Origin of the sequence: Centipeda infelix ATCC 43532 (assembly GCF_000234095.1) — a bacterium.
GTDB lineage: Bacteria > Bacillota > Negativicutes > Selenomonadales > Selenomonadaceae > Centipeda > Centipeda infelix.
Map to the genome: position 1 here is coordinate 210,888 of NZ_JH376799.1, position 56,874 is coordinate 267,761.

At 56.8% G+C, this 56,874-nt stretch carries 61 protein-coding genes and 1 tRNA gene (2 of these 62 running past the window's edge); 2 read left to right on the forward strand and 60 right to left on the reverse strand.

Annotated elements, in window-relative coordinates:
- The 13 genes from HMPREF9334_RS07025 to HMPREF9334_RS07085 all read right to left on the reverse strand — a co-directional run.
- Positions 1–218, reverse strand: partial view of an SDR family oxidoreductase gene (locus HMPREF9334_RS07025; RefSeq protein ID WP_006692785.1) — the start only. It extends 592 nt beyond the left edge of the window; the window shows 218 of its 810 coding nt (coding positions 1–218); it begins with the start codon at positions 216–218; its stop codon lies beyond the left edge, outside the window.
- 39 nt (positions 219–257) lie between these two features.
- Positions 258–1,253 (reverse strand): PTS glucitol/sorbitol transporter subunit IIB, encoded by a 996-nt coding sequence (srlE, locus tag HMPREF9334_RS07030; RefSeq protein WP_006692786.1) that lies wholly within the window; start codon positions 1,251–1,253, stop codon positions 258–260.
- Between the two features lie 24 nt (positions 1,254–1,277).
- Positions 1,278–1,832 (reverse strand): PTS glucitol/sorbitol transporter subunit IIC, encoded by a 555-nt coding sequence (gene srlA, locus HMPREF9334_RS07035; RefSeq protein WP_006692787.1) that lies wholly within the window; start codon positions 1,830–1,832, stop codon positions 1,278–1,280.
- A gap of 41 nt (positions 1,833–1,873) precedes the next feature.
- Positions 1,874–2,266: a transcriptional regulator GutM gene (locus HMPREF9334_RS07040; RefSeq protein ID WP_039957459.1), complete on the reverse strand. Its 393-nt coding sequence runs from the start codon at positions 2,264–2,266 to the stop codon at positions 1,874–1,876.
- A gap of 14 nt (positions 2,267–2,280) precedes the next feature.
- Positions 2,281–3,219 (reverse strand): sugar-binding transcriptional regulator, encoded by a 939-nt coding sequence (locus HMPREF9334_RS07045; protein WP_006692789.1) that lies wholly within the window; start codon positions 3,217–3,219, stop codon positions 2,281–2,283.
- Between the two features lie 247 nt (positions 3,220–3,466).
- Entirely contained in the window at positions 3,467–4,789 is a 1,323-nt protein-coding gene (locus HMPREF9334_RS07050; RefSeq protein WP_006692790.1) for an NAD(P)H-dependent oxidoreductase, read from the reverse strand.
- 196 nt (positions 4,790–4,985) lie between these two features.
- Entirely contained in the window at positions 4,986–6,614 is a 1,629-nt protein-coding gene (groL, locus tag HMPREF9334_RS07055) for a chaperonin GroEL (protein ID WP_006692791.1), read from the reverse strand.
- A 23-nt stretch (positions 6,615–6,637) separates the two neighbouring features.
- The gene (groES, locus tag HMPREF9334_RS07060; RefSeq protein WP_006692792.1) at positions 6,638–6,919 is read right to left on the reverse strand and encodes a co-chaperone GroES; all 282 of its coding nucleotides are present in this window, start codon (positions 6,917–6,919) and stop codon (positions 6,638–6,640) included.
- Between the two features lie 254 nt (positions 6,920–7,173).
- Positions 7,174–8,898, reverse strand: coding sequence for a methyl-accepting chemotaxis protein (locus tag HMPREF9334_RS07065; RefSeq protein WP_006692793.1), 1,725 nt, complete (start codon positions 8,896–8,898; stop codon positions 7,174–7,176).
- Positions 8,899–8,911: 13 nt separating this feature from the next.
- Positions 8,912–9,832: a sugar ABC transporter substrate-binding protein gene (locus HMPREF9334_RS07070; protein WP_006692794.1), complete on the reverse strand. Its 921-nt coding sequence runs from the start codon at positions 9,830–9,832 to the stop codon at positions 8,912–8,914.
- 66 nt (positions 9,833–9,898) lie between these two features.
- The gene (gene ilvN, locus HMPREF9334_RS07075; RefSeq protein ID WP_006692795.1) at positions 9,899–10,399 is read right to left on the reverse strand and encodes an acetolactate synthase small subunit; all 501 of its coding nucleotides are present in this window, start codon (positions 10,397–10,399) and stop codon (positions 9,899–9,901) included.
- Position 10,400: 1 nt separating this feature from the next.
- Positions 10,401–12,086 (reverse strand): biosynthetic-type acetolactate synthase large subunit, encoded by a 1,686-nt coding sequence (gene ilvB, locus HMPREF9334_RS07080; RefSeq protein WP_006692796.1) that lies wholly within the window; start codon positions 12,084–12,086, stop codon positions 10,401–10,403.
- Between the two features lie 152 nt (positions 12,087–12,238).
- On the reverse strand, positions 12,239–12,907 hold the full coding sequence (locus HMPREF9334_RS07085) for a ComF family protein (RefSeq protein ID WP_039957410.1): 669 nt from the start codon (positions 12,905–12,907) through the stop codon (positions 12,239–12,241).
- Between the two features lie 153 nt (positions 12,908–13,060).
- Here HMPREF9334_RS07085 and HMPREF9334_RS12325 point away from each other — a divergent pair, with 153 nt between their 5' ends.
- On the forward strand, positions 13,061–13,201 hold the full coding sequence (locus HMPREF9334_RS12325; protein ID WP_169311789.1) for a hypothetical protein: 141 nt from the start codon (positions 13,061–13,063) through the stop codon (positions 13,199–13,201).
- A gap of 208 nt (positions 13,202–13,409) precedes the next feature.
- Here HMPREF9334_RS12325 and HMPREF9334_RS07090 read toward each other — a convergent pair whose 3' ends face one another.
- The 24 genes from HMPREF9334_RS07090 to rny form a co-directional block, all read right to left on the reverse strand.
- Complete coding sequence (locus HMPREF9334_RS07090) at positions 13,410–14,462, reverse strand: L-threonylcarbamoyladenylate synthase (protein ID WP_006692798.1); 1,053 nt, start codon at positions 14,460–14,462, stop codon at positions 13,410–13,412.
- A gap of 10 nt (positions 14,463–14,472) precedes the next feature.
- Positions 14,473–15,351 carry a peptide chain release factor N(5)-glutamine methyltransferase gene (gene prmC, locus HMPREF9334_RS07095; protein WP_006692799.1) on the reverse strand — a complete coding sequence of 293 codons (879 nt, stop codon included), beginning with the start codon at positions 15,349–15,351 and terminating at the stop codon, positions 14,473–14,475.
- Positions 15,351–16,415 (reverse strand): peptide chain release factor 1, encoded by a 1,065-nt coding sequence (gene prfA / locus HMPREF9334_RS07100; protein ID WP_006692800.1) that lies wholly within the window; start codon positions 16,413–16,415, stop codon positions 15,351–15,353. The genes prmC and prfA overlap by 1 nt, the downstream gene beginning before the upstream one ends.
- On the reverse strand, positions 16,409–17,323 hold the full coding sequence (locus tag HMPREF9334_RS07105; RefSeq protein ID WP_006692801.1) for a DUF1385 domain-containing protein: 915 nt from the start codon (positions 17,321–17,323) through the stop codon (positions 16,409–16,411). Before HMPREF9334_RS07105 ends, prfA begins: the two co-directional genes overlap by 7 nt.
- 112 nt (positions 17,324–17,435) lie before the next feature.
- The gene (gene rpmE / locus HMPREF9334_RS07110) at positions 17,436–17,636 is read right to left on the reverse strand and encodes a 50S ribosomal protein L31 (RefSeq protein ID WP_006307374.1); all 201 of its coding nucleotides are present in this window, start codon (positions 17,634–17,636) and stop codon (positions 17,436–17,438) included.
- A gap of 152 nt (positions 17,637–17,788) precedes the next feature.
- Entirely contained in the window at positions 17,789–19,075 is a 1,287-nt protein-coding gene (locus HMPREF9334_RS07115) for an NAD(P)/FAD-dependent oxidoreductase (RefSeq protein ID WP_006692802.1), read from the reverse strand.
- A gap of 197 nt (positions 19,076–19,272) precedes the next feature.
- The gene (locus HMPREF9334_RS07120; RefSeq protein WP_006692803.1) at positions 19,273–20,643 is read right to left on the reverse strand and encodes an MATE family efflux transporter; all 1,371 of its coding nucleotides are present in this window, start codon (positions 20,641–20,643) and stop codon (positions 19,273–19,275) included.
- 23 nt (positions 20,644–20,666) lie between these two features.
- The gene (locus tag HMPREF9334_RS07125) at positions 20,667–21,821 is read right to left on the reverse strand and encodes an N-acetylmuramoyl-L-alanine amidase (RefSeq protein WP_006692804.1); all 1,155 of its coding nucleotides are present in this window, start codon (positions 21,819–21,821) and stop codon (positions 20,667–20,669) included.
- Positions 21,822–21,909: 88 nt separating this feature from the next.
- Complete coding sequence (locus HMPREF9334_RS07130; RefSeq protein ID WP_006692805.1) at positions 21,910–22,509, reverse strand: MotE family protein; 600 nt, start codon at positions 22,507–22,509, stop codon at positions 21,910–21,912.
- A 46-nt stretch (positions 22,510–22,555) separates the two neighbouring features.
- On the reverse strand, positions 22,556–23,155 hold the full coding sequence (locus HMPREF9334_RS07135) for a lytic transglycosylase domain-containing protein (protein WP_006692806.1): 600 nt from the start codon (positions 23,153–23,155) through the stop codon (positions 22,556–22,558).
- Positions 23,152–23,619 (reverse strand): flagellar export protein FliJ, encoded by a 468-nt coding sequence (gene fliJ / locus HMPREF9334_RS07140; protein ID WP_006692807.1) that lies wholly within the window; start codon positions 23,617–23,619, stop codon positions 23,152–23,154. The genes HMPREF9334_RS07135 and fliJ overlap by 4 nt, the downstream gene beginning before the upstream one ends.
- Positions 23,616–25,019 (reverse strand): flagellar protein export ATPase FliI, encoded by a 1,404-nt coding sequence (gene fliI, locus HMPREF9334_RS07145; protein WP_006692808.1) that lies wholly within the window; start codon positions 25,017–25,019, stop codon positions 23,616–23,618. Before fliI ends, fliJ begins: the two co-directional genes overlap by 4 nt.
- Entirely contained in the window at positions 25,016–25,807 is a 792-nt protein-coding gene (locus HMPREF9334_RS07150) for a FliH/SctL family protein (protein WP_006692809.1), read from the reverse strand. The genes fliI and HMPREF9334_RS07150 overlap by 4 nt, the downstream gene beginning before the upstream one ends.
- Positions 25,800–26,819, reverse strand: coding sequence for a flagellar motor switch protein FliG (gene fliG, locus HMPREF9334_RS07155; RefSeq protein WP_006692810.1), 1,020 nt, complete (start codon positions 26,817–26,819; stop codon positions 25,800–25,802). Before fliG ends, HMPREF9334_RS07150 begins: the two co-directional genes overlap by 8 nt.
- A gap of 2 nt (positions 26,820–26,821) precedes the next feature.
- Entirely contained in the window at positions 26,822–28,402 is a 1,581-nt protein-coding gene (gene fliF, locus HMPREF9334_RS07160; protein ID WP_006692811.1) for a flagellar basal-body MS-ring/collar protein FliF, read from the reverse strand.
- Between the two features lie 72 nt (positions 28,403–28,474).
- Positions 28,475–28,777 (reverse strand): flagellar hook-basal body complex protein FliE, encoded by a 303-nt coding sequence (fliE, locus tag HMPREF9334_RS07165; RefSeq protein WP_039957411.1) that lies wholly within the window; start codon positions 28,775–28,777, stop codon positions 28,475–28,477.
- A 33-nt stretch (positions 28,778–28,810) separates the two neighbouring features.
- Positions 28,811–29,266 (reverse strand): flagellar basal body rod protein FlgC, encoded by a 456-nt coding sequence (gene flgC / locus HMPREF9334_RS07170; RefSeq protein ID WP_006692813.1) that lies wholly within the window; start codon positions 29,264–29,266, stop codon positions 28,811–28,813.
- 18 nt (positions 29,267–29,284) lie between these two features.
- Positions 29,285–29,707 (reverse strand): flagellar basal body rod protein FlgB, encoded by a 423-nt coding sequence (gene flgB, locus HMPREF9334_RS07175; protein WP_006692814.1) that lies wholly within the window; start codon positions 29,705–29,707, stop codon positions 29,285–29,287.
- A gap of 199 nt (positions 29,708–29,906) precedes the next feature.
- A complete protein-coding gene (locus tag HMPREF9334_RS07180; protein ID WP_006692815.1) occupies positions 29,907–30,758 on the reverse strand; it encodes an Asp23/Gls24 family envelope stress response protein in 852 nt (283 codons plus the stop codon).
- 21 nt (positions 30,759–30,779) lie between these two features.
- Complete coding sequence (locus HMPREF9334_RS07185; protein ID WP_006692816.1) at positions 30,780–31,613, reverse strand: PHP domain-containing protein; 834 nt, start codon at positions 31,611–31,613, stop codon at positions 30,780–30,782.
- 14 nt (positions 31,614–31,627) lie between these two features.
- Positions 31,628–32,410, reverse strand: coding sequence for a TIGR00282 family metallophosphoesterase (locus HMPREF9334_RS07190; protein WP_006692817.1), 783 nt, complete (start codon positions 32,408–32,410; stop codon positions 31,628–31,630).
- 19 nt (positions 32,411–32,429) lie between these two features.
- Positions 32,430–32,984, reverse strand: a complete 555-nt coding sequence (locus HMPREF9334_RS07195) for a hypothetical protein (RefSeq protein ID WP_006692818.1) — start codon at positions 32,982–32,984, stop codon at positions 32,430–32,432.
- A gap of 20 nt (positions 32,985–33,004) precedes the next feature.
- Positions 33,005–34,774 carry a sensor domain-containing diguanylate cyclase gene (locus HMPREF9334_RS07200; RefSeq protein ID WP_006692819.1) on the reverse strand — a complete coding sequence of 590 codons (1,770 nt, stop codon included), beginning with the start codon at positions 34,772–34,774 and terminating at the stop codon, positions 33,005–33,007.
- Between the two features lie 125 nt (positions 34,775–34,899).
- Positions 34,900–36,417, reverse strand: coding sequence for a ribonuclease Y (gene rny / locus HMPREF9334_RS07205; protein ID WP_245535237.1), 1,518 nt, complete (start codon positions 36,415–36,417; stop codon positions 34,900–34,902).
- A gap of 238 nt (positions 36,418–36,655) precedes the next feature.
- On the opposite strand from rny, the gene HMPREF9334_RS07210 reads away from it, so the two are divergent.
- Positions 36,656–37,729: a M48 family metallopeptidase gene (locus HMPREF9334_RS07210; protein WP_006692821.1), complete on the forward strand. Its 1,074-nt coding sequence runs from the start codon at positions 36,656–36,658 to the stop codon at positions 37,727–37,729.
- Between the two features lie 89 nt (positions 37,730–37,818).
- On the opposite strand, the gene HMPREF9334_RS07215 is transcribed toward HMPREF9334_RS07210, so the two are convergent.
- From HMPREF9334_RS07215 to HMPREF9334_RS07325, 23 genes are all read right to left on the reverse strand, one after another.
- Entirely contained in the window at positions 37,819–38,277 is a 459-nt protein-coding gene (locus HMPREF9334_RS07215; protein ID WP_006692822.1) for a hypothetical protein, read from the reverse strand.
- Between the two features lie 10 nt (positions 38,278–38,287).
- A complete protein-coding gene (gene floA / locus HMPREF9334_RS07220) occupies positions 38,288–39,286 on the reverse strand; it encodes a flotillin-like protein FloA (RefSeq protein WP_006692823.1) in 999 nt (332 codons plus the stop codon).
- A 32-nt stretch (positions 39,287–39,318) separates the two neighbouring features.
- A complete protein-coding gene (locus HMPREF9334_RS07225) occupies positions 39,319–39,951 on the reverse strand; it encodes an NfeD family protein (RefSeq protein WP_006692824.1) in 633 nt (210 codons plus the stop codon).
- 64 nt (positions 39,952–40,015) lie between these two features.
- Positions 40,016–40,092 (reverse strand) — tRNA-Pro (locus HMPREF9334_RS07230).
- Positions 40,093–40,127: 35 nt separating this feature from the next.
- The gene (locus HMPREF9334_RS07235; protein ID WP_006692825.1) at positions 40,128–40,931 is read right to left on the reverse strand and encodes a hypothetical protein; all 804 of its coding nucleotides are present in this window, start codon (positions 40,929–40,931) and stop codon (positions 40,128–40,130) included.
- A 63-nt stretch (positions 40,932–40,994) separates the two neighbouring features.
- The gene (locus HMPREF9334_RS07240; RefSeq protein WP_006692826.1) at positions 40,995–41,330 is read right to left on the reverse strand and encodes a hypothetical protein; all 336 of its coding nucleotides are present in this window, start codon (positions 41,328–41,330) and stop codon (positions 40,995–40,997) included.
- A gap of 18 nt (positions 41,331–41,348) precedes the next feature.
- Positions 41,349–42,947: a flagellar assembly protein A gene (locus HMPREF9334_RS07245; RefSeq protein ID WP_006692827.1), complete on the reverse strand. Its 1,599-nt coding sequence runs from the start codon at positions 42,945–42,947 to the stop codon at positions 41,349–41,351.
- A gap of 87 nt (positions 42,948–43,034) precedes the next feature.
- Entirely contained in the window at positions 43,035–43,784 is a 750-nt protein-coding gene (locus HMPREF9334_RS07250) for a FliA/WhiG family RNA polymerase sigma factor (RefSeq protein WP_006692828.1), read from the reverse strand.
- 36 nt (positions 43,785–43,820) lie between these two features.
- Positions 43,821–44,204 (reverse strand): hypothetical protein, encoded by a 384-nt coding sequence (locus tag HMPREF9334_RS07255; protein WP_006692829.1) that lies wholly within the window; start codon positions 44,202–44,204, stop codon positions 43,821–43,823.
- 16 nt (positions 44,205–44,220) lie between these two features.
- Positions 44,221–44,706 (reverse strand): chemotaxis protein CheD, encoded by a 486-nt coding sequence (locus HMPREF9334_RS07260; RefSeq protein ID WP_006692830.1) that lies wholly within the window; start codon positions 44,704–44,706, stop codon positions 44,221–44,223.
- 1 nt (position 44,707) lies between these two features.
- Complete coding sequence (locus HMPREF9334_RS07265) at positions 44,708–45,331, reverse strand: chemotaxis protein CheC (protein ID WP_006692831.1); 624 nt, start codon at positions 45,329–45,331, stop codon at positions 44,708–44,710.
- 46 nt (positions 45,332–45,377) lie between these two features.
- A complete protein-coding gene (locus HMPREF9334_RS07270; protein ID WP_006692832.1) occupies positions 45,378–45,845 on the reverse strand; it encodes a chemotaxis protein CheW in 468 nt (155 codons plus the stop codon).
- 18 nt (positions 45,846–45,863) lie between these two features.
- The gene (locus tag HMPREF9334_RS07275; protein ID WP_006692833.1) at positions 45,864–47,915 is read right to left on the reverse strand and encodes a chemotaxis protein CheA; all 2,052 of its coding nucleotides are present in this window, start codon (positions 47,913–47,915) and stop codon (positions 45,864–45,866) included.
- A gap of 18 nt (positions 47,916–47,933) precedes the next feature.
- Entirely contained in the window at positions 47,934–48,554 is a 621-nt protein-coding gene (locus tag HMPREF9334_RS07280; RefSeq protein WP_006692834.1) for a CheB methylesterase domain-containing protein, read from the reverse strand.
- Positions 48,547–49,239: a flagellar brake protein gene (locus HMPREF9334_RS07285; protein ID WP_006692835.1), complete on the reverse strand. Its 693-nt coding sequence runs from the start codon at positions 49,237–49,239 to the stop codon at positions 48,547–48,549. The genes HMPREF9334_RS07280 and HMPREF9334_RS07285 overlap by 8 nt, the downstream gene beginning before the upstream one ends.
- 24 nt (positions 49,240–49,263) lie before the next feature.
- Positions 49,264–50,154, reverse strand: a complete 891-nt coding sequence (locus HMPREF9334_RS07290) for a MinD/ParA family protein (RefSeq protein ID WP_006692836.1) — start codon at positions 50,152–50,154, stop codon at positions 49,264–49,266.
- Position 50,155: 1 nt separating this feature from the next.
- Complete coding sequence (gene flhF, locus HMPREF9334_RS07295) at positions 50,156–51,526, reverse strand: flagellar biosynthesis GTPase FlhF (RefSeq protein WP_006692837.1); 1,371 nt, start codon at positions 51,524–51,526, stop codon at positions 50,156–50,158.
- Positions 51,527–53,611, reverse strand: coding sequence for a flagellar biosynthesis protein FlhA (gene flhA / locus HMPREF9334_RS07300; protein ID WP_006692838.1), 2,085 nt, complete (start codon positions 53,609–53,611; stop codon positions 51,527–51,529).
- A gap of 166 nt (positions 53,612–53,777) precedes the next feature.
- Complete coding sequence (gene flhB / locus HMPREF9334_RS07305; RefSeq protein ID WP_006692839.1) at positions 53,778–54,899, reverse strand: flagellar biosynthesis protein FlhB; 1,122 nt, start codon at positions 54,897–54,899, stop codon at positions 53,778–53,780.
- Positions 54,862–55,644, reverse strand: coding sequence for a flagellar biosynthetic protein FliR (gene fliR / locus HMPREF9334_RS07310; RefSeq protein WP_006692840.1), 783 nt, complete (start codon positions 55,642–55,644; stop codon positions 54,862–54,864). Before fliR ends, flhB begins: the two co-directional genes overlap by 38 nt.
- Before the next feature lie 15 nt (positions 55,645–55,659).
- Complete coding sequence (gene fliQ, locus HMPREF9334_RS07315) at positions 55,660–55,929, reverse strand: flagellar biosynthesis protein FliQ (protein WP_006692841.1); 270 nt, start codon at positions 55,927–55,929, stop codon at positions 55,660–55,662.
- 15 nt (positions 55,930–55,944) lie between these two features.
- On the reverse strand, positions 55,945–56,712 hold the full coding sequence (gene fliP, locus HMPREF9334_RS07320) for a flagellar type III secretion system pore protein FliP (RefSeq protein ID WP_006692842.1): 768 nt from the start codon (positions 56,710–56,712) through the stop codon (positions 55,945–55,947).
- Between the two features lie 14 nt (positions 56,713–56,726).
- Positions 56,727–56,874 carry the 3' portion of a FliO/MopB family protein gene (locus tag HMPREF9334_RS07325; protein ID WP_006692843.1) on the reverse strand. Its footprint extends 365 nt past the window's final position, so only the last 148 of its 513 coding nucleotides appear in the window; its start codon lies beyond the right edge, outside the window; the stop codon is at positions 56,727–56,729.

Consider the following 56,874-nt stretch of genomic DNA (forward strand, 5'->3'; position numbering starts at 1 on the left):
TTCTCCACCATTGCCTCGACGCTCGCACGCTTCGTCACATCGGTGACAACGTAGAGAACCTTACCACGTGTTTCGTCAAATTCGGGAGGCTCAGGGTTCATATCACAGACGACGACGTTCGCGCCCTGCGCCAAAAAGCCCTCCACGACCGCCTTGCCGATGCCTGACGCACCGCCCGTGACGATTGCCGTTTTTCCTTCCAGATGCAACCAGCTCATAATCTATTCTCCTTCTGCACGATTTTCCAGCGAAACAGCTCAGTTCTCATAAAGTCCGGCACTTGCGACCCACGCGATGATGACGGCGAGAGGGCCGGTCATAAAGCGCGAATACAGGACGGCGGGCACGCCGATCTCGACGGTCTTTGCATCCGCCTCAGCGAGGCCGAGACCGACAGGGATGAAGTCGCAGGCGCACTGCACGTTGATCGCAAAGACTGCGGGGAGCGCGAGGTTCGGCGGGATGTGTCCGAGTCCGATCTCAACGCCGATGAGCACGCCGACGACCTGTGCGATGACCGCCCCAGGTCCAAGGAACGGGGAAAGGAGCGGGAACGAGCAGATCAGTGCGAGGATGACAAGCCCGATCGGGGATGCCGCGAGCGGCGAGACAAAATGCGCCACGAAGTCGCCGAAGCCCGAGCCGAGAATGACACCGATCAGCATGGAAACAAATGCCATAAACGGCAGAATCGTTGTAATCAGTGTATTGATGGATTCGCGTCCCGCCTGATAGAATGTCGCGACAATGCCGCCCATCATCTGTCCGACCTTTGCCATGAGGCTGCCGGACTGCTCCGTGATCTTCTTCGAGGTGTCGTACTTCGGCTTTGCTTCCTCCGTCTGCGCCGCTGCGGGAGCTGCTGCAGGCGCAGCCGTGCCGTCGCTGAATGCGATATTTGCAGGCTTGACCGCCGAGACGTAGATGTCCGGCTTGATGTACTGCGCGAGCGGCCCCGAGGCACCCGTCTGCTTGATGTTGATGGTGAAGATGCGCTTCTGCGGGTAGATGCCGCAGCGCAGCGTACCGCCGCAGTCAATGACCGCTGCGAGAATCTCATCCTCGAGGACGCTGGTCTTGAAGCCGTCCACGACCTCCGCACCCGTCATCTCCCCAAGACGCACGGCAACATCCGAGATCACACCGCCCGTAATGTTGACGATCTTGTTCCGCTTCTCATCCGGCGTAAGGGTAAGAGGCCCGCCAAAACCGCCCGAGCCTGCCGATACGATGACGCTCTTGTATGCACTCATGATATGTTCTCCTCTCCGATTGCCTTAGCTTTTGAGCACTGCCGGTTCTTTGCTGAGCTGCACGCCCTGCTGACGCTGCACGTATGCCGTCGTAAAGTCCGTGAGCCAGCCGCGCAGAAAGTTAACGATAAGACCGACGAGCAGATAGCGCAGTGCGAGATCCGTGTACGGCAGTCCGAGAGTCGTGATACCGTTCGCAACACCGAGAAAGACGAACATTTCGCCGGGATTGACATGCGGGAACATGCCGTTCATCGTGTGGCATGCGGAGGATGCCGCCGCATAGTAGGAAGGTTTGTAGTACTCGGGCAGGAATTTGCCGAGCGAGAGTGCCATCGGGTTGCAGAGGAAGAATACACCGATGAACGGGAGGACAACGTAGCGCGAGATCGGGTTTCCCGCACAGAGATGGGCGAACTTCTCGACGCGCTCGTTGCCGACGAAGAACACAATTGCATTCATCGCGACGAGCAGGCAGACGAGGGTCGGGATGATGCCCGAAACCCAGCCGATGAGGGTTTCGCCGCCCTTGTTGAACATGCCGATAAAGCCCTCGGCAAACAGAATCAAGGTATCCATGAATGTGTCTCCTTTCCTGTGGAAACGAAATCAAATCAGAGTTATGCGTGACTGGCAAGGGTCTCCCCCTGCTCCTGATAGATGATATACTCTTCGCGTGCACCGAGTACGGCGCGACGCGTCTGACGGTCATAGGAGACGACATCCGCCTCCGTGAGATCGAGCAGATTTCTGCCCGTGAAATCATCAAAGGAACGAAAGCCCGCAAACACGGTGACGCCCTTCATAATCTCGCCGCGTACAATGTTACATGCGGGGTCGATGACGAAAAGAACGATTGCCCCTGCGACAAAACGGCCCTTTGCCTTGCCGATGGCGACACGCCCCTCGCGGCGCATCTCCTTCACATGTGCCGCAAAGCGACGGAACTGCAGGATGCTCAAGACAAGTTGGAGCACCCACATGAGTACGGCAATCAGAGCAAGCCAGAGCATCGTGATCGTTCCTTTCATTCATTCAAAAGAATCTTTGCAGTCTCCTCATCCGTGATGAGGACGTTGATAAAATGTCCGCGCAGTGCCCCGAGGATCGCAGGCACCTTCTCGCGCGATGCTGCCATGCCGATGCTGTAGTCGAGCGCACGGAGGCGTTCAAGCTCAACGGCGATGATGCGGTCATGGAACTCCGTGGTAACGGGTTTTCCTTGGATATCGTAGAACATCGAGCAGATCTCACCGACCACACGCTCCCGCAGCAGACTCTCAATCGCCTCTCTGCCGAAGCTGCCCATCCAGACGAGATTCGAGGACTTCACGGGTGCGCCGATACCGACAATGCCGATGTCGAGCTGCTCCCAGAAATTCGTGATCTGCTCAAAGTTCACATCCTGACGAATCGCCGCTGCAATCTCCGCTGTGCGTGCAATCGCCGGTGCGTAGATGTAGTGACTGCGTCCGCCGAACGCATTTGCTAGCTCGTAGCAGAGCGTATTCACATGGAGTTCGCTGTCAACGCTCTCAGGACCACCGTCGAGTGGAACAAAGTCCGCGTCGACCGGGTGCAGCCGCTCCGCCGCCGCATAGCGCGTCAGCTCACGAATGCTCGTCCCCCATGCAAGGCCGATGGTCTGCCCGTCGGTCACAATGCGCCGCAGGAGACTCAGCCCCGCCTGTGCCATACGCCGCTTGACCTGCTCAAGGTCGATGCTGTGCGCGACGACATATGCCTCACGGAGACCGAAGCGACGCTCGAGTGCGCTTTCCAGTTCCTCGTTGCTGTCCGTCTCAACCATGATGCGGACAATGCCCGCTGCAAGTGCCCGCTTGAGATACTTGCTCACCGTCGTGCGATCAACGCCGAGTCGTGCGGCGATTTCCCCCTGCTTCAAACCATCCGTATAGTAGAGGTTTGCCGCCTTGATAAGGATTCGTTTATCCACGGCCTGCATATTGTTTTCCTCCTCGGAGAATACATCTTCACATTTGTGAAGGTTTCGCGCGTTTGTCATCCTGACATCTTGAATATAACGTGAAGGGCAAAAAATGACAAGAAAAAACACCGTGAAAACCACGTTTCACGGCGTTTTTTTGCTATTTTCAATTTTTATTGTCACGTTTGTGAAATATATTTCTCATATGTGACGTTCTTCGGGTCAGAGTTTCTTTCTTCTTTGTGCCCCTTATCAATTTTCACACTTACTTCAGAGCATAGCCGTTGTTATACATCTTGTCCTGCTCTTTGCGCACCTGATAGAGCTGGGTCGTGGTATCGAGGTCGACCATGTCGAGGGTGAGAAGTGTGCCCTTCTTGACGTCACACTTCATGCGTGCGTTCTTGTTGACGAGGGGGTAGACGACGTAGCTATTTCGGTACGTCTCCTCTGCGGTTGCAATCGAAGCGTAGGTGGTGTAGCCGCCGATGCCATCGAGGCTCTCGCCCGCCCTGAGGTCGCGCTTTGCAACGGTGATGCACTCGCTCACGGGGCCGTCCAATGGGATGATGGTCGGCTCACCGTCGATGACGATCTTCGCCACGCTGAGCGGCGTCTCAAGGTTGCAGAGATGATAGGGGCGGTAGAGTGTCCAGAGGGGACCGTGCCCCATCTGGAGATAGTCCATCACATACGCAGCATCCTCATTCGGACTTGCGACGGTGATAAAGACCCCCGGCGCAATGCCGTTGACATACTCTACAACGCCGTGGCGGTTCAGAATACCTCCATCCTCCTTGAGACGGAATGCTGCGTTGAGGTCGGCACAGCTATTCGCCGACGATCCGCTGACACCGTGTCCGCCGATCACGTCGGGGACAAATCCCGTGGCATTCGACATCGCCGTCATCTCGACCATGGTCTTTGTACCGTCCTTGAAGGAAGTGAGCATGCGTGGGTTCATCTTGCGGCGCGTCGCTTCCTCGTACACGGTGTCGGGGTTGCAGTCATAGTCGATCTTGTTGTTCTTGCCCTTGCCGATGACCCTGACATCGAGCCCGATTGCGCGTGCGAAGGAGTAGAGCTCCATGACCGCGCCCGGCTCGTCGCCCGCAGAGCCCGTGTAGATCACACCGTTCTTGTCGCCGAGCTTCTTGAGGTAGCTGCCGATGACCACATCCGTCTCGACATCCATCATAACGACGTGCTTCTTGTTGTTCATCGCGTCGATTGCAATCTTCACACCGACTTCGGGCACGCCCGTCACGTCAATGGCGACCTCGACGAGGTTCGCGTGCGAGATAAACGCGTCGTTCTCCGTCGCGACGTATTTGCCCTGCTCCATAAAATGGTTTGCCTCTTCGAGCGTCTTTGCAACGGCGATATCCTCGTCACTGATGCCCGCACTATGGAATGCTTTTATCACCTTTTCAAGGGTATGATCTGCAACAATGGCGGGCATGATGCCCTTCATGAGGGCCATCTGCGCAACCAGACCGCGCCCCATCTGCCCCACGCCCACAATGCCCGTGCGGATGATCTTGCCCTCTTCCTCGCGCTTTGCAAGCTTTTTGTGCATATTCAGCATACGAAACTCCTTCCGCCCGCCCTTTGGCGAAACATTCTTTTCAGTTCTTGTCTTATCTAGTATAGCACCGCATTTCCATTCGTACAATATCGCTTCCACTGAATTTATCAGTGCTTTCGTAACAAAAATGGGTACGTTTCCAACGATTCGGAAACGTACCCCTTCGTATCGATTCTTTTGTCCGATGTGCAGACGATTACATCATGCCGCCCATACCGCCCATGCCAGGCGCACCTGCCGGCATCGGAGCCTCCGGCTCCGGCTTGTCGGTGACAAGCGTCTCGGTGGTGAGCACCATTGCCGCGATCGATGCCGCATTCTGCAGAGCGGAACGCGTGACCTTCGCAGGATCAACGATGCCCGCGCCGATCATGTCGACATAGGTGTTCTCGAGCGCGTTGAAGCCAACACCGTCGCCCGCCTTCTTGACGCTGTCGACCACGACAGAGCCCTCAAGGCCCGCATTCTCCGCGATCTGACGCACAGGAGCCTCGATCGCACGCTTGACAATCTCAACGCCGACCTTCACATCACCCTCTGCCTTGATCTTGTCAAGGGCCGGGAGGATGTCGATGAACGTCGTGCCGCCGCCGGCGACAATGCCCTCTTCGACCGCTGCACGCGTTGCGTTGAGCGCATCCTCGACGCGATACTTCTTGTCCTTCATCTCGACTTCCGTCGCTGCGCCGATCTCGACAACCGCCACGCCGCCGGAGAGCTTTGCAAGACGCTCCTGCAGCTTCTCACGATCGAAGTCGGACGTTGTGTCTGCGATCTGCTTCTTGAGCTGGTCGACACGCGCCGCAATCTGCGCCTTGTCGCCCGCACCGTCCACGATCGTCGTCTCCTCCTTCGTGGAACGCACCTGACGTGCACGGCCGAGATCCTCGAGCGTCACGCTGTCGAGCTTGCGGCCGATCTCCTCGCTGATGACCGTGCCGCCTGTGAGGATTGCGATGTCCTCGAGCATTGCCTTGCGGCGGTCGCCGAAGCCCGGAGCCTTGACGGCAAGTGCCTTGAACGTGCCGCGCAGCTTGTTGACAACAATCGTTGCAAGTGCCTCACCGTCGAGATCCTCGGCGATGATGACGATCTGCTTGCCCTGCTTGACAACCTGCTCAAGGACGGGCAGGATGTCCGCAACGGACGAGATCTTGCGGTCGGTGATGAGCACGTACGGATCATCCATGACGGCTTCCATCTTCTCCGTGTCCGTCACCATGTACGGCGAGATGTAGCCGCGGTCGAACTGCATACCCTCGACGACCGAGAGGTTCGTGTCCATCGACTTGGACTCCTCGACCGTGATGACGCCATCCTTGCCGACCTTCTCCATCGCCTCTGCGATGAGATCGCCGACCTCTGCGTCGCCGGAGGAGATTGCCGCAACCTGTGCGATCTTCGCCTTCGTCTCGACCTTCTGCGCCTTGCTCTTGATCTCCTCGACGAGCGTCTTGACCGCCGTCTCGATGCCCTTCTTGACGATCATCGGGTTTGCGCCCGCAACGACGTTGCGCATCCCCTCCTGAATCATCGCCTGTGCGAGAAGCGTTGCCGTCGTCGTGCCGTCGCCCGCGATGTCGTTCGTCTTCGTCGCAACTTCCTTCACGAGCTGTGCGCCCATGTTCTCGAACGGATCCTCAAGCTCGATATCGCGTGCAATCGTTACGCCGTCATTCGTGATCGTCGGTGCGCCGTATTTCTTATCCAGAACGACGTTGCGCCCCTTGGGACCAAGCGTGACCTTGACCGCATTTGCCAGTGCATCCACACCGCGTCCGAGTGCGCGGCGAGCCTCTTCGTCAAACAGAATCTGCTTTGCCATTTATATTGCCTCCACGTTATCTATTACAGGATTGCCAGAATATCGCTCTCACGAACGATGAGGTAGTCCTTGTCATCGACCTTGATCTCAGAGCCCGAGTACTTCGAGAAGACAACGCCGTCGCCGACCTTGACCTCCATCGCAGCGCGCTCGCCGTTATCGAGCAGCTTTCCTGTGCCAACGGCAACGACCTTGCCCTTCTGCGGCTTTTCCTTCGCCGTGTCGGGGAGCACAATGCCGCTCGCCGTCGTGACATCGCTCTCCGCGACTTCAATGACAACACGTTCGCCCAGTGGCTTAATCATGGTATCTGCCTCCTAGTTTCATACAAATCTTTTCATTGTGTTAGCACTCTCATTTGCTGAGTGCTAACTTACGATGTCTATACTAATCGTTTTAAGTCAAAAAGTCAATAGGTATTTTGTAAAAAAGTCAAAAAAACAACAAAGAGCCATAAACGGCTCTTTGCACAATGTGTAAAATTATGTGTATAGGAGCGATGCCACTAAGCGAACCCTAGTGGAACAAACGAGAAAAGTGTGCGGTATGCCCAGCAGCGTTACTCCTTAAATGCCGCTACGAGGTTTTTGAGTCGTGCCGTCCCTTCCTTGAAGGTCCGGACCTTCGCGAGGATGTTCTCGTACTCCGCCGCCATGCCGACGACCTTCTCAGCGATGCGCGTGTTGCCCTCCGCGCCCTCGTGGGTCGCGTTGCGTATGCCCTCCATCGCCGCATTCATCTCGCTGATGGAGCCAAGCAGTTCCTGTGACCGCGTCGTTGTCGCCTCTGCGGTTTTGCGGAAGAACTCCGCATCCGCCTTGTACTGCACCGCCGTCTTGTCCATCAGGTCATAGTCGCCGCGAATGTTTTCATCGATGAAGGTGAGCAGCCTATGCGTACCGTCAGAGAGTGCCTGCACCGAGCCCGTAACCTGCCCCGTGAGCCCCTTGATCTTCTCTGCCGTTCCGCGCGACTGCTCGGCGAGCTTTCCGACCTCACCCGCGACCACGGCAAAGCCGCGCCCCTGCTCACCTGCACGCGCTGCTTCGATGCTCGCGTTCAGCGCGAGGAGGTTCGTCTGTTCGGCGATCTCCGAGATCTCCAGCGTAAGCTGTCCGATCTGATCGACCACCTTCGCGGATTCGATGGCCTCTGCGACCGCTGACTTCGTCGAGCCGTAGATCTGACGCGTATTGATACGCGACTGCTCCATCGTCGTCTGGAGATCGGCAGCACGCTGTGCAACCTCGCGCGTATACTCCTCGCTCTCGTGTGCTGCGTCTGATGCCCCCTTGATCCCATCATTCAGCTCACCGCTGAGATGCTGGACACTAGATGTAGAGGCTGCCGTCTCCTCCATGCCTGCGGACATCTCCTCGGTCACGGCAGACATGTCCTGCGTGTCATTGTTGAGCCCGTGCAGCATCTCCTCAAGCTCGGCAACCATCGCATCGGTCTGCTCCGCCTCCTCGTGCACCTGCTTCATAAAGCCCTGCATCTTGCCGAGGGCCTTGACCACCGTACCGATTTCATCCGCACGGTCAGAGAGTTCGCGTGGAATCTCGCGTGAGAGGTCTCCGGACGCGACAGCGCTCAGATGTCCGATGGAGGAGGCGAGCGGATCGGAGATGTTATCTGCAATGCGGCGGGATACAATCATACCAAACCCTACTGCAATGACAATGATGATAATAAAACTGTAAACGGTACGCTCATAGCGCACATTGTTCGCCTCAAAGAGCTGCTTCCCTTGGAACACGTTATCGGGTGTGAGCACCGCCATATTGCTTGAGATGATGGTAAGCGCAGCAAGATTGTCAAAAATCGCAACGCGATCCTCGGGGGTTGTCCCCATATTGTTGACCGCACCGACCTTGTCCGTCGCAACACTCAGATTTTTTTCCAAGTCGGCGATCGTCGCCTGTGCCCGCTCACTCGTGTCAATCTTCTTGAGCTCCTCCATATCGTGACGGATCACCGCCAAATTGCCGAGCACATCGTCGACAAGAATCTTGCGGTTATCCGCTGTGATCCCCTCCTGTAGGATGTACGGCACGTTGACACTGATCTTCCGCAGGCGCGTATTCGCATCATTCAGATACTGCGTTGTCATGAGGTTGTGATGATACATATCGTCAAGCGACTGCTTCGCCTGATAGTTCGAGTAGATACCGACGACGGCGACAACGAGGATGGCTGCCAAGAGGAATACGGACAGGATGAACACCTTTGTCCGCACGGCATAGTCCTTCATTGCCTCCGCAGAGATGAACGGCAAATTCATGGCACTCCCCTCCTCACTTCATCTGTGCGATATTGTCCGCTGTGATGGACGTAAACGGAATCGCGAGATCCCCACTCGGCGGATTGCCCTTGAGGAAGCCCTCTGCAAGCGTAAGGGCACCCTCGCCCTGTGCCTTTGCATCCTGCTTGATGGTCTGCGCCATCTCTCCCGCCTCGACGGCAGCGAGCCCTGCCGGGGTCGCGTCAACGCCCGACACCAGGCATCCCTTGAGACGGTTCGCCCCCTTGAGAGCCGCAACGGCACCAAGTGCCATACCATCGTTGCCCGCAACGACACCATTGATCTCGGGGAACATATTCATCCAGAGCATCATGGTCTTCAAAGCCTCAGCCTTGCTCCATCCGGCATCCACGAACGAGAGCAGCTGAACGTCGGAACGCTTGTCCAGGCACGCAGCCTTAAACCCCTCCCAGCGCCCAACGGCACTGCTCTGGGTCGCATCGCCCTGCAAGTACACAATCTTCGCATTCGACGGCAGATGCGCCGCCATGTATTCGCCCTGCATACGCCCTGCTTCTACATCGTCGGAATAGGCGCGGAGCACCTGTCCGCCCGCAACGCTGCGGTTGACTGTGATGACGGGAATACCCGCATCGTTTGCCTTTTCAATGGTCTTAACGATGCTGGAACCATCGGCAGCAAGCAGGATGATTGCCCCCGCACCGCTGCTGATCGCCTCGTTCAGCTGGTCGATCTGCATATTGCCGTCGCTCTTCGCGTCGAGGAATTCGACCTCGACACCGTCCGCCTTCGCCTTCGCGGCAAAGGCCTCCTTGATCTGCGTGCAGAAACCGTCACTGTCATCGTAGTTCGCATAGATGATGCGGTCCGAACTCCCTCCCATCAGCCCGCAGCCCGCCAGCCCGAAACACACGGCAGGCAGGAGCAACAGCCCCAACATTCTCATTTTCATGGTAATCTCTCCTTTCGCACAGAAAAATCGGACTGTGTGGAACATATAGTTCGCAGACGCAAAGAATCACATCTTCTTGACCGGAACAGGTCCGCGCGAGAGCGCAATCGCACCTGTCCGCGCAGTCTCGATGATGCCGTAGTCGGACAGGAGCTCCGAGAGCGCATCGATCTTTTTTGCATCGCCTGTCAGCTCGATGACGACGTTCTCCACGCCGACATCCACGATGCGTGCGCGGAAAATGTTCACTACATCGATGATCTCCGCACGGTTCTCCTTCGTTGCGCGCACCTTGATGAGCACGAGCTCGCGTGTGATGGACTCCAACTGCGTGAGGTTGACGATCTTCACCACGTCGATGAGCTTCGAGAGCTGCGTCACAACCTGCCGCAGCTCGTTCTCCGAGGCAACGGAGACGACGATGTTGATGCGCGTGACATCCGGCTCCTCCGTATAGCCGGCGGAGATGCTTTCGATGTTGAATGCGCGGCGACTGATGAGTCCTGCGATATGCGTGAGGACGCCGGGCTTGTTGTCGACGAGCACGGCAAGCAAATACTTATCCATCTTATCTCCCTCCGAGCACCATCTGATCGAGCCGCTTGCCGCCCGGCACCATCGGTACGACATCCGCCTCCTGCGGCACAATGACATCGATGAGACGCGCGCCCTTGGCGCGGAGAGCCTGCGGCAGCACCTCCGCGAACTCTTCCCGCGTTTCGATACGGCAGCCCGCGACCCCCATCGCCTCGGCGAGCTTTACAAAATCGGTCTTGCCCTTGAGCTCCGAGGCGGAGTAGTGGTGACTGTAGAAGAGCCGCTGCCACTGCCCGACCATGCCGAGGATGGAGTTGTGCACGATGACAATCTTCACATCGATGTCGTTGTCCGCCATCGTCGCAAGTTCCTGGCAGTTCATCATGATGCTGCCGTCGCCCGTGATGAGAACAACCTCCTTGTCGGGGTGCGCGAGCTTCGCACCGATCGCGGCGGGCAGGCCATAGCCCATCGTACCGAGGCCGCCCGAGGTCAAGAAGTGGCGCGGTTCTGTGCAGCCGAAGAACTGTGCCGCCCACATCTGATGCTGCCCCACATCCGTAACGCAGATCGCATCCTGCGGAACGAGCTCACGCACACGACTGATAAGCTCCTCGGGGCGGATGTCCTCCGATGCCTTCCAGCCAAGCGGATGGGCGCGCTCCATCGAGAGCACCTCACCGCGCCACGGGCGGAAGCGCACGGGAAGCTCCTCTGTGCTGCTGTTCTTCACCACATCCAGAAATGCGGGCAGTGTCTCGCGCAGATCGCCGATAACGGAAATATCCGCGCACACATTTTTGTTGAACTCTGCCGGATCTATATCAAAGTGCACGATCTTCGCCTTCGGTGCGAATGCCGCTGTGTTCCCTGTTACGCGGTCGCTGAAGCGCGTGCCGAGCGCGATCAGGAGGTCGCACTCCTGAATCGCCATGTTCGAGGCATAGGCACCGTGCATCCCCGCCATGCCCGTATAGCCCTCTGTCTCTGCAGGAACGCTGCCGATGCCCATGAGGGTTGCAACGGACGGCATTCCCGTCAGCGTAAGGAGCTCACGCACATATTCCGACGTATCCGAGAGCACGACACCGCCGCCCACAAAGAGCAGGGGGCGATGCGCGGCAGCAAGTGCCTCTACCGCCTCCCATACAGCGGGCACCTCGTAGGGGACATCCCCCGTATAGCCGTGCAGTTCCACCATCTCCGGATAGCAGTACTCGATCGGCCTATCAAAGACATCCTTTGCCACGTCAATGACGACGACACCGGGGCGACCCGTACGCGCGATATAGAACGCCTCCTTCACCACGCGCGGAATGTCGTTCACGTCCTTGACGAGATAGTTGTGCTTCGTGATCGGCGTTGTGATGCCGACGATGTCCGCCTCCTGGAACGAATCTTTGCCGATGTACGGATTCGCGACCTGTCCCGTGATGCAGACCATCGGCACGGAGTCCATGTGCGCCGTCGCAATGCCCGTCACGAGATTCGTTGCACCGGGGCCCGAGGTCGCAAACGCAACGCCGACCTTGCCTGAGGCTCTGGCATAGCCATCCGCCGCGTGCGCCGCCCCCTGCTCGTGACGCGTTAGGATATGCGAGAATTTCATTTTATAAACTTCATCGTAAAGCGTAAGGACAGCACCGCCCGGATAGCCAAACACGACCTCGACGCCCTCTGCCTTCAGGCTCTCCAAGAGAGCGCGTGCACCATTCATCTGCAATAGAACCCCTCCTAAACAATAAAAGCACCGATCATGCAGCCCGTATATGGGGTCTCATGTCGGTACTTTCAATTGTATCCCCATAATACACTCTTTCATTATAGGGCTTTCTCATATTTTTTACAAGCAAATCCCCACACCACCGCTCACAGATGCTCGCTCGCAAGCACAAAGGCATAGACGCGACGTGCTCCTGCACGTTTCAGCGTGCGTGCGCATTCGGTGAGGGTCGCCCCCGTTGTCATGATATCATCCACGAGGAGAACATCCCGCCCCTCGACATACGTTCCCTCCGTCACGGCGAATGCACCTCGGAGTTCCCGCCGCCGTTCCGTACGCGTCTGTTCATAGAGCGGCGCTGTCTCGCGCGTACGGACGAGAAGTGCGTACAGCGCGATACCATGCGACGAGAGCCACGGAGCAAAGATCGCCTCTGCCTGATTGAACCCGCGGTCCTGCACACGCTGCGGCGCAAGCGGAACGGGTACGGCAACGAGCGGGTGCGGCAGTCCCGTCAGCACAGCCGCCCCCGCCGTGAGAATCGTATGAAGCGCAGGGAGCGCTTCCCTCTTTTTTTGGTATTTCAGCGCACGAAGGAGGTCACGTACGCCCTCCCGATACTGCGCAAACGCCCATATACCATCGAGGTATTCCCGCGCATCCCCCATGCGTGCGAGAACGTGCAGACCGATCAGTCGCTGCGCACATGTCGGACAGAACGCGCCCCTGCACTCGACGTAGGCGGAACAATTCGGGCAACGCGGCGGAAACAGGAAGTTTAGAAATGCTCTGAACACCACTATTTCTCCAATCATTCCAAAAAACGGTTGCGCACATCCTGTATTTATGATATGATAAACGCAGGAAAGAGATATATCTCCGAGTAACGTGTAGATCCAAGAAAGGAGAATGTCTATTGACACAGCTTTCAAAGCGCGGTGACCATTCCACCTGATGGGAATGCATCTTTGAAGAAGCGCAGAGACAGCAAACGTATATCGCTGATCTCATCCGGCATTGCATCGGCAAAGAATGACCGCAGCGCCGCCACCCCGAACCGTCGGATGCGTGGCAATCTTCTCTGTACGATTCGTTTTTCGAAAACCTAGCGCGCAAATTGGATGATATTTGAGATCTCCAAACGGTTTCAGCTGAACGTACAATACAAGCTCGCACGGGCACAGAGGGTGTTCGTGTGACACCCAACAACTGAATAAGGACGTGTTCAACTTTTATGGTAATTGTGAACTAGCCGGCAGCTTGCTCGAAACAGAGCGGCTGTCGGTTTTTTGATTGCGTGGAACACGCAAGCTTGTCTCACACAAAACGGATATCACCGCCGCTCGCCTTGCGCAGACGGTTCATAATCGCAGTCCCCAGCCCGACTGCCCCCGTTCCCTCAGCGAGGAGAGAAGTGGTGTCCGTATCATCAAAGTGGCGGAGCGCGTCGTAAAGGCAGGATGCAAATGCGCTGTGATTGCCGCGTGCGCCGCAATGATAAGTATACGCCGCAGGGATGAGATCTGCAAGTGCCATGACGGTTTCATTGCTTGCGATGAGTGCCGGCCGCTCCCCTACCGCCGTGCGGCGCAAGAACTCCTCTCTCAACGCCGCTGCGACATCTGTCCCCGTCCCCACATAGACGGTGAGCGGCACGCGCGGCGCATAGTGCATGTACTTCATGCCGGGCGCGCGTGGAGCTTCGTCCGCAGCCGTAAGAGCTGCATCCATGCGCACCTCGATGTGCGGCAGTTCCGCTGCAATCATCTCGCGCGTGACAGCACCGGGGCGCAGAATCGTGACAGTCCCCTCCTCCGTGCAGTCGACAATCGTAGACTCCACTCCCAAGCGGCAGCTGCCGCCGTCGAGAATGAGCGGAATGCGTCCCGCCATATCCTCATAGACCATCGCCGCCGAGGTAGGGCTCGGTCGTCCCGATGTGTTCGCGGACGGCGCAGCAATTGGCACACCTGCCGCACGGATGAGACGACGCGCGACATCGTGGTCAGGACAGCGCACACCGACGGTCGGAAGTCCGCCCGTCACGATATCGGGGATGCGTGCGGCTTTCGGCAGAATGACAGTGAGAGGACCGGGCGCAAACACCGTAAGGAGGTGCGCGGCCGTCGGCGGAACATCGGAGGCAACCTCATGCGCCATAGCGAGGTCGGCGATATGGAGGATGAGCGGATTGTCGGAGGGACGCCCCTTTGCCGCGTAGATACGCGCGCACGCCGCCGCATCCAGTCCGTTTGCGCCGAGCCCGTAGACCGTCTCCGTCGGAAATGCAACGAGCGCGCCGCTGCGGATCGTCTCTGCGGCACGCTCAAAATCTGTGGGCGATGTCGGACGAAATAACTCCGTATCCATTGTATCCTCCCTATTCCGTATACCCCACCACAACGCGCTCAATTCCGCCGAGATCCTTCAGCATCTCCGTCCGTACAATGCGCGGATGCGCCATCGCAAGTGCCGCAACGGCAGCCGCCTCATCAATCCCAACCTCGACGGCGACTGCGCCCCCCTCTTTCAAGAGAGCGGGCGCGCCTGCCATCAGACGGCGGTAGATGTCCAACCCATCCACGCCGCCGTCGAGCGCGAGGTGCGGCTCATAGCTGCGCACATCGGGCATCAGTCCCGCAATATCTGCCGTGGGAATGTACGGCGGATTCGAAAGAATCATATCGTACAGCCGCCCCGCAAGCGGCGCAAGCAAATCCCCTACATGGATGTCGATGCGCTCCGTCAGTCCCAGCGTCTCTGCATTTTCACGCGCAACTGCAGCAGCGGCAGGTGAGATGTCCACCGCATCGGCGCGTGTTCCCTCCGTATAGTAGAGTGTCGAGAGCGCAATCGCCCCCGTGCCCGTCCCAATATCTGCAATGGTGCACGCCGTCGCCCCCGCTTCCAGCCGCGCACGCAGAAAGTCCACGGCGCACTGCACAAGGATCTCCGTGTCGGGGCGCGGGATGAGCGTATCGCGCGTCACACGAAAGTCCAGCCCCATGAACTCGCGCCGCCCGAGCACATACGCAAGCGGCACATGCGCCGCACGCTCCTTCACATAGCCGCGAAACCGTGCAAGCTCCTCCGGCTCAAGCGGCTCATCGAAATGCACATAGAGGTACATCCGATCCCTGCCGAGGAGCGCACTGAGCAGAACTTCCGCATCGAGGCGCGGGCTCTCGATCCCGCGCTCCCGAAAGAAATCGGTCGTCCACGCGAGAAGCCGCTGAATCGTCCAAACCGCATCCGTCATCAGTTCACCTGTTTCAGACGCTCTGCCTGATCCGCCGTGATGAGTCCCGCCAGAATCTCGTCCAGTTCACCATCGAGTACCGCATCGATCTTGTAGAGGGTCAGCCCGATGCGGTGATCGGTCACACGCCCCTGTGGGAAATTATAGGTGCGAATGCGCTCGCTGCGGTCACCCGAGCCGACCTGACTGCGGCGGTCGGCGGCGACGGCGTCCGCCTGCTCCTGCTGCGCACGGTCATAAAGACGGGCGCGGAGCACCTTCATCGCCTTCTCACGGTTCTTGAGCTGCGACTTCTCATCCTGGCACTGCACGACAATCCCCGTTGGGATATGCGTGATGCGGATCGCCGTCTCCGTACGGTTGACGTACTGCCCGCCCGCACCCGAGGCACAGTAGGTGTCGATGCGCAGGTCGTTCGCATCGACAGTGACCTCGACCTCCTCCGCCTCGGGCAGGACGGCGACCGTAACCGCCGACGTATGGATGCGGCCGCCCGACTCCGTGACGGGAATGCGCTGCACGCGATGCGTGCCGCTCTCGTACTTCAGACGACTGTACGCGCCCGCACCGTTGACAAGAAAGGAGATCTCCTTAAAACCGCCGATCTCCGTCGGGTTGCTGCTCAGGATCTCCGTCCGCCAGCCCTGCCGCTCGGCATAGCGCGCATACATACGGAAAAGGCTCGCCGCAAAGAGTGCCGCTTCTTCTCCTCCGACACCGCCGCGAATCTCAACAATGACGTTCTTGTCATCGTTCGGATCGCGCGGCAGGAGGAGAATCGGCAGCTGCTCCGCGAGTGCGTCACGGCGTTCCTCCGCCTCTGCAATCTCCTCGGTGAGCATCTCCTTCATCTCGGCATCCGCCTCGGCGAGCATTTCCTTGTCCTCGTCGATGGTCGCAAGTGCCCGCTGATAGGCGGTATACGCCTCGATGATCGGCGTGAGTGCCGCGTGCTCACGCGTGTAACGCTGCCATTTTTCCATATCTGCCATCACGTCGGGATCGCTGAGGAGTGCCTCCAGTTCGCGGTATTTGTCCGCAACGGCATTCAGTTTGCTTAACACGTTACTTCCTTTCGATAGTTCCCACTTCCTGCGGGGATATCCTCAGGCGGGAGTACCGCCTTGAGACTTTCAATGGCGACCTCCACCATCTCATCGGCGGGCGGGCGCGTCGTCAGATATTGCAGCCACAGCCCCGGCGTAATCATGATGCGCACGATGCGGTTCTCACTGCGCCCCGCAAAGCGGATGATCTCGTAAGAGACACCCGCAACCACGGGCAGGACGGCGAGACGGCTCAGAATCCGCAGCCAGAGATCGGGCCAGCCGAAAAAGACATGAAAGACGATGGCGACGACCATGACAATCAGCAGGAAGTTCGTCCCGCAGCGCGGATGCAGACGCGGGAACTTCTGCACATTCTCCACCGTCAGAGCCTCCCCCGCCTCGTAGCAATGGATGGTCTTGTGCTCCGCACCGTGGTACTGGAACACACGGCGGATCCCGCCCATAAGCGAGATGCCCCAGATGTAGAGGAGGAAGACGAGCAGACGAATGCCGCCCTCGATCAGATTGAACACGACGGGGTCATCCGTATACGCCGCCGCGAGATGCGCCGCCCCTGTCGGGATGACGATGAAGAGCACACTTGCAAGGACGAGTGCGAAGAGGATCGTCATCGCAATCTCCTTCTTCGTCATCTGCTCGTCCTCCTCGCCCGCCGCCTGTGCGGAGAACGAGAGGGCACGCATCCCGATGACGAGGGACTCGACCATGATGACGGAGCCGCGAATCAGCGGCAGATTCAGCGCGGGATAACGCTCGCGAATCGACGTGACAGGGTGTGTCTCCACTTCGATCTCCCCGTTTGGAAGACGCACTGCGGTTGCGGTCTTATTCGCATCGCGCATCATGACACCTTCGATGACCGCCTGTCCGCCGACCGCAAGGTCGGTTATTTTTTTTGGCATAAAATTTCCTTACTGTACCAAAAAAGAGACCATTGCACAATCTCTCGTACAATAGCCTCTTCCTGTTGTCGTGCGGCGAAGAGGCAAGGTGCCGTACACCTCACCCACGCTGCTATTTCCGTGCGTAACGCTTCTGGAACTTCTCGATGCGTCCGCCTGCCTGAACGTCGCGCTGACGTCCCGTAAAGAACGGATGGCACTTCGAGCACACGTCGATACGCAGATCCTTCTTCGTCGAGCCCGTCGTGAATGTGTTGCCGCAGCCGCACGTCACCGTCGCCTCGAAGAACTCGGGATGAATACCCTCTTTCATGTAAATACACCTCGTTTCTTTTGCCGGATACAAGCGCACTTGTGCACGCTTGGTTGAACTCAGCGTGTCTGCGCTGAGAACGAGTCATGGAAACAAACGCCCTGCGTTCATTACCGCGCAAGTATAGCATAAAAATACAACCAACGCAAGCCTTACTCCAATTTGCTGTGGATAATACGCGCGAGACGCGTGCCGAAGAAGAAATTCCAGATCCACTTGACGGAGACCGTGAAGTCCGCATATTTTCCCGCAAGGCGGACGAGATGGACAAGCATCCACGCGAACCATGCGAAGAATCCGCTTGCCTTGAGATTGAATCCAAGTACAGGCATGGGGCCGTTCATGACCGCCTCACCCTTGCCGATCGTCGCCATTGCACCGAGATCATGGTAGACGAACTTCTCCAGCTGATCGGGCGTCTTTCCCGCAATCAGAGCCATAATGTTCTTCTTGACCTGCATTGCCTCCTGCGTCGCCACGGGCGCAACCGTCGGGAGCGGACGCTGCAGGTCGCCATGCTGGAAATTCGCGCAGTCGCCGATGGCAAAGACGCGGTCACTGCCCTTCACGAGCAGGTTCTCCTCCACGATGACGCGCCCTGCACGGTCGACCTCACCGCCGCAGTCCTTGATGAAGTCCTGCGCGCGCACACCCGCCGCCCAGATGACAGTCTTTGTCGGAATGACCTCGCCGTTGTTCAGTGTGAGATCATTGCCGTCGTACTCCGTAACTGCCGTATTGAGGCGCACATCCACGCCCTTCTTGCGCAGCACGTCGATCGTATGCTGCTGCAGATCGGGCGGAACCATTGGCAGCACAGAGCCCATCGCCTCAAGCAGGGTAACACTGACCTCACTGAAGTCGATTGTGTGGAACTCCTTCTTGAAGATCTCAATCAGCTCCATCAGTGCGCCCGCCATCTCAATGCCCGTCGCACCGCCGCCGACGATGACGAAGTTCAGGTGACGGCGACGCGCCTCACGTTCCTCAGGCGCACTCTTGCGCGCGGCACGCTCGAACTCATGGATGATGTGCCCGCGCAGGGCAATCGCCTCCTGCAGCGTCTTCATCGCGTACGAGTTGCGCTCCACGCTCTTGTTGCCGAAGAAGTTCGTGGTCGCACCCGCCGCAAGCACAAGATAATCATACGAAATCTCGCCGTGCTTCGTGATGACGACCCGGCGATCCTGATCGACCCCCGTGACCTTGGACATATAGAAATTTACATTTTGATTGTTCTTGAAAAACTGACGTGTGGGATAGGCAATCTCCGAAGCGGACAGCACCGCCGTACTCACCTGATAGAGCAGCGGCTGAAATAGATGATAGTTGTGACGGTCTACAAGCGTGACACGCACATTCTCTTTGGCAAGTTCCTTCGCAAGACGCACACCGCCGAATCCGGCGCCGACAATGACAACGTGTTTCTGATCTGCCATATTTTCCCACTCCTTGTTTTCAATAGTGAAAAAAATCACATAGTTGGGTCTTTTTCCCCTTTCGAGAAAGCATGATATGAGTGGCTTTCCCCTCATGAGGTACATGATACCACGTTTCACAGGAAATTCAATAGGATATTTCCCTGTGGTAGCATGAAAAACGATAATACTATTCTGGAGATTATAGTGGAAAACTATCACAAAGATTCGGTCTGCTTTGCCTTCCGCATCCGCTGCTCGATGATGCGTAGGCGGATCATGAGCAGCACGGCTCCGACGACGATGCCGCCGTTTAGCCCCACCCAGTAGCCGTATGGTCCGAACTCTGTCCACGCCGCGAGTGCATAGCCGGCGGGCAGACCGATGCCCCAGAACGAGAGCACGGCGAGCCAGAACGTGACGGTGACATCCTTGTAGCCGCGCAATGCCCCCTGCAGCGGTGCATTCACACAGTCACAGAACTGCATGACGAGCGCGTAGAGCAGGAATACACGAAGGAGTTCCTGCACCTCTGGGTTGGTCGTATAGAGCGCGGCAACAGAGTCGCGCATCGCCGCGAGCACGAGTGCTATCACACCGACGAAGACGAGGGTCAGCACACGGCTCAGACGAATGTAGGCGCGTGCACCGTTCTCACGCCCACCGCCGACCTCGTAGCCGACGAGGATCGTGATCGCCATAGAGACCGAGAGCGGGAGCATATAGACGATGGTGGTGAAGTTCATCGCCGCCTGATGCGCAGCGAGCACGGTTGTCCCGTACGCCGCCATGAGGAGGCCGACTGCACCGAAGATGCTCTGCTCGCAGAACACCGTAAGCCCGATGGGGATGCAGATGGCGAGCAGTGCCCACCAGTCACTGGGGATGGGCTTCGGCAGACGGGCAAGTACATGGTAACGTGCGAACTGCGGAATCCGCAGAACAGCAATGACATTGAGGATAAAAAAGATGCCGTAGCTCAGTGCCGCCCCAAGCCCTGCGCCGGGACCGCCAAAGGCAGGAACGCCACACGCACCGTACATGAAGATGTAGTTGAGCACAATGTTGATCGGAATGGTCGTCATCGTGATATACATGGTGAGTCGTGTCCGCCCGTGCGCATCGATAAAGTTTCTAAGAACGATCGCAGGCGCAACGGGGATGAGCCCAAGGGCAATATAGGACAGATATTCCATTGTAATATCTTCGACCACAGGCTCAAGTGCGAGTGCACGTACGAGATGCGGCACGGTCAACACGCCGGCGATGAGCAAAAGCACCGAAAGAATCGTCGCCCAGTAGAAGCTCTGCTGAACGACGCGCCGAATCTCAAGTGTGCGCCGCGCACCGTAGTGCTGTGCAATTACGGGCGTCAGTCCTGAAACGAGCCCCATAAAAGCCCCAAATACAGGAAAGAAGATGCTTGCGCCAACGGCAATGCCTGCGAGATCTTCCTTGCTGATATGTCCCGCCATAACCGTATTGAAAAACCCCGGTGCAATCAGCGAAACCTGTGTAACAAGAATCGGGAGAAGGACGATGAAGAATTGACGCGTACGCGCCGGATAGCCATGAACTTCCTTGAGCACCGTCTCCCTCCTAGCATAATATATCAGCCAAAGTAATCGGCAATCCCGTCGGCAATGCCCTGTGCGATCTTCTTGATGCCCGTCTCGCTGTTCATCATCTTCTCCTCATCCGGATTCGAGATAAAGGAGATCTCCACAAGAATTGCGGGCATATCCGTATGTTTCACCACATAGAAATTACACGCCTGTGTCCCTCGGTCAACGGTACCGATGGCATCGATCAGAGCCGTACGCACGCTGTCGGCGAGCTGTTTTGACTGCTTCGTCCCCTGCGCGTAGTAGTAGGCTGTCGTTCCCTTCACCTCGCGGTTTGTAAATGCATCCGCATGGATGGAGAGGAAGATATCTGCCTTTGCCTTGTTGGCGACATCGCAGCGTGCCTGAAGCTCCTCGACCGATGTTGCACTCGCCCCCTTCTCGGAGACCTCCGTATCCCCTGTACGCGTAAGGATGACGGTCGCGCCCTCCGCCTCGAGGAGACGCTTGAGCTCACGGCTCACACGCATGGTTACGGACTTCTCCATGATGCCCGTCGGACCGATTGCTCCCGAATCGCTGCCGCCATGTCCCGGATCAATGGCGATCCTTCGCCCCTTCATTCCTGTGATCGCCGAAAGATCACGATCCAACTGATCCGAATCGCGCGGGGAGCGCACGTCCTCCTCCTCATCCTCCGCGGTCTCATCCGTCTGCACAGGCGGCGCAGGCTTCTTCACTTCCTGTGCGGGCTTCGCCGCCTTTCCGCCCGCAGGTGCTGCACCAAAGTCCATGACAATGCGGGGCTTTTCCCCGCCGAGGGCAAATATTTTCCAATCGCCCTTTTTAACCGAAGTCTCTACTACAACACGAACCGTCGTGGCATCGAACTGAGCCACGCGCACGCGCGAAACGAGCGGAGAGTCGACGGCGATATCCTTCTTTGCCTCGGGCGCAACCCATGCATTCTGTACGTCGAGCACGACGCGCGTCGGGTTGGACAGCACGCTCTGTTTATAGGAAACAGAGCGTGCTGTATCGATGACGATACGGACATTCCCATCGGTTTTTCCAATGCGGACCCCCGAGACCTTCGTCATATCCTTTGCACGATCGCTGAACGCGGCTTCTGCCGTGACTGCAGAACCAAATCCAATCAGACCCACAAGGAGCATGGTAAACAGTAAAAAAATGCGGTGCAAGAGCCCATCCCCCCAAACGATAAACGGATAAAAACCTGCGAAGCATGCTTTTCAGCCACTCCGCAGGTTCTCTCCATCCGATGTCTTCCTATTGCTGTGTTTCCGCGTTCCCCGACGGCTCCGCTCCCGGTGCGGGCGCATTTGCAGCAGCACTGCGTGCCTTCGCCGCGCGTCGCGGTGTCCCTTCATAGATGATCTGTGTGATCTCGGCGGCTCGGCTCGGCTCGAAGGCAGTGATGACCTTTGCCGCGTTGCTCTCATCCATCCGCTGAAGAATGGCGATGCAGAGATCGATGTCGAGCGTCTCCATGACCTTCGCCGCATCTGCCGGCTTCATGTCATTATAGAGCCGTGCGAGCTTCGTGACACGCTTCTTCTCCGCCGCCTCGCGCTCCTTCTGCTGCTTTTCGATCTCCTCTTTCGTAATCTTCACACTCTCCGAGGATTTCTTCGGTGCGGCTGCGGCAGCAGGTGCTGTCCCCGTGGAGGTCGTCGATGTTTCCGAATGCTCCTCTGTTCCTGCCGGCGGGACAAAATACTCGCCGATGATGGGGAGCTCGTGCAGACCGTACTCCTCGTTGAGCGCCTGTGTGTCAAAGAGCCGGAGATATACACCGAGCGCAAAGCCTCCCGCGATCAATACGAGGAGCAGGATTAGTATGAATAAGATCTTTAATTTCTTCCGCATGGGATTCCCAGCCCTCTTTCTCTTCCCCTGTCAATACATGGCGCACTCAGCGGTAGATATCCAGCACGTTCGTCACGTAGTTCTGTGTCTCGGCATAGGGCGGCACGCCATTGTATGCCTTCACGGCATTCGGTCCTGCATTGTAGGCAGCGACCGCCTTCTTTACGTCACCATCAAAGGTATCGAGCATCTCACGCAGATATTTCGTTCCGCCCTCTACGTTGCTCTTCATATCGTAGGGATTGACCCCAAGCCCCGCTGCCGTCTCCGGCATGAGCTGCATGACACCAACCGCCCCGGCAGGCGACACGGCACTCTGATTGCCGCCGGACTCTACTTCGGCGACGGCAGAGACGAGCTTCGGATCGACAGCGTACTTTGCCGCCGCCGCGTGGATCATCTGCGTGAGCTGCGGATTTGCATAGTTCGCCGACTCTGTCGCCACCGTCTTCTCTGCGGCGGCAGATCCCTGTACACGCTGTGCAGGCTGTGCCTTGTGCGCCGCAGATACAGCATCCTTGTTGATTTCCTGCTGCAGTTTTGCAGCGAAGTCCATCCCCGGAAGCTGCTGCTTGGACAGAGCAAACTGTCCCTCGATCTCCGCAATACGCGCCTGTATCTCCTTGATGCCGGAAAGATCCATCATACCGCTTCCTCCAAATCCCTATTCCGCATGGTCAGCTGCAGGCCAATCTCGTCGAGCATCTTCTGCTCCTCCTGCAAGACCTCCGCCTTGTATTCCGCAAGGCGTTTTTCCCTTAGTTTTTCAATGCTTTTCAGTGCGCTCATCTGCTCCATGAGGACCTTGAGACGCTTCTGACGCTCGGCGTTCGCCGTAAGGATCACCTGCTGCTGATCCTCGATCTGCTGACGCTTCCAACCGAAGAAGCGATTGAAGCTCATCAGCGTGCCGATCTTAATTCGCGTACCTTCCTTCGACAGATTTTCGTAATCGAGCTGCCCTCTGTGCATTTCCTCGAGCAGCTGACGTTGGTAGGTACGCGCCTCCTCAAGAGTTCGTACCGCCTTGGCGAAGGCAACCTCTGCCTCCTCCTTCTTCATGCGAGTCACCTTGAGCAGTGTTTCGAGCTGAAATTTGAATTTCTTCATGATGCTTCCTCAGCGAGCTGCTCGGCAGATGCCGTCGATGCAGCAGGCGCAGCCTTCCCCACAGCCGTGAGCAGTCGCTGCTCCGTCTCCTCATAGGAGGTGACTTCGTAAATATCCTGACAGAGGAATGCGTTGATACCGTCGATCTTCTGAATCGCCGCGTCGATCTTCGGGCTTGAGCCCTTGACATATGCACCGATGTGAATGAGATCCTCGGCCTCGGCATACACCGCCATCAGTTGACGCATCTCCTGTGCCGCCTCAAGGTGACTCTTGTCCACAACCTCGTACATGACACGGCTGACGCTTCCGAGCACGTCGATCGCTGGGAAATGGTTCTGTGCCGCAATCCGCCGCGAGAGCACGATATGACCGTCAAGAATGGAGCGCACAGCGTCCGCAATTGGCTCGTTCATATCGTCGCCATCCACGAGGACGGTATAGATGCCTGTGATCGATCCCTTTTCACTCGTGCCCGCGCGCTCAAGCAGACGCGGCAGCATGGCAAAGACGGACGGCGTATAACCGCGTGTTGCAGGCGGCTCGCCGATCGTAAGCCCAACCTCGCGCTGCGCCATCGCAAAGCGCGTAACCGAGTCCATCATCAGGACGACCTTGTGCCCCTGGTCACGGAAATACTCGGCAATCGCCGTGCCTGTCATCGCGCCCTTGATGCGGACGAGTGCAGGCTGATCGGAGGTCGCAACAACCACCACGGAGTGTTTCAGCCCCTCCTCACCGAGATCACGTTCGATAAAGTCGCGCACCTCACGTCCGCGCTCCCCGACAAGGGTGATAACGCTGATATCCGCCTCAGTGTTGCGTGCAACCATGGAGAGAAGCGTGGACTTGCCAACACCCGACCCCGCCATGATGCCGATGCGCTGACCGTCGCCAAGCGTGATGAGCCCGTCGATCGCACGCACCCCGACGTAGAGATTGTCGTGAATGCGCGGGCGGGTGAGCGGCGGCGGCGGTGGTGCCTGCAGCGGATACTCTTCCTTTGCGAGGATCGGCCCTTTGCCGTCGATCGGATTTCCAAGCCCGTCGAGGACGCGCCCGAGCAGTTCGGGTCCCACCTTGACACGCAGCCGCCGCCCTGTTGCGATGACCTCGCACCCGGGGCCGATGCCCTGCATCTCTCCGACAGGCATGAGGAGCACGCTGCCCTCACGGAATCCGACGACCTCCGCCGGAATTGGCGGCATTCCCGCGAAATGCGAGCTCACATAGCAGAGCTCACCGACCGTAACGGTCGGACCCTGTGACTCGATGACGAGCCCAATGATCTGCGTCACCTTGCCCGTCAGCTTCATCGGTGCGGTATTGTGAAGCGCATCGCGGAATTTTTGGATATCTATGGAAAATGGGGGATTCCCCCCCGTTTCACTCATATTCATAGCATAACTTCCCGCACAGCCTTCTTGAGCTGCTCGATCTGTGTCTGCAGACGTGCATCCACACTGCCGTTCGGGGTCTCCACAAGACAGTCGCCCGGCTTCAGCCCCTCGTCCGAGGTGATCGTGAGATTCGTATCCCCCGCCGTCAGGATGGAACGCAGTTCGTCCCGCGCCATGAGTACAAAGTCATAGCTGGCGGGCGGAACGTGGACAACGATCTCCTTCTGGTCCTTGACACGCAGGATGGCATCACGCACAACGGGCAGCACCATCTGCGGCACATCAATGAAGTGCTGCGGCAGAACGCGCTCGACCGCCGTCATGGCAATCGAAACAATGTCCTGCTCGGCATTCACAACATAGTCTCGTATGGCATCATGGGCATCGCGCAGGGTCTTTTCCGCCTGCGCATTCGTCTGACGGATGAGCTCTGCCATCTCCTCACGCACGGCAGCTTCACCCGCCGTGCGCCCTTCGGCAAAGCCCTCCTCATACCCTTTCTTGCGAGCTTCTTCGCGATCCTGCTCAATCTGTGTCTGCGCCTCAGTGAGAAGGCGGTCGCGATCCTCCTCGGCCTGACCGCGAAGGACTGCAACCTGAATCTCTGTCTCCTTGACGCGTTCATCCATCGCCTGCTCGCGTTCTGCAATGCGTGCAAGCAGATTCTGAACGGCCTCTTCGCTCAGCCCTTCTTCCTCGTCGTCCTCACGGGGCGGCGGTGGAGGAGGTGGTGCGTCGATGAGATGCGGATTCTCTTCCCAGACGGCTGCCTTGATAACTCTAGACAATCATCTCGTCTCCCTTGCCACGCGAGATCACGATCTCGCCCTTGTCCTCGAGTACGCGGATGACACCGACAACCTTCTGCTGTGCTTCTTCCACGTCGCGGATCTTGACCGGTCCCATGAACTCGATCTCCTCACGCAGCATATCGGCGGCACGCGTCGACATATTCTTGAACACCTTTTCGGCAACTTCCTGCGGCGTTGCCTTGAGTGCAAGCGAGAGATCCTTGGTCTCCACCTGGCGCAGGACAAGCTGCAGAGAACGGTCGTCGATCTGAACGATGTCCTCGAACACGAACATGAGCTTCTTGATCTCTTCGGCGAGCTCGGGATTGTCGACCTCGAGCGTCTCGACAATCGCCTTCTCTGTCGTGCGGTCGACGCGGTTGAGCACCTCGACGATCGCCTTGATGCCGCCCGCAGTGGTAAAGTCCTGTGTCACCATCGAGGACAGCTTTCTCTCCAACACACGCTCGACCTCACGGATGAAGTCCGGTGAGGTGCGATCCATCGTTGCGATGCGCTTCGTGACCTCGACCTGTGCCTCCGGCGGAAGCGAACCGAGGACGATGGCCGCCTGATCCGGTTCGAGATATGCCATGATGAGCGCAATGGTCTGCGGATGCTCGTTTTGAATGAAGTTAAGCAGCTGCGCAGGGTCGGTTTTTCGCAGGAAGTCGAACGGGCGCACCTGCAAGCTCGTCGTAAGACGGTTGATAATCTCGAGTGCCTTGTCGGGACCAAGCGCCTTCTCGAGGACATTCTGCGCATATTGCAGACCGCCCGAGGAAATGTAGTCCTGTGCCATGCACATAGAGTAGAACTCGGCGATGACTTCCGCCTTGAGTGCGGAAGAAACCTGCTTCTGGTTCGCAATCTCGAGCGTCAGATGCTCGATCTCATCGTCGTCCATATGCTGAAACAGCTTTGCCGAGTACTCGGGACCGATTGCGATAAAGAGGATCGCCGCTTTCTGCTGATTGGTCAGATCACCGCTGCCATACATATCCGGCATATTTACTCCTCCTCCGAAAGCCACGTCTTGACGAGGAGGGCAACCTCTTCGGGCTTGTTGTCAATGAGGGCGAGCAGCGCCATTTTCTGATTCATCTGGTGCTGTTCCTCTTCGGAGAGGTCTTCTTCCTCGACCTCGCCCGCTGCGATTGCCGCAGCACGCTCCTCGGCGAGGCGCTCCTCTTCGAGGCGCTGTGCCTCCTCGGCAGCCTCACGCTCAAGACGCTTCTTGCGGCGGTACATGAGGATGCCGCCGACAATCAGGGCGATGACAAGCAGAGCAAGTCCGACCTGCGTGTAGAAGATGCGATCCTGACGATCCTTCTCCGCCTGCTCCTCTGCGGCGCGTCGTTCTGCCGCCTCCGTGCTGAACGGCAGCGGCTCCACAGAGATCGTGTCACCGCGCTGCGGGTTGATGCCCGCAGCACTGCTCACCGTGCGCAGGATGCTCTCCTGCTGCGGCTGCGTCACATCCTCGTTGACGAGAACGGCGACCGTCAGACGACGGATTGAGCCGGGAGAAGCGATGACGTGCTGTCGCTCCTCGTTGATCTCATAGTTCTTTGTGGATTCCTTTTTCTCGTATTCAGCGTTCGCGTTCGCCTCCTGCTCAACATAGCCGGGGACGTTGCTCTGTACACCCGCAGGACCGCCGGGATTCGTCGAACTGCCGACGTAACTCTCGGAGATGTCCTGCTGGCTGCGGATGATGCCCGCATCATCCACCACCGGTGTAAAGGTCTGGCGGTCGGTCAGACGATCATCGAAGTCGAGCTCTACGCTGACGCGTGCAAAGGCACGTCCCTCGCCCAGGGTCTGGTCGAGCAGCGACTGCACCTTCTTCTCGATGTTGTCCTGTACCTTGCGTGTCATGTCAAGCTGCGTGAGCGTCTTGACTCCAATGGATTTTTCATCCTGATCGTCGGGATCGTTCAAGATCTTCCCTGTATCGTCGACAATCGTGATATTCTCAGGGGTCAGTCCCTTGACGCTGTGCGCCGCAAGGTTGACAATCCCCTTGATCTCCTTCTTCGTCAGCTCCGCATGGGGCTTCAGGCGCAGCATAATAGAAGCCGTCGCAGGCTTCTCCTCTTTCTTATAGAGGCTGTCCTCTGGCAGCACAATGTGGACGCGTGCCTTCTCAACCGCCTCCAACTGCTCAATCGTACGCGTCAATTCCCCCTGAAGTGCCTGCAGATAGTTGACGCGGTTCTGGAATTCGGTGACCCCAAGCTTGCTGTCATCGAAGATCTCGAAGCCCTTGTTCCCGCGCGGCAGCCCCTGCGTCGCGAGGTTCAGACGCGCCTCGTGGACGTTCGTCGTCGGAACGAGGATCGTCGTACCTGATTTGTTTTCCTGCACCTCGTAGGTGATGTTCGCTTCGCGCAGCTGGCTTGCAACCTCGCCGGCATCCTTGGTCTCCATGTCGGTGAACAGCGGCACCATATCGGGCTTGCTGCCATACCAGAAGCTCATGCCAAAGATGAGGACGAGAATTGCGAGTGCCGAACCGAGCATGATGTAGCGCTGCCGCTTGTCAAAGCGTTCCCACATGGCACGACCGCGCTCTTTCCACTCTCCCATAATCTCTTTCCCTTCAAGTCATCACGGTGTGATGCGCCGCCGGTGGGGGCGCACGAAAACGGCAGGCAGTGATTACACCTGCATCCGCATGATTTCCTGATAGGCAGCAACGGCACGATTGCGCATCTGCAGCGTGAGCTGGAGTGCAATCTCAGCCTTCTGCCCTGCCACGATGACTTGAGAGACATCGGAGACTTCGCCTGCGGCGAGCAACTTATTCTGCTCATCCGATGCGAGTTGGAGCTTGTTCACCTCGGAGAGTGCGTCCTTCAGATAGGTACCGAAACTCTTCGGCGGCTCCTTTTCGATGGTCTCCCCCAGATGGCTGGTCGCGCGCATCGTGACGGGGGTCATTTGCAGTGCTTGTACTTCCATATACATTGATCTCCCTTAAACTGTGCGCTGAAATCAGCTGCCACTGCCAATGCGAAGCGCCGCCGTCACCATGGACTTTGCCGCGTTGATCGTCGTTGTATTCGCCTCGTAGCCGCGCGATGCTGAGATCATATCCACCATCTCCGCGACAATGTTGACGTTCGGTCGCTCAACATAGCCCTCCGCATTTGCATCCGGATGTCCCGGCTCATAGACGAGCGTCCCCTGCGTACGATCCTCCTGAATGGATACCGCCCGCACGCCATCACCCGGACGCATACGCTCCGAGGCACGTGCGAGGAATGACTCGAAGCCGATGCCATTCCCCTTCTCACGGGGCTGAAACACCACATAGCGGCGGTGGTAGGCACCCCCGCCCTGTGCACGCGTTGTATTGGCATTCGCGATATTATTGGAGATCACGTCCATGCGCAGACGCTCTGCCGTGAGCCCCGAAGCCGCTGCATCTATTCCCAAAAACATTCCCATACCGTGTCCTCCCGTTTATCAGCTGCCCTGACCGCTCGAAATAACGCTCTTAATCTTGCTGATATGCCCAGCAAGCGCCGTTGCCAGCGCACTATAGTATAGCTGATTCTTTGCAACCTCCGCCATTTCAATGTCAATGTCGACGTTGTTGCGATCCAGACGCATATTCGTATGCGCATCCTGTTCGATAACAGCGTGCGCCTTCCCGTGAAAGGCAATGGGAAAATGCCGGTCATGCGTCCGCACAACCTTCATCAGAGGATCGTTCTCCAATCCCAGTTCCCGTTTCAGCAAATCCTCAAAGCGGACATGACTCCGCTTAAAGTTCGGTGTGTTCACGTTTGCGATGTTATTGCTGAGTACCTCGTGCCGCAGGGATGCCGCCGCCATCGCGCGGCTGCTGACATCAATCGTCGAGGTGTTGACCAACTGCTCGAGCATGAAACGTCACATTCCTTTCCCCCATATTTCAGGAAATATTCATGTATCAGTGCTTCCTTTAATGTGCACAGAAAAAAACGCACACAAAGCAGATATATATTAGTTCTACATCCCTAAAAAAAATCCTTTTCATTCTAACACTTTTTCCCCAAAAAGTGAAGAATGGTTTTTGACAGCGCCGGCAAAATGTACGCGAAGGCTACGCGCGAGCGGCGGTCGCCTTGTCAACGTACAGGCTTTTGACCAGAATATCGACCTCGTGCACAACCATGCCGGTCATGCGTTCGATCTCCATCTGCAGCTCGCGCCGCAGGCGCATCATCGTCTCTGCGATGGCATGCCCGTAGGCAAAGACAACCTCAAGGGATACCGTGATCCCCAGATCCTCATCGCCGTTCACAAGGTGACGGATGTGTGTCCTGCCGACGCGGTGCACCTCATCGAGTTTTTCAGCTACGATGTGTACAATATTCTTAATAACCGAGTCGTCGATGACGAGCTTCCCATAGTAACTGAATACAGGACGCACAATCGAACGCTCACCGAGGCGGCGGCGCTTCGACGAGGAGGTCTTGAAAAAGCTTTTGATTGGATCGATCAGATAGCCCGAGAAATGCGGCTTGAGTTCAATCGTCGGGACGGGGATGATGTGCTCGCCGCGCTTGAGGCGGTGGTACTGCGCGATCTCCATATCCTTCTTCGAAGCAATATCCTCGATACGGATGATCTTACTCACAGGGCCTATGCGCAGTGCCTTGGCAATCTTTTGGACCATGTTCTCCGACGTACCGAGGAGAAGAATTCGACGTGGCTGCGACTGTGCGATGGCACGCCGTACGTCGGAGGCATGTCCCGGCAGTACAAAAATCGCACGGCGCACCGCCATGATCCGATTCTTCTCCTTTTTCGCGGAGGTACCGCCGATCACCTTTCCGTCTTTTATGAGAATGCCATCGTCGATGATGGCATCTGCACCGTTTTGCTGGGCGACCCACAGGGCGCGGTGGCTTTTGCCGGTACCACTCGGACCGACTAGGGCGATAACGTCCATCGTGTTTCTCCTCTTCTCCTGTCAGCTGATATGATGCGACGGTCGATAGAAGTTCTCTGCGTAGACATCTTCGATCGTAAACTGTCCAACAGCATCCGGCTGCCGATCCGCAAAGCCGCGGTAGTCCGATCCGCCGGAAACAAGCAGTCCGTTTTTTTGAGCAATCTCCATGTAGTGCTGTGTATCTGCACGGTCATAGGTCGGATAGAACACCTCGATGCCCTCAATCCCCAACTCTATGAGATGCTTTATATACGCCTCATCATCAAGCGCCTTAGGATTGGCAAGCACGGGAATCCCGCCCGCACCCTTGATGATATCGATGAGCTCCTCGGGAGCAAAGCGGAAATGTGGAACATAGGCAGGCTGTCCACGCTTTAGAAGCCGGTCAAAGCAGGTGCGGATCGAGTCAAAATAACCTTTTTTGACAAGTACGCGTGCCACATGGGAACGTCCGACCGCCTTGCACAGCCCTTCGTCCGTCAGTACCTCGGTCTCGCCGATCTCGTATCCAAGCCCCCGCAGGCGCTCCACAATCTCGGTAAAGCGCGTCCAACGTGCCTCGCTGATCTCCTCAAGTTTTTCCTGAAGCCCTGCGTCGTAGATGTCAATATTGTAGCCCAAGATATGAACTTCCTGCTGCCCATCCCCTGCACTGAACCCAACGCCGGGGATGACACGCAGACTGCCCGCAGCATAGCGTCCGCTCTCGTAGAGCGCCGTAACGCCTTCGACGGTATCATGGTCCGTGATGGCGATGTAGCGCAGTCCAGCTGCCTTTGCCGCCTCCACAATCTCCTCCGGGGTATCCTTCCCGTCGGAAAAGGTTGTATGGATATGCAGGTCACTTGGCATAGAATTCTCCTCGATTACATATTCTCGCGAACCAAAACACGTTCGATCTGCGTCACACGGTGTCCCGAAGGGTCAATCTCCACGATCACAGCGGCATACTCCGCAGACCCTTCCGCCATCTCAAAACGAACAGGCATTCCCGTGCGGAATTTCTGAATCACAATATCCTTACGCACCCCGAGAATAGAGTCCTGCGGACCGACCATACCGAGATCCGTGATGTATGCCGTACCAGCCGGCAAAATACGCTCATCCGCCGTCTGCACATGTGTATGCGTCCCGACGACAATATCCGCACGCCCGTCCAGATGGTATCCCATAGCGAGTTTCTCCGAGGTGGTTTCGGCATGGAAGTCGAGCACAATGACATCTGCCTTCCCCTCGATCTCCGCGAGAATTTCATCCGCCTTTTGAAAGGGGCAGTCAAGTGCAGGCATAAAAGAGCGTCCCGAGAGGTTCAGCACGGCGACATTCGCCGCCTTGAACGGGAAGATGCAGTACCCCTTCCCCGGTGTCCCTTCGGGATAGTTCGCGGGACGCACGAGGAAAGGCTCATCGTCGATGAATGCAAAGACATCCTTCTTGTCCCAGACGTGATTGCCCGAGGTTACGACATCCGCTCCACCTGCATAGAGTTCATCCAGAGCCTTGCGCGTGAAGCCCTTGCCGCCGGCAGCGTTTTCCCCGTTGACGATGACAACATCAATTCCGCGTTCCGTGCGCAGACGTGGGGTAATCGCACGAAAGGCACGCCGTCCCGCACGTCCGACAACGTCGCCGACCAACATGATGCGCACAGTACTCCCCCCATTTTTCTTATCGGTTGTAGACAATGACCTGATCGCGTTCGCGGATGCCGACCAGGCGATCACGCAGAGGAATCTCCCGCACAGCAACGAGCATACGCTCAAGGGTCTCATGCTGGAGCATGCGGAACTCCGCATCCGGAGTCTCGCCTTCGTGCGTGTCAACGAGCAGATCCTCACCGAAGTGCTCCGTCAGGAGCTGTGCGATGAGATTCAGCTCCCGTTCCGAGAGCTCGTCCATGCGCCGTGCAAGATGCAGTATCGTGAGCGCATCATGCTGTTCATAGGAAAAATCCATCGCGCTCGCCATACTGCCCTCGATTACATGAAATGTCTCAATACTCTCCCCAAGAAGCACAGCAAATTTTTCGATTTCCTCCAAAGGAGGATGTGCACGTATGACAAAATCCATCGTCAGAAAGCCCTCACGCGGGTCGTAGGAAACCGATTCAATCTCGGGAAAACAGACGAGTACGGAGGCGAGCAGTTGAACACCGGGGCGCGACTGCTCGCTTTTGGAACGGGAAGGGCGTCGTTCCACAATCTTTCGTAAAAAATCAAACATAGCACCGCCTCCCACACATTCTATTCAACACTGCTGACACGCCCGAAGCCAAGCGCATACACCACGTTGCGCCCCGCCTTCTTCGCCTGATAGAGTGCCTCGTCGGCATTCTTGAAGAGCTTGAGCTCGTCGTCCTGCTCGAAATCAAAGGCGGCTGCACCGACGCTAATCGTGACATTGCTGTCAAACGGCATCTTCGCCTCCTCTACCCTCCGGCGGATGCGCTCCCCGACCCTACCCGCGGCCGCGAGCGATGCCCCCTGGAGAATGATGAAGAACTCGTCTCCACCCCAACGGCAGCCCGCATCCGAGCCGCGGATCGTGTGGGAGATGGCATCCGCCACCGTGAGGATCACCTTGTCGCCCATGTCGTGTCCATAGGTATCGTTGACCCCCTTGAAGTGGTCGATGTCCATGAGGATAACCGCGAGCGGTGTTTTTTGAGCCTGAGAGAGCGCCACCGCCTCCTTCAGGAGACGCTCCATCTCGCGACGGTTCAGCAGATTCGTCAACGTATCGCGGCTTGCGAGCTGCGTAAGACGCTGATTCGCCAGGTACAGCTCCGCCTCCGAGACACGGATGAAATGCGACATGAACGCGAGCATCCTTCGATTGTAGGAGAGATGTGCCACACGCTTGTCCTCCGGCGTGGCATCCTTGACGCAGTCCCCCTCTTCCTTCATTCCCACGAGCAGGACATTCAGATTTGCTGTAACAATGCGTCTGCCCGCACGCCGAACCTCACCGAACATAAACGCGGTCGACGATGGGAAGCCCGCACACGGGCTCATCTCCGTCACAACATCCTCGCCGAGCAGAAGATAATGTCCGATGCACGCCGCTCCGAAAATTGCCTGTGGCGAGAATGCAGACATATCACGCGCGTTTTCCGCGGCCTTTGCAAGGATGCCGTAGGGATCCCCATAAGCAAGGCGGAACTTCATCCCCTGCTGCATCGGCAAACCAAAGTGCAGCTCTCCCGACTTCTCCTCGATCTTAAGTGGAACACGCGCTGAAACGGAGCCGTCCTCCTCCTCGAAACAGAGTGGAAAGAGTGCTGCATCTGCACCAAAATCGCCGTCACCTTTGATGCCGAAATAACGCTCATAGATCTTGCGCGGGACATCACCATCGAGTTCCGTGACCGTACAGCCCTCGGCGCGCGTCGCAACAATTTCGCGTCCGAGTGTATTCCAGCCAAAATTTCGGGTGATGATCGTCTCCAGTTTTTCTCCATGAAATACAACGGCGAGTATGCCGCATCGCATCTCCACGCCATCGACGAGGAGATATCCGTGTACATCCATGGCTGGTGCATCGGCAAACGCGCCAAAGACCTGAATGTGCTCATCCATTTCGGAAATTCCACCGAATATGTCGTCGATCTTTTCTACCAGACCGACCACGACGAACGCGACAGTCTTCGTATGCGGATGCGCCGCAAGAACGTGTTCAAATTGTTCCTGTGCCTCCGACGGGTTTTCGCTGACAACAAGAAAATCCACCTGCGATGCCTCAAACACCGTGAAGGTCAGCATGACCTTCTCCGTATCAAGGCGCAAATCCGCTATCTTGAGTGCACAGGTATATGCCAGAATCCGTGCATGCGGGAACAGCTCCCGCACAGCGTTCACCATACTCCTTGTCTTTTCAGCAGGTATCTCACAGGGAGCAGCGATTGTAATGAGAAGGGACTCCACATGCGGAATCCGATCCAGTTTTTCCTTCGCCTGTTCCGCCTTGCACTGCGCATCGGCAGTCCCGGAAACAATATAGGTCAGCTGCTGCATGATGCACTCCTTATTGAACACCGGGCAAATCCGCCTCTCCCCTACGGATGTTGTCCATCTCCCATATTTCCCACAAATAGGGGGCACACGCCCCCTATTTGTAGATTTTTTGTAGATTTCTTCCCTTACTTCGCATAATCGACAACGCGTGTCTCGCGGATCACGGTTGCCTTGATCTGCCCCGGGTACTCAAGATCACCCTCGATCTTCTTCACAATGTCATGGACGAGCACTGCAGCCCCCGCATCGTCCACCTTGTCCGGCTTGACCATAACGCGGATCTCGCGTCCTGCCTGGATGGCGAAGCAACGCTCCACCCCATCGAACGACTCCGCAATCTCCTCAAGCGCCTTAAGACGCTTGATGTAGGATTCGAGACTCTCGCGCCGCGCACCGGGACGTGCTGCCGAAACTGCGTCTGCCGCAGCGACGAGCACCGCCTCGATCGTCGTCGCCTCCACATCACCATGATGGGACTCGATGATGTTGATCACTTCCTTGGATTCGCGATACTTGCGAGCGAGATCCGCACCCACCGTGACATGAGGCCCCTCGACCTCGTGGCTGACTGCTTTGCCAATGTCATGGAGAAGGCCGCCGCGCTTGGCAAGCATGACGTCGCAGTCGAGTTCCGCCGCCATGAGCCCTGCGAGGTGTGCGACCTCGATGGAGTGCGCGAGCACGTTTTGCCCGTAGCTCGTACGATAGCGCATACGTCCGAGGAGACGCACGAGCTCCGGATGGATGCCGTGCACCCCCGTCTCGAACGTCGCCTGTTCGCCCGCCTCCTTGATCCGCTGGTCGACCTCACGGCGCGCCTTCTCGATCATCTCCTCGATGCGTGCGGGATGGATGCGCCCGTCCTGAATCAGCTTTTCAAGCGCGATGCGTGCAATCTCACGCCGTACAGGGTCAAATCCCGAGAGGATGACCGCCTCCGGTGTATCGTCAATGATGAGATCGATGCCCGTCAGGGTTTCGAGCGTGCGGATGTTCCGCCCCTCGCGCCCGATGATGCGCCCCTTCATCTCATCGTTCGGCAGAGCGACAACCGAGACCGTTGTCTCCGCCACATGATCGGCGGCACACCGCTGAATTGCAACGCTCAGAATCTCGCGTGCTGTCTTGTCCGCCTCGTCCTTCGTCTGCTGGATGTACTCCTTGATCTTGCGCGCTTTCTCGTGCTTGAGTTCCTCCTCCGCCTCCGCCATAAGGACCGTGCGTGCCTCCTCCGACGTAAGTCCTGAGATGCGCTCAAGCTCCTGCTTCTGACTCTCGTAGAGAGCTGTCACCTCCGCCTGCGTCTTATCGATACGCGCTTCCTTACGCTGCAGCCCCTCTTCCTTCTTCTCGATGGATTCGAGCTTGCGATCGAGGTTTTCCTCCTTTTGAATCGCACGACGCTCCAGACGCTGAATCTCGCTGCGCCGCTCCTTTGAGTCACGCTCAAACTCCTGCCGCTGACGTTGGATCTCCTCCTTCGCCTCGAGCAGTGCTTCCTTCTGCTTTGTCTCCGCCCTCTTGCCGGCCTCTTCGACAATGCGCTTTGCTTCCTCCTCGGCTGATCCTATCTGAGCCTCCGCCGTGCGCCTCCGTGCGACATAGCCCGCAGCAGCGCCAACAGCGACAGCAAAAATTACCATGAGTAATTCAGTAATAATAACGGCCACCTCCTCATTGTGTGATTCAAAATAGCAATAGAATACTTCTATTCATTTTAATGTTTTTTCGCTATAGTGTCAAGAATTCTGTGTGAGATGGATACCGCTTCATGAACATACAATTTTCATATTCACTGCTGTTTTATAACCCCACATCCATAGACGAATCCATCCGATGCAAATATAATATGTTCATAGCTTCATGGGACAAGGAGGAACTATGACTCGAAAAAAATGGATGCGGCGCAGCATTGCACTCACGCTGTCCGCCGCACTGATAACAGGGCTCTCTGCGCCGCCTGCCATCGCAGAGGCAAGTACGGAAAGCATCATCGGCGCGGTCATCGGTGGAGCGGTCGCGGCAAATGAGATGAACGCGCAGATCAAGTACTACAACACCACCGAGGAGGGGCGGCAGGCACTCTTTGAAGAGCTCCAAGAAAAATATGGTGTCTACTACCGCTACGATCTGAACAGTCAACTTGACCGCATCTTTACGAACCTCACGGCGGCAATCGGCTCGATGGATGCCACCATTTATGACCGCCCATATAATTATTTCATCAACCGAGAAGACAGCTTCAATGCTTTCTGCACACTCGGGCATAATATGAGCATCAATGTCGGGCTCTACAGCTATCTCTCGAACGAGGACGAAATCGCCGTAGTCCTTGCACACGAGATGGGACACGGTCAGAAGGATCACCCTGCAAAGGGCATGAAACGTTCGCTCGGTCCTGCCGTTCTCGCAAGTGCGACGGGCACGGTACTCGGCGCAATTGCCGCAAATATTTGGAGTGGGCAGGGGCTCACGAAACCGATGGAATGGGAGGCGGACAATCTCGCCTTTGAATACATCGCCCGCTCCCCCTACAATCCCGGTGCGACCGCCGCTGTGTGGCAGCGTCTCATCGATCTCACGGGCAACAACGCTGCCGACGCGTTCTCGGTTATGACGGGTGCCGCCGACCATCCGTCGAACGCCGCGCGCCGCGACAACTATGCGAAGAAGCTGACCGCGATGAGCGGCGGCACGGTCACAGTCGAGGACGGCGTTGTCTATGTGAACAAGAAAAAATTATTGATCCCCGCCGCTGCCGGCGGTATGAGCTCTGCCGAACGCGCCTACTTCGTCATGGGCAATCTCGCGGCAGCCTACAGGAATGGTCACGCTGCCAAGGAGGCCTATGTGGACGGACGCACGGTCATGCTCGGCCTGCAGCCCATCGTGAGCTGTACGGGGAACGATGCCGACCCTGCCGAGATCGCGGCGTTACTGAACCGCATAAAATAGAAAACGGGGCTGCACCACATGTTACAGCCATGTATGCTTCACGCAAAAAAATCGGGATGCACCACACAATGCGGTGTATCCCGATTCTTTTATCTCTGTGGAAATCTGCGCAGTGCGCGTGGCTTGCCAAGCACCTCGGCAAGGACGACCGCCTGTGCCATTGTATCCGCTGTCAGCTGCGGCAGCAGGGGAGACGGCGTTCGTGTGGCAGTGTGCGCCGGCGTTCTCGCTGTCTGCACCTCCTCTGCCGCAAAACGCGCAGCACGCTCCTCGCGCGCACGCTTGACACGCTGCGCCTCCTTGCGCGCCTCTTCCCATTTGCTGCGCAGCTCCTGCGCACGCAGCACCTCCGCGTCGACCGTAACCTGCACGTCGGAGGGAATCCCGCGCAGCGGCGGAATCTCAAATGTCGCGTTCTGCGCCGTTCGCTTCTTTGGACGCGGGATGTCCTGCGGCATGGTCGGCGGCGGCACCTTCTTCTTGCCGCGCACACGATCGTCAAAGACAGCAATCGCTACCGCAACGGCGATGACAATGAGGTATTCCATACCGCATTCCTCACTTTACCGGCGGTGTCGGATGCTTTTCATCCGCCTTCCCCGATGCGCTGATGGCATGTCGCATATCGGTGTCGGACTGGATATTGTTCAGCTGATAGTAGTCCATCACGCCGAGTTTGCCCTCGCGCAATGCCTGTGCCATCGCGTGCGGCACTTCGGACTGTGCCTCGACAACCTTTGCCTCCATCTCCTGCGTGTACGCCTTCATCTCCTGCTCGCGCGCAACCGCCATGGCACGGCGTTCCTCTGCCTTTGCCTGTGCAATGCGCTTATCCGCCTCCGCCTGATCAGTCTGGAGCTCCGCGCCGATGTTGCGCCCGACATCCACGTCCGCAATGTCGATGGAAAGAATCTCAAACGCTGTGCCCGCATCAAGGCCCTTGCCGAGCACCGTCTTCGAGATGTCGTCGGGGTTTGCAAGCACGTCCGTGTGGCTCTGCGAGGAGCCGACCGTCGTGACAATGCCCTCACCGACACGGGCGATGATTGTCGGTTCACCCGCACCGCCAACGAGGCGGTCGATGTTCGCACGCACCGTAACGCGTGCCTTGATCTTGAGTTCGATGCCGTTTGCCGCGACAGCGGACACAATCGGTGTCTCAATGACCTTCGGATTGACGCTCATCTGCACGGCATCAAGCACATCGCGCCCCGCGAGATCAATCGCTGCCGCACGCTCGAACGGCAGGGCGATCTGTGCACGATGGGATGCGATCAGCGCATCGACCACCTTATCCACATTGCCGCCCGCGAGATAGTGTGCCTCGAGCTGATTGACGCTCACGTCAAGTCCTGCCTTGTTCGCCTTGATGAGCGGCAGGACAATGCGGCTCGGCGGAACACGGCGCAGACGCATACCGATGAGCGACATGATGCTCACCGAGACATTTGCCGAGATGGCGGACACCCAGAGCCCGAGCGGCACAAAGTGCAGGAAAATCGACACGGCGAGAATGACAATGACAATGAGGAATGCTCCCCCAAACAGTGTTCCCATAAGAACCTCCTAACAACTTCCACCAAACGGCACTATGCCTCGCGCACGACGACGCGGCTGCCGTTCACGGACAGAACAACAATGCTTTTTCCCTTTTGAATAAACGCGCCCTCAGAGATCACATCCACGGGACGGCCATCAATGCGTGCCGTACCCGAGGGACGCAGCTCTGTGAGCACCTCGCCCGTCTTCCCCACAAGTTCCGCCTGCTCCGCCGCGCTCACATAGCCCTCCTCCGTGCGTGAACTCTTTTGCAGGACAATCTTGTTCCAGAGCCTGCTCGACGGCAGACGCGAGACAATCAGCAAAAAGAGCACAATCGAAATTACGAGAGCGATCCCAAGTGCCGCAAGCGCACCGATATCTCCACCAAGTGCAAGCACGATACTGTAGAGCATCGCCGCGACGCCAAGCCCCGCGAGCAGTCCCACCGTCGGCAGCAGGATCTCCACGATAATCATCAGGACGCCCGCGAGAAAGACTGCAATGTGATAGAGCTCGATTAGTCCACGCGTGTACTGGCTGCCCCAGAACACCGCCGCTGCAACAATGCCGAGCAGCACGCCAACACCGAGCCCGCCCGTCTTGATCTCCACCATGATGGAGAGAAACATGACAGCGAGCAAGAGAACTTGCAGAACAGAATTATCTACGACCAGATTCACAAGATCCCTCCTCCTTACGCGAAAAACCTCCGCGCTCTCGCGCGGAGGTTCCTATGCCGAAGAATGGTCGGAACGACGAGATTTGAACTCACGACCTCTTCCACCCCAAGGAAGCGCTCTACCAAGCTGAGCTACGTCCCGAACAAGTGGTATTATACCTAGCTTTTATCGTTTTGTCAATCCCTTTGCGTCATCTGCTTCATCAGACGGAGTGCGCCAATCTCGACCCCTGTCTCGCGTGCAACCTGTTCGATCGTACGGCCTGCACGCAGAAGGGCACGCGCCTTGATGATCGTCTCATCCTCGCGCACGGGTTCATCCGCCTCCTCGGTCGGAACGAGCTGCGGCGAGGGGGAAGCAGGTACTGCAGGACGAGCAGTCGGTGCAGGCGGCACAGGGATGGGGCTCCGCTGCTGCGGCATCTCCTGCCGAACGGTACTTCGCATCGCTGTGGGCTGCTGCGCATAGGTCTGTGGCTGCACATAGGTATTCGACGGCTCTGCGGCGGCACGCGCCTGCTCGCGCAGGATGGACTGGTGGAGCACGGCAGCGAATTCATCTCCGTCCGTGCGACGCACCTCCTGCGACGACATCGGCGGCGCAGCGGCAACGGGCAGACTTTCTGCAGGATGCACTGCAGGAGTCGGCATCGGCTGTCCCGTGTCACGAAGACGGCGCTCAAGTTCTTCGATGCGTTGACGCAGTGCCCATTCAAGCCGCTGTGCATCTGCAACGCGCGTCTCAAGGCGTACGCGCCGATCATCTGCCTCCCGCAAAAGCCCCTCGAGCTTCGTCACATGCGAGCCGAGACGCTTGATGATTGTGTCTGCAGACTGCTGAAGCTCTTTTTTTAGTTTCTCAATGGATGCTGCAAGATCTTCGTCATCCTCTTCACTGCGCTGCCGTCGATGGATGATATAGCGCACAATGAGCAGCAAAACAGCGCCGAGAATGATGAGAGCACCCAGAATTTCGGTCACGGAAATAATAACAGGATGCCTCCCTTATCACGTTAAGGAAGCACTGATAATTTCAGTACCTCCCTAGAAACTAATGTCAAGATGCACGCCACGATTGGGATCGGCGGCAAGTCGCTGCAGGAGCTCGGGGCCATGATCCTTCCCGTCCCCTCTGCTGCGTCCGCCGCTCTGTCTGCCTCCCTGACGCCGATCACGCTCCGGATCATCCTTCACGCGTGCATCCTCGCTTGCCTCTTCTTTGGCGCGCACCTGCTGGCGTGCGAGCTCTGCATCCTGCTTCTGACGGATGGACTCAAAGCTCTGTTGGATATTGACCTGGTTCTGCATATTGCTTTGGACATTTCCCGCCTCGTTGGACTGCGGAAACATCATCTGCATACTAATTGGCGTGACATTCATGGTGATACCTGCCTCTCTTTAGAAGATTCCTACGGCAATTTCCCCATTCAGCATCTGCAGCCGTGCATTGCGCAGCTCTTCCTCTACCTTCTTTTTTACCCCGTTAATCGTGGCATTGACACCGGGGAAAATCGTATCGGAGGCGGCGATGGAGCCGTTTTTCATCTCCTCCAGCTCCTGCTGCATCCGCTCGAGTTCCTCCTTCATCTCCTTGATATTGGTAGCAAGTGGGAACTGCTCGTGCGTCATCTCCGCCAGCTGCTGCCGACGGCGTTCCGAAAGGCTCATGAGCGGCTGCTGCTTGAGCGTCGCAAGAGAAAGGCGAATCTCTGTCAGCCGCTTGATCGCCGCCTGACAGTCTTTGGAGAGCACATCATAACGCTGCTGGAGATGTGGATCGACCCCGACATTCAGATCGGTCTGCACGTAAAACTGGTTGCCTAACATCTTCGCGCGGATGGACTCTCCTGCGCTGATCTTTCCCCCCGTAATAATACCGCGCCGGCCCTCCACACGGACGTTGTGTCCTGCACGCATCTCCGAGTGCAGAACGACATCATTGACGAGGATATCGCGCCCTGCCGAGATGTTTGCATTCTCGACAAAGGAGATGCTTACATCCTCTAGTGCACGAATCCGCCCGCTGTTCATGCCGCGAATGCCACCGCGCACAATGACGTTGCGCCCCTCGACATCTGCACCGCCGACCACGCCTTTGATCTCAATGTCACCCGTTGCACGGACGGAGAAGCCGCTCTCTACATCCCCCTTGATTTCGATGCTGCCGGCAAAGTCGATATTCCCCGTACCGACATCAACCCCCGTGTCAATCACAAGATGCGGGTCGATGCTGATCTTCTTTCCGTCATCGACAATCTGCCCGTCGATGACGGCCACGAGTTCATGTGTATTTACAATCTTCGTATTCTTCCCCTGCGGAAGGGGCACAGATTTTCCGGGCTTTGCCGGAACTGCCTCGCCAAACACATTGGTTCCCGGTGTCCCCGCTGTCTCGGGGATATGCACGGCGACAACGTCACCGATCTGCGCGCGGATGAAAATGTTCATATCCTTGTAGTCCACGCGGTCAAAGGCACGCAAAGCGGGCCGCCCCTTCTCCCCCATATCGAATTTCTTTTCGATGCGTGCGTCCGTCCCCGCAATCGGCGGCGTTCCGCGCGCTGCCATAAAGGGGGTCATCCGTGCAACACCGCGCCGAATCGCATCGCGGTCGATCCCGTAAACCACCTTCTTTGCTGCAAGTCCGTCCAATACATCGGAAACAGATGGCGGCAGATTTCCCTTCTTATCATCAAAGCGTACCGCAGCCGTCATCGCATCACGTGCAACCTCGATGGTAAAGGGTATGACAACATTCTCGGAGGTGTCCCCCGTCTCAGCTTCGAGCCGCGTTTCAACACCGTCTGCAGCCCGCACGATGCGTGCGAGCTGCAGGACATCGTAGTCTGTAATCCCCTCATCCTCAAGGTGCTTGCGCAGCGTTGCCAAATCGACGACAGCAGTACCCTCACCCTCCGGATAGACCGTAATGTAGTTACCGTCCGCCTTCACAACAAGCTGAAAGCCGTCCTGTTTTCCCCCGACCGTACGCTCCATAGTACCAACTCCCGATCCATCCAATCGCACCTGCAGCGGGTTCTTCATCCGTTGCCGTCGGAAACACCGATCCATTCATCGGTGTCCCTACTCTTCGTCGTTCATCCGTGCCAGCGAGCCGCGCATACGGAAGATCGCCTTCGTATGGAGCTGCGAGATGCGTGCCTCCGAGAGGTGCAGAATCGCCGCAATCTCCTTGAGTGTCAGTTCATCGTAATAGTAAAGCGCCACGACGGTGCGCTCCTTTTCGGGCAATTTCTCAATCGCGGCGGCGAGCGTCTCTTTGACCTCCGTCCATTCCGCATGTTCCACGGGGCCATCCTCCAGTGAGGCAGGAGCATCCGTGCGCAGATACTCCTCAAGGGGGATGATCGTCGCTGCGCTGACTTGCCCTTCCAGGTGACGCAGGCCATCCATCGTCAGATCCAGCTCGGCGGCAAGCTCCTCATCGGTTGCCGTGCGTCCGAGCTCTCCTTCAAGACGCGCAACTGCTTTCTCGTATTTTTTAATATTCTGACGCACACTGACGGGAATCCAGTCCTTTGCACGCAGATGATCGAGCATCGCTCCGCGTACACGCACCCCCGCATAGGTCTCGAATTTATTGCCGCGCGTCAGCTCATAGCGCTCGATCGCATCGAGCAGCCCAAAAAATCCGCTGCTCAGGAGATCTTCCCGATCGACGTGCTGCGGCAGACTGATGGCGATGCGTCCTGCGACCAGCCGAACAAGGGGTAGGTAGTGCTCGGCGAGGCGGTTGCGTACTTCCACGGTCTTTTCCTTCTCGTATGCCCGCCACAGAGCTTCAATATCCTCAGCCCTCTGCTCCTCCGCCATCGCACTCACCTCCTCTCAGCCTCTTCACCGACACGCTCACGCCGGCGCGGGGGTTCCCTCTTCCTCCGGTGCCCTCATGTGGACGAACGCGTCCTCCGACAGCGGCTGGAATTTCGTCGGTGCGGCGAATTCTTCTGCCGCCTTGCTGCCGGCCTCCACCGCATCGAAGTCAATGTCATCCGCATCGTAGTGCTGTGCCTGCATATCCTGTATCTGCTCGAGAGGTTCTTTGTCGAACGCCGCCCAGCCCTTTGCTTCCAGTATGAATGCGACGAGATAGGTGAACAGTCCGGCACACAGGAATGCGATAAAACTTCGCAGGAATGCCGTGGTCACGCGTGCGTCCCCGATCATCCCCGTGAGAAATACGACGAGTGCAGCGATCACAGAAAACACCAATGCCATACCGACTTTGAACATCCCTTCACCTTCCCTTCTATATTGTCTTGTCTCCCTTGCTGACGGTCTTCACCGTATACGTTCCGTCATTGAGATCAATCGCAACCGTACGTCCATAGTTCAGCCCCGTATCCTCTGCAATGAGACGAATCCCGTGCTGTGCAAGCAGCTCTTTTGCCGCCTGTGCATTGCGCTCTCCGACGCGCATGACGTTCGTCGTATTGGAGAACGCAAACATCTGTGCACCGCCTGCAATCTTTGCCACGAGGCGGCTTTTTGACGCACCAAGCTTCAAAACATCCGCGAGCATGAGCGGAAACCCCGTATCAATGAATTTTGCCGGCGTATCCGAGGGACGCGCCTGTTTGCTGTCCGGCAGCATATAGTGGAGCAGCCCCCCCACCTTTGCCTGAGGATCATAAAGGGAAAGTCCGATACACGAGCCCAGTCCGTAGCTGATGAGTGTGGACGGAGCTGCGCCGACTTTGTAGTCGGCCATACCGACTTTTATCAAATCCGGCATATCATCCAACTCCTACCGCATTCATAATGCTGCCAAGGGATCCGGGATCCGGGACCAGGAAGAAATGTCCGTTGATGCTCCGATCCTCGGCGACAAAATTTGTCTCGATGAGGAGTGCATGATCTCCCATCTCGCCAAGCTGTACCAAAACGACATTGAGGATTGCCCCCGCCATATCCACAGCAAGCGCAGGGATGGACGGCAGCATACTCATGCCCGTGAACGTGTAGAACGCATTCAGATAGGATCCCGCAAGGATGTTGCCGATCTCCATAAGTGCCGACTCATCCATCGCGTCGAGCTCATGCGTATCACCGCGCTCACGTCCGAGCAGCGTATCCACAAGTGCAAAGGCACTCTCCCGTGGGATGAGAAAGAGGATGTTGCTCGGTGCTTTGCCATAGACGCGCAAGAAAATACCGACGACAACCAATTCCGGTCCGCCGACAAATTCCGGTACATCTTCAATTGGAACAAGCGCCACATGAGGCACATTCATCTCTATGCGACGCTGGATGAGACGGGAAAGCGCCGTTGCAGAATTCCCTGCGCCGACGTTTCCAATCTCCCTGAGCACATCCAACTGCAGCTCTGACAGTTCTGTCAGATTCTCATCTACGCTCATAGGCCCTACCTCTTATCACCGTGCAGCAAAGGAAGCACGACTGCCTTTACTTTGCCTCTTTCGGCAGACCAACAATCTCCTCGAGGTTGAGGAGAACGATGAGTCTTCCCTTGATATTGCCAATACCGCTAAGGAATCGGCTGCTCTCGCGGGCATTCATCGCCTTCTTTGTATCAATGGGCGCGTTCTCGAGGCTCAGAACCTCAGTCACGGCATCCACAAGCATGCCGACATGGACATCCTCAACAGAGACCGTAACGATGCGCGTACGGTCGGTATACGGTGTCTCCGCAAGCCCAAGGCGCTGCTTGAGGTCAATAACGGGGAGCACCGAGCCGCGCAGATTGATGACGCCCTTGATAAAATCCGCCGCAAACGGAACGCGCGTGATGTCCGTGAGATTGCGAATCTCCTGTACGTTCAGAATGCTGACGCCATATTCTTCATCGCGAAGATTGAACGCCACATACTGCGAGTTCTGCGGCGTATTTCCCTGATTCATATCATCTGCCATCTTCTTTGCCCTCCCCTTTTACTGCTGTATCATCGTCGCAACATCAAGAATCAGCGCAACTCTTCCGTCGCCAAGCACGGTGGCCCCGCCAAAGAGCTTGAGTCCGGCGAAGAGATTGCCAAGTGTCTTGATAACGATTTCCTGCTGACCGATCAGATTGTCGACAACAATGCCCGCCTTTGCCTCGCCTGCATGGACAACGACAACGAAATGCTCGTCGGAGTCCTTCGTATGCGGAACCTGAAGAGCCTCCTCCATGCGGATAATCGGGATGATCTCCCCGCGCAGGACGATGACCTCCTTGTTTTGAACGGTCTGAATATCACTCGGCTCAATGTTGATCGTACTGTCGATGGATGTGAGAGGAATGGCGTACATCTCCTCCTGCACCCGTACGAGCATCGCCTGAATGATCGCAAGCGTGAGCGGCAGCTTGATCTTGAACACAGATCCTTCGTCGATATGCGTCTCGACATCGACGTGCCCGGAGAGCGCCTCAATCTTGCTGCGCACAACGTCCATACCGACGCCGCGGCCGGAGATATCCGTGATCTGTTCCGCCGTCGAGAAGCCCGGCAGGAAGATCAGTCGAACGGCATCCGCATCGTCGAGGCTGTCCGCCTCACTCTGCGAGATCATGCCCTTCTCGACCGCCTTGCGGCGGATCTTGTCCGCATCTATGCCCGCGCCGTCGTCCGTGATCATGATGACGACGTTGTTGCCCTCGTGGCGTGCGATGAGGCCGACCTCCCCGGTGCGCGGCTTTCCCTTTGCCTCGCGCTTGTCGGGACTCTCAACACCGTGGTCGAGCGAGTTGCGCAGGAGATGCATGATCGGATCGCCGATCTCATCAATAACGGTACGGTCCAGCTCCGTCTCCTCACCCTCGATCGTGAGGTTGATGTCCTTGCCGAGCTCCTTCGACACGTCGCGCACCATACGCGGGAAGCGGTTGAACACGGCACTGACCGGAACCATGCGGACCTTCATGACAATGTTCTGCAGATCGCCCGTGACGCGATCCATCTGCTCGAGCGTCTCCATGAGGTCGCTCAGACGATGCGTCTGTCCAATCTGTTCCAGACGCACCTTGTTGATAACCAGCTCGCCCATGAGGTTCATGAGGGTATCCAGTTTTTCGATATCGACGCGGACACTCTGACTCTGATGCTGTTTCTTCGCAGGAGCAGCAGCGGGCTTTCCCGCCTCCTTCTTAGGCGCAGGTGCTGCCTTTGCCGCAGGCGCGGCCGCAGCGGGAGCTGCCGCCGGAGCGGGAGCGGCTTCCTTTTCCATCTTGTCGGGATCAACTGCCGTGACGGCAATGTCTTCGATCTCAGAAACGGTATCTACCGCATTCTGCATCGCCTCGGCATCACCGCTCGTAGCAATGAGCACGTCAAAGCTGCGCTCAAACTTCTCCTGCTCAAGATCCTCGGCAGGGGGAACACTCTTTAGGACATCGCCGACCTCATCCAGTGCATGCATAACCATAACAGAACGCGCTGCCTTGAGGACGCAGGTCTCCATCAGTGTGACCTTGATATGGAAAAGGTTCATCCCGGCTTCTTTCGCCTTCTTCATGACATCGAGGTCGATGTCATCGAGGTCAAGGGTCGCGCCGGCAGCAGCATCACCGCCAGATGGCGCTGCCGCAGGAGCCGCCGCAGCACCATCTGCTGCAGGTGCGGGCGTTCCTTTGGAGATAGAACTGAGCTTTGCGACGAGATCCGAGACATCGACGACATCCTCTGCCTCGCCGTTGCCGACACTGTCCACCATCTGTTCGAGTGAATCGAGACATTTGAACAATGTGTCCATAATGTCCTCGTTCAGCTTGAGCTGGCTCTTACGGACGAGATCCAGAACATCCTCCATCTCATGCGTGAGCTCCGCAATCTTGGCAAAGCCCATCGTCGCCGACATGCCCTTCAAGGTGTGTGCGTTGCGGAAGATGTCGTTGACCGCATCGATCTCCTCCATGTTCTCCTCGAGACGCAGGAGTCCTTCATTGAGTGACTGCAGATGTTCATGCGACTCATCCAGGAACATATCCATATACTGGTTATCCATTGATATTCCCCCTATTTCCTATCTTCTCACAGCCGCCTCGATTGCATCGGCAATCTGCGGCAATGGGCATATCTCATCGGCCAGCCCCGCGTCAATGACGGATTTTGGCATTCCGTAGACGACGCAAGTTGCTTCATCCTGCGCGATGCAGTAGCCGCCGTTTTCCTTGATTCTGCGCATCCCTTCGCGCCCGTCACTGCCCATCCCCGTAAGGATCACGGCAACAACATCCTTTCCTAGATGTGCAACGGAGTCATACATCACATTGACCGCAGGGCGGTGATTTCCAACGGGCGGTTCATCGCTGAGGGCAATGCGCCGTACACCGTTCTCATGCAGCACCCGCAGATGATAATTTCCCGGTGCAATATAGACGCAGCCGGGCTCGAGCAGCTCACCATCCCGTGCCTCTCGTACGCTCACACGCGCCACGCTGTGCAGCCGGCTTGCCAGTGCGTTTGTAAATCCCGCCGGCATATGCTGCACAACGACCACAGGGCAGGGAAAATGCTCGGAAAGTCCCATGATGACCGTCTGTAATGCCTGTGGTCCGCCCGTTGACGAACCGATGACAACCAGCTTTGAACGGGGCGATCCTCTGCTTCCTGTGACCGTTTTGTGCTTCACTCCATCAGTCATTTTTCACGCGCTCCACTTGAGCCCGCTGCACCTGGAACAGATAGCGGATGATCTTATCCCTCATGCTGCGTGATATCTCCTGAAACTGTACACCGATGTGATAGATCGGCGTGTCATCCTCGCGCTCGATGCGCGTACACCGCATAACGCGGGTCATCAATTCAAGCGTGCCGATTCCCGGAATGTCATTGATCTCCAGTGCTGCCTCCATATCATGCGACACCTGCTTCGGCCAAACAAACGCAAGACCGCTTCCGCTGAGATCTATGACTGGGACGCGTTTTGGTGCATCGATCTTACCCTCGCGGTCAACCAGGCGTACCGTTGCCGTAAGGTTCACCTTGATGCGGAAAAGGCCACGCTTCTGGAAGCGCTCCGCGACCTCCGGTATGGAGATGTGGAGCACGGGGATGCGTCCTTCATGACGTCCGTGACTGCGGTGCACGCTGAAAAAACGATAGTGGCAGCCATCCCCGCCTGCAAGAACATAGAGATTTTCTCCCACACGTGGGATAATGGGGACACGGCGCTCATCAAGCGGCATGGCAACAACGAGTTCGTCTCCGATGATGTCCTCAACACGGCTTGTATAGCCGGAGTCACCTTCCTCGCTGTTTTCAAAGAATATTTCCAGCCTCTGTCCAATAGCTAAAATACTCCTTGCCTGTACCAATTCGCCCGCCATCTGAAATATCCTCCTTGAGAATGCTCAAAACTTAAAAATTTGCTGTAAAAAACCTTTCCATCCCCGTTTCACATTCATTTCTCCACCCGTGATCAAAGACTGTGCCAGTGCGTCGATACAGCGTGCTGCTGCTGCAGTCGGCTCTGCCTTCAGGAGAGGGGTCTGCTTCCGCACGGCTTTTGTGACTGCCGTATCCTCAAACACATAGCCGAGACAGTCCACGGGCATATGCAGGAACTTCTCTGCGGCGCGCTGGAGCTTCTGTGCCACCTCGCGGCTCTCCTTGGCCTCATAAACGCGGTTGATAATGAGCCGGAGATTCTTCTGCGCGGCGTAGATGCTATATGCCTTCATTACTGCATAGGCATCGGTGAGAGATGTCGGCTCCGGTGTCGTCACGAGCAGCACCTCATCGGCGGCAAGGATAAAGTCCATGACGTTGCGCCCAAGCCCTGCGCCTGTATCCACAAGAATCAGATCGGCGCGTGTGGCACAGTCGGCGAGTTTTTGCTGGAGCAGAAGTTTCTCTGCATGATCGTATTCAAGCGCCTTTTCAATCCCTGAGCCGCCTGAAATGTACTGAATATCATGCGGGGTACGGACAATCACATCGTCCAGTGTCACCTCCGGACGAAGGAGATCCAACAGATGTCTGCGCGAAGCGGCACCAAGCAGAATGTCCACATTCGCCATGCCGAGGTCCGCGTCGATGACGAGCACCCGATGTCCCCGTTTCTGAAGTGCAATCGCAAGGTTGACGGCAAGGTTGGTTTTCCCGACCCCTCCCTTGCCGCTCGTAATCGCGACCACACGTACATTCGCCCAAGCCTCCGCCTGTGCAGGCGTGACCGGCGGAGCGGCTGCCGCACTCTCAGAGCCGACCATCTGGCGCAGCCGCGTTGCCTGATCTGTCATATCATTTCCTCAATAGCAGCTCCGCCAGGCGATCTGCCGTCGCGGGGAGAATGTCATCCGGCACGCTCTGCCCGTTCGACAGGTATGAGAGCGGCAGCCCATCTCCCGCAAGCAAATTGACCACCATCCCGATCGTGCGTGTCTCATCCGTCTTGGTAAAGATGATGCGATCCGGCTTGCACGCGGAAAAACGCGTCATGATCTCGGCAACATCCTCTTCCTTCGTCGTTGCACTGACAACGAGATGCTTCTCCATGCGCGGATGCGCTGCAAGCAGCTCCTTCAGCTCTTCCATCTGGAACTCGTTGTACTGACTGCGCCCCGCCGTGTCTACTAGGATAAAATCTTTACTGCGATGCCGTGCAATTGCTTTCTTGAGATCTGCAGCAGAGTAGACAACTTCCACCGGCAGGCCCAAAATCTCCGCATATTTTTTCAGCTGCTCCACCGCTGAAATGCGGTAGGTGTCTGCGGTGATGAGCGCCCCCTTGAGGTTTGCCTCCAAGACAAAATGGGCAGCGACCTTTGCCAGTGTCGTGGTCTTACCGACCCCCGTCGTCCCAATAAAGGCAACGACGCGCGAACCATGAGCACCGAGCTTGAGTCCGTCGGTGAACTTCATCACCTGTGCGAGATAGCCGGACAGCACGCTTACGGCGCGGGGATCAAGGCTGTCGAGATTCACATCGGCAACAGATACCTTCGCAGAGAGATCCGCGCAGAGATCCTCGCGCACATCCTGACGACGCAGCGTATCCTGTATGGTCACAACTTCCTTGGGCTGATTCGCTGCCATCATGGAGGCGAGCATCGTCTTCATCTGTGCAAGCTCATCCTCAAGCAGCCGAATGCGCTCTGCCGAACCGTCATCCTCCGCCGCCTCTGCAGAAGGAGCTGACGCTGGGGTCTCATACGAGGACGGCGTCTGTGGAACAGAAGTCTGCGGCTGCACTGCAGCGACGGGCGGAGAAGCGTACACCTCTGCAGGACGGCCGGTCTCCTGTTCCGTATATGGCTGCGGGGCCGGCAACTCTGTTCCATAGGACGCGGTATCGTAAGACGGCAAAACGCCCCTTGCCGGCAGAGCCGTCGCAGACCCTTCCTGAGGCGCAGGAGCGCTCATCCGATATTGGTTGAGCACATTGGATGGGAGAATCGGTTCTGCCGGCGGGACGTAGGCCGACGGCGCACGTGGCACACGCGCCTGCGTCTCGTCGACGGCAGCGGTCACTTCAATCATCTCCGCACCGCCAAGGACACCACCCTCACGATATTTTTTTGTATGGAGGAGTACGGCATCACTGCCGAGTTCATCCTTGATCTGTTCCATCGCTTCCTTCACGGAAGAGGCACGAACCGTCTTGACCTGCACTTAGATTCTCACCACCCCAAGGATCTGGATTTCAACATTCTGCTCAATCTCCGCATGGGAGAGAACAATGAGCCCCGCAATCGAGCGTTCGACAAGATTGCGGAAATAGGGCCGCACGGTCGGACTCGTCAACACAATCGGTTGATAGCCCTGATCTGTCAGTTTCTTCAGCTCCTCCTGCAGTGCCGCAAGCAGTTTCTGCATCGAGTCGGGGTCAAGGCTGACGTAGGAGCCGTGCTCCGTGCGCTGCACGCTGCCCGCAATTTTGTTCTCAATCGCAGGGTCGAGTGTAATACACGGGAGAACGCCGTTCTGGACATTCTGTTGTGTGATATGGCGTGCCATCGCATGACGGACGTACTCTGTCAGAATATCCGTATCCTTCGTCGCCGCACCGTAGTCCGCGAGCACCTCGAGGATCGTGCTCATGTCGCGGATGGAGATGCGCTCATGCAGGAGATTCGCAAGTACCTTCTGCACCTCGCCCACACTGAGTAGGTTCGGGACGACCTCGTCCACGAGCGCACCGTTTGTCTTGTGGAGGTTATCGAGGAGATTCTGCGTCTCCTGACGCCCGAGGATTTCGGCGGCATGCTGCTTGATGATCTCCGTGAGGTGGGTCGCAAGCACAGATACGGCATCGACCACGGTGTAGCCGTTCAACTCCGCCTGTTCACGCTCATTCTCCGAGATCCAGAGTGCGGGCAGGCCGAACGCGGGCTCCGTTGTCTCGATGCCCGGCACCTCCTCGAACACCGTTCCTGAGTTCATCGCAAGATAGTGGTCAAGCATGAGCTCACCGCGTGCGATCTCAATGCCCTTGAGCTTGATGATGTATGCATTCGGCTTGATCTGAATATTATCGCGGATACGAATGGTCGGTACGACGAGACCAAGTTCCAAGGCGCATTGCCGCCGGATCATGACGATGCGGTCGAGCAGATCGCCGCCCTGCCCCGTATCGACGAGTGGGATAAGGCTGTAACCAATCTCGAGTTCCATTGGATCGACCTGCAGCAACGAGACGATATTCTCTGGGGTCGTCGCCTCCTTCTTCGCCTTTGCCTTCTGCTCGACCTGCTGCACTTCTTGCTCCACCGCCTGACCGCGCCTGAGATTCCATGCGATGACGCCACAGATCACGGCAAGCACGGTGAAGGGAATCCCCGGCAGCCCCGGCATAATGGCGAGGAAAAGCAGCACGCCTGTGAGAATCATGAAAATACGCGCATTGTGGAAGAGCTGCTTCACGAGATCGCCGCCGAGGTTGCCCTCTGCCGCCGAGCGCGTAACAATGATACCGGTCGCCGTCGAGATGAGAAGCGCGGGGATCTGCGCGACAAGGCCCTCGCCGACCGTCAGCAGGGTATAGGTCTGAAGTGCCTGCGCCGCATCCATATCGCGCTGCAGCATACCAATGACAAAGCCGCCGCCAATGTTGATGAGCATGATGACGATTGCGGCGATCGCATCCCCCTTGACAAACTTCGATGCACCGTCCATTGCGCCAAAGAAGTCGGACTCACGCTGCACCTTCTCGCGACGGCGCTTTGCCTCCGCATCTGTGATTGCCCCCTGGTTCAGGTCAGCATCAATTGCCATCTGTTTACCGGGCATTGCATCGAGAGTGAAACGCGCTGAAACTTCCGCCACACGCTCTGAGCCCTTCGTGATAACAATGAAGTTGACAATAACGAGGATAACGAACACGATAAAACCAACCACGGCATTACCGCCGACAACGAAGTTGCCGAATGCAGTAATAACCTCACCGGCATAGCCGTTGAGGAGGATAAGACGCGTTGAGGAGATATTCAGTGCCAATCGGAACAACGTTGTAATGAGAAGCAGTGAAGGGAAAACCGATAGATCAAGTGCCTCCACATTATAGATCGCCGACATCACAACGAGCAACGCAATCGTAATGTTCAAACAGATAAGGATATCCAAGATGATCGTCGGCAACGGAATAATCATCATGATGACGATTGTCACGATGGCGACGGCGATCAGAACATCACTGTATCGCTGTATGAGATTGCCGGATGCAAGGGGATTTACACTGCCTGTCTGCGGTGCTGCCATGCTCTCACTCACTCCCTCGTTCCCTTTGGGGGACGAACGAATTCTTCGTTCCCCTCAATATTATACCAAATATTGCAAGTACGTCAAACACTAATCAAGACTTTTGTCATGGAGCAATTAACTTATGTGCAAATCTGCAAAAAAACGACAAAAGCATTCTGTCCGCTCACGCTCCGCGCCGCGTATGCTTGAGACGATAGACATACGCAAGCACCTCCGCGACTGCCTGATAGAGTTCCTGCGGTACAGAGTCGCCCACCTGGACAACAGCAAACAGGGTGCGTGCAAGCGGCTTGTTCTCAACGATCGGCACACGTGCTTCACGCCCGATTTCCTTGATGCGCTGCGCAACGAGATCTTGCCCCTTTGCAATGACCACCGGTGCGGACATCCCCTGTTCATAGGAAAGTGCTATGGCGTAGTGTGTCGGGTTCGTAATGATGACATCCGCCTTGGGGACTTCCTTCATCATACGAGCCATTGCCATCTGCCGCTGTTTCTGGCGGATCTTTCCCTTGATTTGCGGATCGCCCTCCGTCTGCTTCATCTCGTCCTTGACTTCCTGTTTCGACATCTTGAGATCCTGTGTCGTTTGCCATTTCTGATAGCCATAGTCCAGAAACGACATAATCATGATTACGCCGATGACGACGAACGCCATTTGGAAGATGATCTCGGCAACGAGTGCGAGGCTCGTCGTCAAGTCAAAGAACATGAACTGCGGCATCGCTAGGAGCTGTTCATGAATAAAGCGATAGAGGAAGAAGCCAATCACGAGGATCTTGAAGAAAGACTTCACAAGCTCCACGAGGGAGCGCTTCGAGAAGATGCGCCCAAAACCGTTGATGGGGTTAAGTTTGTCCAGTTTGAACTCAATGGACTCCGTATTGAAGTTGAGCCCCACCTGAAAGAAGTTAATTGCAAGTCCGATGAGCATGATGAATAGCATGATCGGAAACGCAGTCTTTGCAAGGATGAGGACAATGCCGATGAATATGCGGACAATATTCTCCGTATCCACGGTTTGGTTCAGATTGGTGAACACGTAGGTCGTGTAGGTCGCAATAGAACCATAGATCGAATCCCACAGCAGCTTGAGTCCAAAGAATCCAATGAGCAGCACAAACGCACTGTTGAGTTCCTGACTGCGGGCGACCTGCCCCTTCTTGCGTGCATCGGCACGCTTTTTCGCCGTCGGTTCCTCTGTTTTTTCGCCCGCGAAACGCTGGAGGTCAAAGACAAACGGCACTCTATTGGAGAGCGCGTACCGCGACTGATATATTTCCATACATTTCATGAAACAGCACATCCAAAAACAGGACATAGAACGGAATCACCATCGACAGCACGGTAATGCCAATCATCAGCTGCATCGGAATACCGACAACAAAGATGTTCATCTGCGGCATCGTACGTGCGAGTATGCCAAGCCCGACATTCGTGAGCAGAATGGCAAAGGTGATCGGCATCGCGATCTTCATCCCCGTGAGAAAGATCCCGTTCGTGAAGTTCGCGATGAGAAGCGCCATTGAGATGTTCGGCTCTAAGCCCGCAATCGGAACGATGCGGAAGCTCTCCATCAAAGCGGCAAGGATCATGTGATGCCCGTTCGTCACGAGCAGAATGATGATCGCCAGATTATAAAGAAAACTTCCGATGAGCGGTATCTGCTGACCGGAAGTCGGGTCGACAACATTGACAATAGCAAACCCCACCTGCATATCCATGACCTTGCCCGCCATTGTAATCGCCGCAAAGGAGATGTATGCCACAAAGCCGATCAGCCAGCCAATAAAGAGTTCGCCGACGACGGCAGCAGCAAACATGATAATGCTCTCGGGTGCTGTCACCGGTCTCAGCCCATCGAGAACCGGATAGAGAACCACCGTGATCGCAAGGGCAAAGCCCACACGAAAGTACAGGGGGATATTCATACTGCCGAAGAACGGGGACATGAGAAAAATGCCGCTGATACGCGTAAGCGCGAGCAGGAACACCGCAATATGCCCTTGCAGGAGTTCGTAGAGATCCATGCGCTGACACTCCTTTCAGCGCAAATACATCGGCAGATTGACAAACACATTCGTCACGTACTCGACCATGATGCGCAGCATCCACGGACCAAAGATCAAGATGGCGACAAAGACCGCAATGATCTTCGGAATAAAGGCGAGTGTCTGCTCCTGAATCGAGGTCGTTGCCTGAAAGACCGCCACCAAAAGGCCCACGATCAGACCGAGCCCCAACATGGGTGCCGAAACCAGCAGGACGATCATGAGTGCCTCTTGGGCAAGCTGGATGACCAAATCTCCGGACATCGCTTCGCCCTCCCGTCAGCGGAAACTCATGATGAGCGACTGGATCAGGAGATGCCAGCCATCCACCATGACAAAGAGCAGGATCTTGAACGGCAGCGAGATCATGACCGGCGGCAGCATCATCATACCCATTGACATAAGCGTACTCGCAACGATCATATCGATGACGATGAACGGGATATAGATCATAAAGCCGATCTGAAACGCCGTCTTGAGTTCACTGATGATGAACGCCGGAATGAGTGTGAACGTTGAGACATCCTCCGGTCCCTCCGGGCGCGGCGCCTCCGAGAGGTTGACAAAGAGCGCAAGATCGGATTCCCGCGTCTGGCGGAACATGAACTCACGCATCGGATCCACGATATTCTCAAGAGCCTGTTCCTGCGAGATCTGCCCCGCAAGATAGGGCTGTATGCCGTTCTCGTTTGCCTGTCCCCAATAGGGAGCCATGATGTAGAACGACAGGAAGAGCGACAGTGCGATGACCACCTGGTTCGGCGGTACATTCTGCGTCGAGAGCGCATTCCGCAGGAATCCAATGACCACAACAATGCGGACAAAGGATGTCGTCATCACGAGAATCGCAGGCGCAAGAGAGATAACAGTAAGCACCGCCAGAAGCTGCATTGTGGTCGCAACTTCCTGCGGATTCTCCGATGTCCCTACATTGAGGCTGACCGTCGGGACCAGAGGCGCAGCACCCACATGCCCCATCCCTAACAGCAGGAGGAGCGCCGCACTCCCCAAAACAAGCATTTTGCGCCCCAATCCCTTCTCCCCCATTTCTTCTTGCCGTCCTACTTTCGGAAGAGCGGCGGTATCTTTTGAACGAAATCCGACAGTGATCCGAACTGCTCCTGAAAGACGCCGCCCTCCAACGGTGCAGAGGTGCGAATCTCCTCCACGGTCTCCGGATCGTCAATTTCCGTAATCAGCCGGATATTC

What these genes read in the sequence shown, in the direction of transcription:
- HMPREF9334_RS07135 (WP_006692806.1), bottom strand. Translation starts at nt 23,155, where the DNA reads ATGATGGATCTTTCCGGCATCAAGGAGATACAGGCGCGTATTGCGGAG.
- HMPREF9334_RS07275 (WP_006692833.1), bottom strand. Translation starts at nt 47,915, where the DNA reads ATGGATAACCAGTATATGGATATGTTCCTGGATGAGTCGCATGAACAT.
- HMPREF9334_RS07105 (WP_006692801.1), bottom strand. Translation starts at nt 17,323, where the DNA reads ATGCCAAAAAAAATAACCGACCTTGCGGTCGGCGGACAGGCGGTCATC.
- fliE (WP_039957411.1), bottom strand. Translation starts at nt 28,777, where the DNA reads ATGGAAGTACAAGCACTGCAAATGACCCCCGTCACGATGCGCGCGACC.
- HMPREF9334_RS07090 (WP_006692798.1), bottom strand. Translation starts at nt 14,462, where the DNA reads ATGGATACGGAGTTATTTCGTCCGACATCGCCCACAGATTTTGAGCGT.
- HMPREF9334_RS07195 (WP_006692818.1), bottom strand. Translation starts at nt 32,984, where the DNA reads ATGTTTGATTTTTTACGAAAGATTGTGGAACGACGCCCTTCCCGTTCC.
- HMPREF9334_RS07215 (WP_006692822.1), bottom strand. Translation starts at nt 38,277, where the DNA reads ATGGAATACCTCATTGTCATCGCCGTTGCGGTAGCGATTGCTGTCTTT.
- HMPREF9334_RS07050 (WP_006692790.1), bottom strand. Translation starts at nt 4,789, where the DNA reads ATGCTGAATATGCACAAAAAGCTTGCAAAGCGCGAGGAAGAGGGCAAG.
- flhA (WP_006692838.1), bottom strand. Translation starts at nt 53,611, where the DNA reads ATGGCAGCACCGCAGACAGGCAGTGTAAATCCCCTTGCATCCGGCAAT.
- flgB (WP_006692814.1), bottom strand. Translation starts at nt 29,707, where the DNA reads ATGCTCGAGCAGTTGGTCAACACCTCGACGATTGATGTCAGCAGCCGC.
- fliJ (WP_006692807.1), bottom strand. Translation starts at nt 23,619, where the DNA reads ATGAAGAAATTCAAATTTCAGCTCGAAACACTGCTCAAGGTGACTCGC.
- HMPREF9334_RS07210 (WP_006692821.1), top strand. Translation starts at nt 36,656, where the DNA reads ATGACTCGAAAAAAATGGATGCGGCGCAGCATTGCACTCACGCTGTCC.
- HMPREF9334_RS07115 (WP_006692802.1), bottom strand. Translation starts at nt 19,075, where the DNA reads ATGGCAGATCAGAAACACGTTGTCATTGTCGGCGCCGGATTCGGCGGT.
- HMPREF9334_RS07250 (WP_006692828.1), bottom strand. Translation starts at nt 43,784, where the DNA reads ATGGCGGAGGAGCAGAGGGCTGAGGATATTGAAGCTCTGTGGCGGGCA.
- HMPREF9334_RS07270 (WP_006692832.1), bottom strand. Translation starts at nt 45,845, where the DNA reads ATGGCAGATGATATGAATCAGGGAAATACGCCGCAGAACTCGCAGTAT.
- HMPREF9334_RS07240 (WP_006692826.1), bottom strand. Translation starts at nt 41,330, where the DNA reads ATGAATGTCACGCCAATTAGTATGCAGATGATGTTTCCGCAGTCCAAC.
- HMPREF9334_RS07255 (WP_006692829.1), bottom strand. Translation starts at nt 44,204, where the DNA reads ATGTTCAAAGTCGGTATGGCATTGGTGTTTTCTGTGATCGCTGCACTC.
- rpmE (WP_006307374.1), bottom strand. Translation starts at nt 17,636, where the DNA reads ATGAAAGAGGGTATTCATCCCGAGTTCTTCGAGGCGACGGTGACGTGC.
- HMPREF9334_RS07180 (WP_006692815.1), bottom strand. Translation starts at nt 30,758, where the DNA reads ATGGACGTTATCGCCCTAGTCGGTCCGAGTGGTACCGGCAAAAGCCAC.
- HMPREF9334_RS07040 (WP_039957459.1), bottom strand. Translation starts at nt 2,266, where the DNA reads ATGCTCTGGCTTGCTCTGATTGCCGTACTCATGTGGGTGCTCCAACTT.
- HMPREF9334_RS07070 (WP_006692794.1), bottom strand. Translation starts at nt 9,832, where the DNA reads ATGAAAATGAGAATGTTGGGGCTGTTGCTCCTGCCTGCCGTGTGTTTC.
- ilvN (WP_006692795.1), bottom strand. Translation starts at nt 10,399, where the DNA reads ATGGATAAGTATTTGCTTGCCGTGCTCGTCGACAACAAGCCCGGCGTC.
- HMPREF9334_RS07265 (WP_006692831.1), bottom strand. Translation starts at nt 45,331, where the DNA reads ATGAGCGTAGATGAGAATCTGACAGAACTGTCAGAGCTGCAGTTGGAT.
- rny (WP_245535237.1), bottom strand. Translation starts at nt 36,417, where the DNA reads ATGGTAATTTTTGCTGTCGCTGTTGGCGCTGCTGCGGGCTATGTCGCA.
- HMPREF9334_RS07200 (WP_006692819.1), bottom strand. Translation starts at nt 34,774, where the DNA reads ATGCAGCAGCTGACCTATATTGTTTCCGGGACTGCCGATGCGCAGTGC.
- flhB (WP_006692839.1), bottom strand. Translation starts at nt 54,899, where the DNA reads ATGGAAATATATCAGTCGCGGTACGCGCTCTCCAATAGAGTGCCGTTT.
- flgC (WP_006692813.1), bottom strand. Translation starts at nt 29,266, where the DNA reads ATGGGAATGTTTTTGGGAATAGATGCAGCGGCTTCGGGGCTCACGGCA.
- floA (WP_006692823.1), bottom strand. Translation starts at nt 39,286, where the DNA reads ATGGGAACACTGTTTGGGGGAGCATTCCTCATTGTCATTGTCATTCTC.
- HMPREF9334_RS07280 (WP_006692834.1), bottom strand. Translation starts at nt 48,554, where the DNA reads ATGACTGATGGAGTGAAGCACAAAACGGTCACAGGAAGCAGAGGATCG.
- fliI (WP_006692808.1), bottom strand. Translation starts at nt 25,019, where the DNA reads ATGAATATGAGTGAAACGGGGGGGAATCCCCCATTTTCCATAGATATC.
- prmC (WP_006692799.1), bottom strand. Translation starts at nt 15,351, where the DNA reads ATGACGGATGCGGTTTGGACGATTCAGCGGCTTCTCGCGTGGACGACC.
- ilvB (WP_006692796.1), bottom strand. Translation starts at nt 12,086, where the DNA reads ATGAATGGTGCACGCGCTCTCTTGGAGAGCCTGAAGGCAGAGGGCGTC.
- HMPREF9334_RS07130 (WP_006692805.1), bottom strand. Translation starts at nt 22,509, where the DNA reads ATGCGGAAGAAATTAAAGATCTTATTCATACTAATCCTGCTCCTCGTA.
- fliQ (WP_006692841.1), bottom strand. Translation starts at nt 55,929, where the DNA reads ATGTCCGGAGATTTGGTCATCCAGCTTGCCCAAGAGGCACTCATGATC.
- HMPREF9334_RS07290 (WP_006692836.1), bottom strand. Translation starts at nt 50,154, where the DNA reads ATGACAGATCAGGCAACGCGGCTGCGCCAGATGGTCGGCTCTGAGAGT.
- HMPREF9334_RS07065 (WP_006692793.1), bottom strand. Translation starts at nt 8,898, where the DNA reads ATGAATTTGCCGTTCATCTCTGCGGAGGCAATGAAGGACTATGCCGTG.
- fliG (WP_006692810.1), bottom strand. Translation starts at nt 26,819, where the DNA reads ATGCCGGATATGTATGGCAGCGGTGATCTGACCAATCAGCAGAAAGCG.
- srlE (WP_006692786.1), bottom strand. Translation starts at nt 1,253, where the DNA reads ATGAGTGCATACAAGAGCGTCATCGTATCGGCAGGCTCGGGCGGTTTT.
- fliP (WP_006692842.1), bottom strand. Translation starts at nt 56,712, where the DNA reads ATGGGGGAGAAGGGATTGGGGCGCAAAATGCTTGTTTTGGGGAGTGCG.
- fliF (WP_006692811.1), bottom strand. Translation starts at nt 28,402, where the DNA reads ATGGGAGAGTGGAAAGAGCGCGGTCGTGCCATGTGGGAACGCTTTGAC.
- HMPREF9334_RS07085 (WP_039957410.1), bottom strand. Translation starts at nt 12,907, where the DNA reads ATGATTGGAGAAATAGTGGTGTTCAGAGCATTTCTAAACTTCCTGTTT.
- groL (WP_006692791.1), bottom strand. Translation starts at nt 6,614, where the DNA reads ATGGCAAAGCAGATTCTGTTTGACGAAGAGGCTCGCCGCGCACTCGGA.
- HMPREF9334_RS07285 (WP_006692835.1), bottom strand. Translation starts at nt 49,239, where the DNA reads ATGGCGGGCGAATTGGTACAGGCAAGGAGTATTTTAGCTATTGGACAG.
- HMPREF9334_RS07185 (WP_006692816.1), bottom strand. Translation starts at nt 31,613, where the DNA reads ATGCCAAGTGACCTGCATATCCATACAACCTTTTCCGACGGGAAGGAT.
- HMPREF9334_RS07045 (WP_006692789.1), bottom strand. Translation starts at nt 3,219, where the DNA reads ATGCAGGCCGTGGATAAACGAATCCTTATCAAGGCGGCAAACCTCTAC.
- srlA (WP_006692787.1), bottom strand. Translation starts at nt 1,832, where the DNA reads ATGGATACCTTGATTCTGTTTGCCGAGGGCTTTATCGGCATGTTCAAC.
- fliR (WP_006692840.1), bottom strand. Translation starts at nt 55,644, where the DNA reads ATGGATCTCTACGAACTCCTGCAAGGGCATATTGCGGTGTTCCTGCTC.
- groES (WP_006692792.1), bottom strand. Translation starts at nt 6,919, where the DNA reads ATGATTAAGCCACTGGGCGAACGTGTTGTCATTGAAGTCGCGGAGAGC.
- HMPREF9334_RS07245 (WP_006692827.1), bottom strand. Translation starts at nt 42,947, where the DNA reads ATGGAGCGTACGGTCGGGGGAAAACAGGACGGCTTTCAGCTTGTTGTG.
- HMPREF9334_RS07260 (WP_006692830.1), bottom strand. Translation starts at nt 44,706, where the DNA reads ATGCCGGATTTGATAAAAGTCGGTATGGCCGACTACAAAGTCGGCGCA.